The 57,671-nt window shown below is 37.4% G+C and carries 48 protein-coding genes (2 of these 48 running past the window's edge); 34 read left to right on the top strand and 14 right to left on the bottom strand.

Translation table 11 applies throughout. The features are described from left to right. A protein-coding gene (locus DEU40_RS02850) for an acyltransferase (RefSeq protein WP_110008448.1) crosses the window boundary here: on the top strand, nt 1–426 show its 3' portion. It extends 117 nt beyond the left edge of the window; only the last 426 of its 543 coding nucleotides appear in the window; the start codon falls outside the window, past its left edge; its stop codon occupies nt 424–426. Between the two features lie 230 nt (nt 427–656). Beyond that, on the top strand, nt 657–1,814 hold the full coding sequence (locus DEU40_RS02840) for a glycosyltransferase (RefSeq protein ID WP_110008446.1): 1,158 nt from the start codon (nt 657–659) through the stop codon (nt 1,812–1,814). Between the two features lies 1 nt (nt 1,815). On the opposite strand, the gene DEU40_RS02835 is transcribed toward DEU40_RS02840, so the two are convergent. Genes DEU40_RS02835 through DEU40_RS02825 form a run of 3 tightly spaced genes read right to left on the bottom strand, consistent with a single transcriptional unit; the run spans nt 1,816 to nt 3,806 of the window. Next, nucleotides 1,816–2,574, bottom strand: coding sequence for an SDR family NAD(P)-dependent oxidoreductase (locus DEU40_RS02835; RefSeq protein ID WP_110008445.1), 759 nt, complete (start codon nt 2,572–2,574; stop codon nt 1,816–1,818). After that, entirely contained in the window at nt 2,574–2,807 is a 234-nt protein-coding gene (locus DEU40_RS02830) for a phosphopantetheine-binding protein (protein ID WP_047380387.1), read from the bottom strand. Before DEU40_RS02830 ends, DEU40_RS02835 begins: the two co-directional genes overlap by 1 nt. A 27-nt stretch (nt 2,808–2,834) precedes the next feature. Next, the gene (locus tag DEU40_RS02825) at nt 2,835–3,806 is read right to left on the bottom strand and encodes a 3-oxoacyl-ACP synthase III family protein (protein ID WP_110008444.1); all 972 of its coding nucleotides are present in this window, start codon (nt 3,804–3,806) and stop codon (nt 2,835–2,837) included. Nucleotides 3,807–3,952: 146 nt separating this feature from the next. On the opposite strand from DEU40_RS02825, the gene DEU40_RS02820 reads away from it, so the two are divergent. Genes DEU40_RS02820 through DEU40_RS02810 form a run of 3 tightly spaced genes read left to right on the top strand, consistent with a single transcriptional unit; the run spans nt 3,953 to nt 6,181 of the window. Then, complete coding sequence (locus DEU40_RS02820) at nt 3,953–4,429, top strand: acyltransferase (protein WP_228406429.1); 477 nt, start codon at nt 3,953–3,955, stop codon at nt 4,427–4,429. Between the two features lie 37 nt (nt 4,430–4,466). Continuing rightward, nucleotides 4,467–5,615, top strand: coding sequence for a glycosyltransferase (locus DEU40_RS02815; protein ID WP_110008442.1), 1,149 nt, complete (start codon nt 4,467–4,469; stop codon nt 5,613–5,615). An 11-nt stretch (nt 5,616–5,626) separates the two neighbouring features. Beyond that, complete coding sequence (locus DEU40_RS02810) at nt 5,627–6,181, top strand: serine O-acetyltransferase (RefSeq protein WP_110008441.1); 555 nt, start codon at nt 5,627–5,629, stop codon at nt 6,179–6,181. A gap of 192 nt (nt 6,182–6,373) precedes the next feature. Here DEU40_RS02810 and DEU40_RS02805 read toward each other — a convergent pair whose 3' ends face one another. Together DEU40_RS02805 and DEU40_RS02800 are read right to left on the bottom strand one after the other, a co-directional pair. Next, a complete protein-coding gene (locus DEU40_RS02805; protein ID WP_181397928.1) occupies nt 6,374–6,979 on the bottom strand; it encodes a DUF2306 domain-containing protein in 606 nt (201 codons plus the stop codon). 125 nt (nt 6,980–7,104) lie between these two features. After that, nucleotides 7,105–8,235 (bottom strand): AraC family transcriptional regulator, encoded by a 1,131-nt coding sequence (locus tag DEU40_RS02800; RefSeq protein ID WP_110008440.1) that lies wholly within the window; start codon nt 8,233–8,235, stop codon nt 7,105–7,107. Between the two features lie 366 nt (nt 8,236–8,601). Between DEU40_RS02800 and DEU40_RS02795 the strand changes: the two genes are divergently transcribed. The 9 genes from DEU40_RS02795 to DEU40_RS02755 all read left to right on the top strand — a co-directional run bounded on the left by DEU40_RS02795 (nt 8,602) and on the right by DEU40_RS02755 (nt 21,656). Next, nucleotides 8,602–9,270, top strand: coding sequence for a carbonic anhydrase (locus DEU40_RS02795; protein WP_110008439.1), 669 nt, complete (start codon nt 8,602–8,604; stop codon nt 9,268–9,270). Nucleotides 9,271–9,291: 21 nt separating this feature from the next. Beyond that, on the top strand, nt 9,292–9,591 hold the full coding sequence (locus tag DEU40_RS02790; protein ID WP_076595975.1) for a hypothetical protein: 300 nt from the start codon (nt 9,292–9,294) through the stop codon (nt 9,589–9,591). 147 nt (nt 9,592–9,738) lie between these two features. After that, on the top strand, nt 9,739–11,331 hold the full coding sequence (locus DEU40_RS02785; RefSeq protein ID WP_110008438.1) for a SulP family inorganic anion transporter: 1,593 nt from the start codon (nt 9,739–9,741) through the stop codon (nt 11,329–11,331). Nucleotides 11,332–11,383: 52 nt separating this feature from the next. Next, the gene (locus DEU40_RS02780; protein WP_110008437.1) at nt 11,384–12,019 is read left to right on the top strand and encodes a carbonic anhydrase; all 636 of its coding nucleotides are present in this window, start codon (nt 11,384–11,386) and stop codon (nt 12,017–12,019) included. A 673-nt stretch (nt 12,020–12,692) separates the two neighbouring features. Continuing rightward, nucleotides 12,693–13,148, top strand: a complete 456-nt coding sequence (locus DEU40_RS02775; protein WP_110008436.1) for a hypothetical protein — start codon at nt 12,693–12,695, stop codon at nt 13,146–13,148. 5 nt (nt 13,149–13,153) lie between these two features. Then, nucleotides 13,154–19,777, top strand: a complete 6,624-nt coding sequence (locus DEU40_RS02770) for an RHS repeat-associated core domain-containing protein (RefSeq protein WP_181397927.1) — start codon at nt 13,154–13,156, stop codon at nt 19,775–19,777. Continuing rightward, nucleotides 19,778–20,206: a hypothetical protein gene (locus tag DEU40_RS02765; RefSeq protein WP_110008434.1), complete on the top strand. Its 429-nt coding sequence runs from the start codon at nt 19,778–19,780 to the stop codon at nt 20,204–20,206. 50 nt (nt 20,207–20,256) lie between these two features. Further along, nucleotides 20,257–20,856: a porin family protein gene (locus tag DEU40_RS02760; RefSeq protein WP_110008433.1), complete on the top strand. Its 600-nt coding sequence runs from the start codon at nt 20,257–20,259 to the stop codon at nt 20,854–20,856. A gap of 200 nt (nt 20,857–21,056) precedes the next feature. Next, nucleotides 21,057–21,656, top strand: coding sequence for a porin family protein (locus tag DEU40_RS02755; protein ID WP_110008432.1), 600 nt, complete (start codon nt 21,057–21,059; stop codon nt 21,654–21,656). 110 nt (nt 21,657–21,766) lie between these two features. On the opposite strand, the gene pth is transcribed toward DEU40_RS02755, so the two are convergent. The 7 genes from pth to mfd all read right to left on the bottom strand — a co-directional run bounded on the left by pth (nt 21,767) and on the right by mfd (nt 30,621). Beyond that, the gene (gene pth, locus DEU40_RS02750) at nt 21,767–22,330 is read right to left on the bottom strand and encodes an aminoacyl-tRNA hydrolase (RefSeq protein WP_110008431.1); all 564 of its coding nucleotides are present in this window, start codon (nt 22,328–22,330) and stop codon (nt 21,767–21,769) included. 85 nt (nt 22,331–22,415) lie between these two features. Continuing rightward, nucleotides 22,416–23,357 (bottom strand): hypothetical protein, encoded by a 942-nt coding sequence (locus DEU40_RS02745; protein ID WP_110008430.1) that lies wholly within the window; start codon nt 23,355–23,357, stop codon nt 22,416–22,418. 99 nt (nt 23,358–23,456) lie between these two features. Beyond that, nucleotides 23,457–24,332, bottom strand: a complete 876-nt coding sequence (locus DEU40_RS02740) for a hypothetical protein (RefSeq protein ID WP_110008429.1) — start codon at nt 24,330–24,332, stop codon at nt 23,457–23,459. A 152-nt stretch (nt 24,333–24,484) separates the two neighbouring features. Next, entirely contained in the window at nt 24,485–25,222 is a 738-nt protein-coding gene (locus DEU40_RS02735) for a hypothetical protein (RefSeq protein WP_110008428.1), read from the bottom strand. 8 nt (nt 25,223–25,230) lie between these two features. Beyond that, nucleotides 25,231–26,058, bottom strand: coding sequence for a hypothetical protein (locus DEU40_RS02730; protein WP_110008427.1), 828 nt, complete (start codon nt 26,056–26,058; stop codon nt 25,231–25,233). Further along, complete coding sequence (locus DEU40_RS02725) at nt 26,058–26,879, bottom strand: hypothetical protein (protein ID WP_110008426.1); 822 nt, start codon at nt 26,877–26,879, stop codon at nt 26,058–26,060. The genes DEU40_RS02730 and DEU40_RS02725 overlap by 1 nt, the downstream gene beginning before the upstream one ends. A gap of 373 nt (nt 26,880–27,252) precedes the next feature. Then, entirely contained in the window at nt 27,253–30,621 is a 3,369-nt protein-coding gene (gene mfd / locus DEU40_RS02720) for a transcription-repair coupling factor (RefSeq protein ID WP_110008425.1), read from the bottom strand. Nucleotides 30,622–30,873: 252 nt separating this feature from the next. On the opposite strand from mfd, the gene DEU40_RS02715 reads away from it, so the two are divergent. The 19 genes from DEU40_RS02715 to DEU40_RS02625 all read left to right on the top strand — a co-directional run bounded on the left by DEU40_RS02715 (nt 30,874) and on the right by DEU40_RS02625 (nt 56,321). Beyond that, nucleotides 30,874–31,269 carry a hypothetical protein gene (locus tag DEU40_RS02715; protein WP_110008424.1) on the top strand — a complete coding sequence of 132 codons (396 nt, stop codon included), beginning with the start codon at nt 30,874–30,876 and terminating at the stop codon, nt 31,267–31,269. Nucleotides 31,270–31,450: 181 nt separating this feature from the next. After that, nucleotides 31,451–31,741, top strand: coding sequence for a hypothetical protein (locus tag DEU40_RS02710; RefSeq protein WP_110008423.1), 291 nt, complete (start codon nt 31,451–31,453; stop codon nt 31,739–31,741). Between the two features lie 134 nt (nt 31,742–31,875). Then, nucleotides 31,876–33,375, top strand: coding sequence for a GH3 auxin-responsive promoter family protein (locus tag DEU40_RS02705; protein WP_110008422.1), 1,500 nt, complete (start codon nt 31,876–31,878; stop codon nt 33,373–33,375). A gap of 69 nt (nt 33,376–33,444) precedes the next feature. Further along, nucleotides 33,445–33,807 (top strand): hypothetical protein, encoded by a 363-nt coding sequence (locus tag DEU40_RS02700; RefSeq protein WP_110008421.1) that lies wholly within the window; start codon nt 33,445–33,447, stop codon nt 33,805–33,807. Between the two features lie 92 nt (nt 33,808–33,899). Then, nucleotides 33,900–35,135 carry an MFS transporter gene (locus tag DEU40_RS02695; RefSeq protein WP_110008420.1) on the top strand — a complete coding sequence of 412 codons (1,236 nt, stop codon included), beginning with the start codon at nt 33,900–33,902 and terminating at the stop codon, nt 35,133–35,135. A 303-nt stretch (nt 35,136–35,438) separates the two neighbouring features. Next, nucleotides 35,439–36,044, top strand: a complete 606-nt coding sequence (locus DEU40_RS02690; RefSeq protein ID WP_137904404.1) for a tetratricopeptide repeat protein — start codon at nt 35,439–35,441, stop codon at nt 36,042–36,044. A 164-nt stretch (nt 36,045–36,208) separates the two neighbouring features. Next, nucleotides 36,209–38,281, top strand: a complete 2,073-nt coding sequence (locus DEU40_RS02685; protein WP_110008418.1) for a T9SS type B sorting domain-containing protein — start codon at nt 36,209–36,211, stop codon at nt 38,279–38,281. A gap of 102 nt (nt 38,282–38,383) precedes the next feature. Beyond that, nucleotides 38,384–40,531, top strand: coding sequence for a T9SS type B sorting domain-containing protein (locus DEU40_RS02680; protein WP_110008417.1), 2,148 nt, complete (start codon nt 38,384–38,386; stop codon nt 40,529–40,531). A 155-nt stretch (nt 40,532–40,686) separates the two neighbouring features. Next, nucleotides 40,687–42,273, top strand: a complete 1,587-nt coding sequence (gene dnaB, locus DEU40_RS02675) for a replicative DNA helicase (protein WP_110008416.1) — start codon at nt 40,687–40,689, stop codon at nt 42,271–42,273. Between the two features lie 61 nt (nt 42,274–42,334). Then, on the top strand, nt 42,335–42,811 hold the full coding sequence (gene rnhA / locus DEU40_RS02670) for a ribonuclease HI (protein WP_110008415.1): 477 nt from the start codon (nt 42,335–42,337) through the stop codon (nt 42,809–42,811). A gap of 166 nt (nt 42,812–42,977) precedes the next feature. Then, complete coding sequence (locus DEU40_RS02665; protein ID WP_110008414.1) at nt 42,978–45,236, top strand: lectin-like domain-containing protein; 2,259 nt, start codon at nt 42,978–42,980, stop codon at nt 45,234–45,236. 154 nt (nt 45,237–45,390) lie between these two features. Beyond that, nucleotides 45,391–47,649 (top strand): gliding motility-associated C-terminal domain-containing protein, encoded by a 2,259-nt coding sequence (locus tag DEU40_RS02660; RefSeq protein WP_110008413.1) that lies wholly within the window; start codon nt 45,391–45,393, stop codon nt 47,647–47,649. A 121-nt stretch (nt 47,650–47,770) separates the two neighbouring features. Continuing rightward, nucleotides 47,771–48,397, top strand: a complete 627-nt coding sequence (locus DEU40_RS02655; protein ID WP_110008412.1) for an NAD(P)H-dependent oxidoreductase — start codon at nt 47,771–47,773, stop codon at nt 48,395–48,397. A 31-nt stretch (nt 48,398–48,428) separates the two neighbouring features. Continuing rightward, a complete protein-coding gene (gene nadB / locus DEU40_RS02650; RefSeq protein ID WP_110008411.1) occupies nt 48,429–50,000 on the top strand; it encodes an L-aspartate oxidase in 1,572 nt (523 codons plus the stop codon). Nucleotides 50,001–50,013: 13 nt separating this feature from the next. Next, the gene (gene nadC, locus DEU40_RS02645; protein ID WP_110008410.1) at nt 50,014–50,874 is read left to right on the top strand and encodes a carboxylating nicotinate-nucleotide diphosphorylase; all 861 of its coding nucleotides are present in this window, start codon (nt 50,014–50,016) and stop codon (nt 50,872–50,874) included. A gap of 208 nt (nt 50,875–51,082) precedes the next feature. Beyond that, on the top strand, nt 51,083–53,677 hold the full coding sequence (locus DEU40_RS02640; RefSeq protein ID WP_110008409.1) for a TonB-dependent receptor: 2,595 nt from the start codon (nt 51,083–51,085) through the stop codon (nt 53,675–53,677). Between the two features lie 86 nt (nt 53,678–53,763). Continuing rightward, nucleotides 53,764–54,195 carry a hypothetical protein gene (locus tag DEU40_RS02635; RefSeq protein WP_110008408.1) on the top strand — a complete coding sequence of 144 codons (432 nt, stop codon included), beginning with the start codon at nt 53,764–53,766 and terminating at the stop codon, nt 54,193–54,195. 67 nt (nt 54,196–54,262) lie between these two features. Further along, nucleotides 54,263–55,255, top strand: coding sequence for an aspartate-semialdehyde dehydrogenase (locus DEU40_RS02630; RefSeq protein ID WP_110008407.1), 993 nt, complete (start codon nt 54,263–54,265; stop codon nt 55,253–55,255). Between the two features lie 58 nt (nt 55,256–55,313). Next, nucleotides 55,314–56,321, top strand: a complete 1,008-nt coding sequence (locus DEU40_RS02625) for a cation diffusion facilitator family transporter (RefSeq protein ID WP_110008406.1) — start codon at nt 55,314–55,316, stop codon at nt 56,319–56,321. Between the two features lie 8 nt (nt 56,322–56,329). Here DEU40_RS02625 and DEU40_RS02620 read toward each other — a convergent pair whose 3' ends face one another. Together DEU40_RS02620 and xrtF are read right to left on the bottom strand one after the other, a co-directional pair. Further along, nucleotides 56,330–56,776: an exosortase F system-associated membrane protein gene (locus DEU40_RS02620; protein ID WP_110008405.1), complete on the bottom strand. Its 447-nt coding sequence runs from the start codon at nt 56,774–56,776 to the stop codon at nt 56,330–56,332. After that, nucleotides 56,763–57,293: an exosortase family protein XrtF gene (gene xrtF, locus DEU40_RS02615; RefSeq protein WP_110008404.1), complete on the bottom strand. Its 531-nt coding sequence runs from the start codon at nt 57,291–57,293 to the stop codon at nt 56,763–56,765. The genes DEU40_RS02620 and xrtF overlap by 14 nt, the downstream gene beginning before the upstream one ends. A 227-nt stretch (nt 57,294–57,520) precedes the next feature. On the opposite strand from xrtF, the gene DEU40_RS02610 reads away from it, so the two are divergent. Further along, nucleotides 57,521–57,671, top strand: the beginning of a protein-coding gene (locus tag DEU40_RS02610; RefSeq protein WP_110008403.1) for an aminoglycoside phosphotransferase family protein. The gene runs 869 nt beyond the window's last position; only the first 151 of its 1,020 coding nucleotides appear in the window; it begins with the start codon at nt 57,521–57,523; the stop codon falls past the right edge of the window.

Below are 57,671 nucleotides of genomic sequence, written 5' to 3'. Positions count from 1 at the left end.
GATAACAACTTAAAAAAGCTAAGCATTGGCTCAGCTGCAGACTTCAGAAATTACACCTGTATCCTGATCAATAAAAATGCTGTCCTGGAAATAGGAAACCACTTTTTTATGAACAATTTCTGTTCTATAAACTGTTTAGAACATATATCAATAGGCAACAATACTTTATTCGGTGAAAATGTGAAACTCTATGATCATAATCATGCCTATGAGACGTCCCCTGCCATAAAAATATACCCTTCCGAATTTTCAAAAGCTCCCATAAAAATAGGAAACAATTGCTGGCTTGGAAGTAATGTAACCGTACTGAAAGGGGTGACAATAGGTGATAATTGTATTATTGGTGCCGGATGCACTATTTATAAAGACATCCCTGCTAACACACGTGTCATCAACAAACAGGATCTGGTTTTCGACTCTCTTTAAATCGGATGAAGTTTCCAGGACTTAGAAATTCTTATAACATTGAAGCTTTATACAGGAATTACTATAATTATTTGTTTAAACCTGTCCGCCGGGATTACGGAACTGATTTTCCGGATGATCTTTTGCAGGACAAGAAAAAGCATCATAGAGATTTTGTGCTTCCGGAATATCAAAAACGAAATTTTATAAACAAATAAAAAACTCTTTACTTTACAAAAAATTTTCAGATAATGTCGGAAAACAGGAAAATAAAAATTCTTTTCAGGCACCGCTCAATGGAAATGGGTGGTGTAGAAAAAGTGATGTTAAGTATTCTCAATAATCTTAACCCTGATAAATTTGATATCACCGTATGTCTCACTCTTAATCAGGGGAAACTGCGTGATGAACTTCCGAAGCATATCAGAAAAATATACCTTACCGATGGAAAAGAAGATTTTTCCAACAATTCTATTTTACAGAAACTTCAGCTCGTTAAAAGAAGAATAAGGCTGAGAAAACTGAAAAATACCCCTGCCATTGCAGACCGTCTTATCAATGATACTTTTGACATTGAGATCGGGATGGATTACAGAGACTATGATGCCATTCTGAATTCAACCAATAAGAATTCAAAAAAAATCGGATGGTTTCACTCTGAAATTAATGTCCCTAAATTCCAGCCTCTGGTTCCGGATATTTTAAAGAGCTTTCCGCAGTTCGACCATATGGTATACTGCTCCCACAAGATAAAAGATATGATGCACCAGCGTTACCCGAATCTCAAATATCCCGCTGAAAGCGTTATCATTAATCCTATTCCTATTGAAGAAATTAAATATAAGGCAGAAGAAAAGCTTGACAATTTTCCCGAAGGCCCTGTTTTTGCGTCTATTGGAAGACTTCATTCAAGAAAGGGATATCACAAGCTTATTGACGCTCATAAAAAGCTCATGGATGAAGGGTTTCATCACAACATCATTGTCATCGGTGATGGTGATGAAATGAACAATCTCAGGGCACAGGCAGCCAAAAATAATGTTGAAAAAACGTTTATTCTGGTTGGAAACCAAATGAATCCTTATCCTTATATCAAAAAAGCGGATTATTTTATTCTTCCTTCAGAATCTGAAGCATGGCCGCTGGTCATTGCTGAAGCCTTAATCCTGCAGAAGCCCATTATTGCAACAGAAGTAGGAGATGTAGGATTGATGATCAAAGACCGTGAGACAGGATACCTCATCAGTTATGAAGTAGATGAAATGTATTCAGCCATGAAAACATTCCTTACCAATCCCGACCTTGTTCTCCACATCAGAGAGAACCTTAAAACAATTGAAAGTCAGTTTGACAATAAGAAAATATTTGACAGCGTAGAAAATATTATAGAAACTCTACACAAAAAGTAAGTTACTGTGCTGAATATCCTCCGTCTATCACAAGGTTGCTGCCTGTGACCCATTTTGAGGCATCAGACAACAGAAAAATACAGGCATTCGCTACATCTTTAGGTTCACCTATTCCAAGCGGATGTTTTTTTATGATTTCTGATGAAGCTTCTTCTCCGATATTTTCAAACATTTTCTCTAAAATCGGAGTGTTTACCATTGCCGGACTTATACTGTTGACCCGAATATTACTTCGTGAAAGTTCCATAGCCAAGGAACGTGCTCCGGAAATGACTGCACCTTTACTGGCAGAATAAGCCGCTTTTCCCGCCTCTCCTATCATTCCTGCAACGGAGGAAATAAATACGAAGCTGGAGTTTTCATCTTTGTATTTTTTTAATGATAAAATTTTAGCAATTTCAAATCCTGCAATGACATTGACAGCAAATATATCCTGATACAGCTGAGGATTGTGTTTTTTTAATGGTAACGTTTTTTCGATACCGGCACAGTGAATAAATCCTGATATTTTACCTAAAATAGACACTTTATCTGCAATAATTGCTTCAAGGTTTTCAGATTGGGTAATATCTTCAGCGATTGTTTCAACTTTTGTTCCAGAATCAAGCATAGAAACGGTTTTCATCAGTTCTTCCCAGTTTCTTCCTACAAGAATCAGATCAGCACCGCTTTTGCTGCATTCTACAGAACAGCTTCTCCCGATTCCGGAAGAAGCGCCTGTAATGAGAATAATTTTATTTTTTAATGAGAAAGCATCCATTAATCTTCAAAATTTTCTTTTCCAATAACATTCATCAGATCTGAAACGGTTTCAATATCTTTAAAATGCTTGGTATCAATTTTTTTGCTGAAATTTTCGTCTACAAACGCAATAACAGAAAGTAAACTGATAGAATCATAGCTTTCTAAAGATTTCAGGTTCGTTTCAGTAGTCAATGTTTCATCTTCTTCCAATTCTTCCTGTAGTTTTTCTAAAAAAACGGATGTTTTCATATTTTATAATTTTAAATGTTTGTTCTTTTAAATTTCCATAATAGTGGCACCCCATGAATATCCAACTCCAAATCCTGCCATTAAAACCTTATCTCCTTCTTTCAGCATTCCTTTATCCATCATATTTTTAAGAGCAATAGGAATTGTTGCAGAAACAGTATTCCCGGTTTTTTCCATGTCAATATAAAACTTTTCTACCGGTATTTTTGTTTTCTTTCTTAAATAATTCAGCATAAAGGAATTGGCCTGGTGAAAAACAAAATGATCGATATCATCCATGGTCATACTGTTAACTTCCAATGTTTCTTTTACCAGTCCCGGAATATTTTCAATTGTAAAATTAAAAATTTCAGGGCCGTTCATATAAATATTTTCGGGGCCGAATTCGTGTTCCGGATTCAGTTCGAAGTCTTTTTTAAAAGCTCCTTTTTTCACCATAAGATTTTCTGCACCGCTTCCGTCTGTTCCCAGGCAGAACTGATAATCGTTGCCCTCGGCCTTTTCAATAATAGCAGAGGCAGAGGCATCTCCGAATATGCTTCGGTTTCCTTTATCATCAGGATGAATATGTTTGGTGTACGTTTCTGAAGTGACCAAGAGAATACTCTTTGCAATTCCAGCAGCAATCAGTCCTTTTGCAAACGCTAATCCATAAACAAATCCTGAACAGCCAAGGTTAAAATCTATAGCTCCGATATTTTTTCTAAGCCCCAATCTGTCCTGCAAAATACAGGCCGTAGTAGGAAGGAAATACTCCGGACTCTGAGTGCAGAACAAAATAAAATCTACCTTGTTTCTGTCATAGTTTTCGAAAATTTTTTCTGAAGATTGCACAGCCATATCCAGTACGGTTTCGCTGTCAGAAGAAATATGGCGCTGGGAAATACCTACTTTCTCCTGGATACGTTCGGAGCTCCATTCAGGGAACTGCTTTTCAAGATCCTCGTTAGTTAACACCTGCTGAGGAAGATAATATTCTATTTTTGAAATTTTCATCATATTAATAAATTCTCTTTCTTTGCAAAAGTAACGAAAACAAATTTACACTTGTGATGATTTTTATATTCAGAATCTTATTAAAAATAGACTCCCTCTATCATTCTTTTTTGAATAGAGCCAGCCTTGAAGTGGCAAAACACAGAGGTATGAAAGTAGGAAAAAACTTTAATATGCCTGATAAAGTGTATTTCGGAACTGAACCTTACCTTATCGAAATTGGTGATAATGTCAACATTGCCGGAGATGTAAGATTTGTAAACCATGGCGGAACGACTACTCTGCTCAGAAAACTTCCGGGCTATGAAGATGCAAGAATACTGGGAAGAATAAAAATCGGAAATAACTGTACCATTGGTCTCAATGCTGTTATTATGCAGGATGTACAAATTGGAAACAACTGTATTTTGGGTGCCAACTCTGTATTGTCACAGTCTATGCCAGACAATACGGTCTTTATTGGAAACCCGGCTCAATTTTTGTGCACTATTGAAGACTATGGTGACATTGTTCTTAAAAACAACCCGGAATATCCCCGTGAACTGGAGAAGGACAGAAAGAAGCTGGATGCCTATATCAAAGAAAATCTTCCTTACAAGTATAAGAAAGCAAGAAAAATTAAATAAATTTATCTTGTAAAATCATAAAATAGAAAAAAACAAATTGAAAAAGAAAAAACTCCTCATTCGTATAGGTTCATTACGTCATGGTGGTGCTGAGAAAGTATTAATCAACTTTTTGAAGAATCTGCCTGCTGATAAGTATGAAGTTGATCTTCTGCTCAATCTCTATTCGGGGTTATACATTAAAGAGGTTCCATCTTGGGTGACACTGTACTATTTGACAAAAGGAGAAATGATCACTACCAACAGGCTGCAGGATATTCCTGTGAAAGCCTACAGGGTTCTTTATCAGAAAATGTTCCTTTGGTTCCCTTCCCTTCTTTATAAATTTGTTTTAAAGAATAAAAAATACGATGTAGAGATTGCTGCCATTCATGCGATGCATCAGGAAATTCTCTCCAGTCCTCAAAAAGATTCGAAAAAGATTATCTGGGTACAGAATGATATTTTCAATTTAAAAGAATATACTCCGGAAGTCATTAGACAGTTTTTCAGGTTCGACAGAATTCTGGTCATTTCCAATAAACTTCAGGAAGGAATGCATGATTTGGCTAAAAGTGAAGCTGAAAAAGCATCTGTGATTAAGATCTTCAACCCTATTGACAAAAATGATACGTTAAGAAAGGCAGATATTAAAGTTGATGATTTTCCTTTCAGCAATGATCTTCCCACTTTTGTAACGGTAGGAACCGTATATCCTCAGAAAGGATACGACAGATTACTCAATGTTCACAAAAAACTTATTGATGAAGGGCTGAAGCATCAGCTTTTAATCATTGGCGACGGGTATGATTTTAATGCGATTCAGGATCAGCTCAACCAGCTTGGTCTTCAGGACACTGCAAAAATGCTTGGCTTCAGCAGTAATCCTTATCCTTATATGAAAAAGGCGGATTTCTATATTATGTCCTCAAGACATGAAGGATTCCCTACGATTATTGCCGAAGCTCTTATCCTCAACAAACCTATTTCTGCTACGGATATTTCCGGCATCAGAGATCTTCTGCAGGATGGGAAGCTTGGAAATATCACTGCAAATTCCGAAGAAGGAATCTATGAAGGAATGAAAAAGTTTCTTACGGATAAAGATATCACTGAAGAATATAAAAAACGAATTTCGGAAACAGAGCTTCCGTTTGTTCTGGAAAAATCTGTGGAACATCTTCAGAAAATAATTGACGAAGTATAAAAACATTGACGATGGCCGATTATTCAATCATTCAAAAAGACTTTTACCGGGAAAGCGGAAAGTGGCTTTCAACGTTTCAGATCTGGAAAAAATGCATCAATCCCAATCTTCACTTTGTTTATATTCTGAGAAAAGCGCAGAAGTATCAGAAAACCCCTCTTCTGAATATTTTCTGGAGAATTGTACTAAGACATTACCAGATCAAATACGGTTTTCAGATTTATCCTGAAACGCAGATTGGTGAAGGTTTTTATTTAGGACATTTTGGAAGCCTTGTTATCAACCCGAAAACAGTGATCGGGAAAAACTGCAATATCGCCCATGGAGTCACTATAGGCCAGCAAAACCGCGGAAAAAATGAAGGATATCCGGTTATTGGAGATGAAGTCTGGATTGGTACCAATGCTGTCATTGTAGGAAATATCACGATCGGAAATGATGTATTGATTGTTCCCAATTCTTATGTCAATTTTGATGTTCCCTCCGGTTCTGTTGTCATTGGAAATCCTGCAAAAATAATCCCTACAGCAGATGCAACAAAGGATTATATCAACCGTAAGGTGTAGTAAACACACTACTTATTGTAAAAATTCCGAATACATTTGAAAAGAGAGTAAATTTGTAGTTCTTCACATCATGGAAGCCACCCGAACCTAGCAACAGATTCTATCTGATTGAAATTCAAAGAACTGAGCCGTTATGACGGTTCCACACAATACTTGAAATCAAACAGATCAAATTCCTTATCAACGCTCAACTTAGGCAACAGCTACTTTTCTGTTAATAAGATAAGCAATTAATACATTAGGAACCCAGCACAACCACGCTACAGCAATATAGGAATCTGTAGGATTTCCTGTAATATTTTTCAGCAAAGGAAACCACAACCTCAACGTTACAGCAGCAAAGGTACAGGCATAACTGTAAGTCATCAATTGCTGATGTCTGATGATATCACCTTTTCTGATTTCTACCAAGGCAGCGAGAGTTGTTATGAACCAGATCAATCCCAAACATATAAACCCAATTGCTGAAACCAGACCTCCATTGGCATAAAATCCCATATAAACAGCTGAGACAGAACTTATCATCACAGCAATTATATAAAAAGTACCAATGATCCGATGAATCTTCAGGTATTTATTCCGGAATGAACTTCCAAACTGACGCCAGCCTATAAAAAGAGCAAGTCCTCCAAAGGTAATGTGAGCAAAAAATGCTGTTGTCCAAATCATGCTGTGGAGTAATTCGGGAGATTTTGAACCCAGAAAAGTATTTTTAGATTCAACGAAAGCATAAATAAGAGGATAGGCTCCGATCAGCAAAGCCAGTACACCCATCACTACAAATAATAATTTTTTCATAATACCTGATTTCTTTTTTCTGTAAAAATGAGGAATATAAAAGCATCGATTGTCCCAAAATGAAAGGTGGAACATACTTGTAAACCATTATGATTAAACGATATATCTTATCATCAGACCAATCATCACATCTCAATCTCTATGCTTTGGCTCTTTAAAAAATCTCTGGGCGAACAGTTCATATACTTTTTAAAATTCCGGTTAAACGACGTTTTAGAATTAAATCCACTCTCAAATGCTAATGAAAGAATGGTATATTTTCTGTTTTCAGGAAGTACTGCTATCCTTTTAAATTCTTCAATCCTCTGACGATTGATATAATCATAAAAATTTTTATTTTCAATCGAATTAATTGCCTGAGAGAGTATATTAGGATGAACTTTCAGTAATTCGGCAGTATGATTCAGATTCAGCTCAGGATCTTTATAAAGCCTTTCTTTCTCCATTTGATAAACAAGCTTTTCATAAACAGCTATGATCACCTCCTCTCCCGGAGAATTCTTCTGATACTTTACCGCTTCATCATCCATCTCTACTCCATTTACATTGACTTCTATTAAAGGTAAGTTCAGAATTCCAACACGGCTGATCCCAAAATATGCGGCGGCAACGATAAACAGAACAACGATGAAAAAAATAAGAATATCATTTCTGGTCATCACGGCAATCCATATCAAAGCTAATCCGGTAATAAGATAATACAGCCATTTTAGATTAATTTTCTCTGTATTTGAAAATTGGTCAGTAATCTCTCTTGTATACCTTCTGACGGCAAAAAAACTTAATGCAATATATACTATTCCGGATAGTATCATCATATATTTGAGAATACTGCTTATCATTTTGTATTGGCTGCTTCCGCTTTGATAAATGGCAAGCCTGTCCCATGGAGACAAAATCAATAATTTGAACAGCATCACCAGGACAATCAAAACGGGAACAAAGTGCAGAAGCCAGATCTTTTTGCCCGGTGCTTTTCCTGTAACACACAAAACATACATATATAACATTGGGCCATGAATAAAGGGAAAGATAACTTCATAGCCCAGAAAATAAGGAAACTTTATATAGCTGCCGGAAAAAAATAACAAAAATAAGATAAGATGTATTCCTATAATCAGAAACCATGCTGCCAGAATATAATCAGCCATTATCTTCTTACGTTTCCCTGCAATCAGAAATGAAGAGAAACAGGCAATGAATACTCCTGCCAGATAAAAAGCAGATGGTAAAGACTGCAGACCAAAATCAGACATTAGATAGATAAATTAATCAGAGCTTTAAATTATTTATTTTTTGACATATACAAAGTCTTTTTATTAACTATTTCAGCAAAAATAATTCATATTGCCTCAAGAATTAAGAATATTTTAATTCATAAATCACAAATTTTAAATTATACTTCGTAATTTTATCCTGCTTTTAAACGTTTGGATTTCCTCAATAGCTGTACTACAAATAATATTGGAATAGTGAATATGATTTTAAGCATATTTTAATATTAAACTTTGTTAAAAGTGATTTATTATTTAACAAAAATTATATTTTTGCATAATTATTGATTTAGTCTATTGATTTTGGAAATAATTTAAACGAAATAAATAATTATATATTTTAAAATTATGTCTCAATCGTACGAGGTTATTTTCGAAAACAATAAAAAATGGGTAGAGTCCAAAGTAGCTGAAGATCCGGATTTCTTCCATGAACTTGCCAAAACTCAGCATCCTGATTATCTGTATATCGGATGTTCGGATAGCAGGGCTACCGCAGAAGAGTTGATGGGAGCAAAACCCGGAGAAGTTTTTGTTTACAGAAACATCGCCAATGTTGTTAATACTTTAGATATGAGTTCCACAGCAGTTATTCAATACGCTGTAGAACATCTGAAAGTAAAACATATTATTGTCTGCGGACATTACAACTGTGGCGGTGTAAAAGCAGCGATGACACCTCAGGATCTGGGATTATTGAATCCATGGCTGAGAACCATTCGTGATGTGTACAGACTTCATCAGGCAGAACTGGATTCTATTGAGGACGAAGGCAAACGTTATGACAGACTTGTAGAACTTAATGTTCAGGAGCAGTGCATCAATGTGATCAAAATGGCCTGTGTACAGGAAAGATACATTTTAGAAGAGTATCCTATTGTTCACGGCTGGGTATTTGACCTTAGAACAGGTAAAATCATTGATCTGGAGATTGATTTTGAGAAAATCTTAAAAGATATCCAAAAGATCTATAATCTTACAGGTTCAGATTGGGTAATGAGCAGAAAGACTAAATAGTTTTTCTAAAAAGAAGGTAAAATGAAATTCTGGAGTATTATTGTATTAACGTTTTTTCTGAATTTTACAGCGCTGCCGGGCATTGCTGCGGTGGCGGGCTGGGATATTGCAAGAACGAATGTAATAATCAATGAAGAAGAGCCTCATTCTCACCCATCCTCATTCATTGTTTACGAAAAGACCATTCCGAAACCTTTAGATGTGTTCGATTATCTGAAGTTTTCAGAACCTGATGTTCAGGGTATGTCTTTTGTTCTGATTGATGATTCTTTTCATCTTTCACCATTACTTACTATATTTTCTCCCCCTCCGGAAGCGTAACACCTATAGTTAGATTTTTTTGATACGATTTCCATATCATTTTTTGATATCGGAGACTCATGTACATTAAAAATTATTTTTTCTCAACTTTTTATAACTGACTTATTTAAAAACAAATAAGCCGGCTATACCTTACAGCTTCACATTATGAAAAAGACATCATTAATAGGAGGAATCAAGGAAAATTTTCCTTCAGGACTCGTGGTATTTTTAGTAGCACTTCCGTTGTGTTTAGGAATTGCTTTAGCATCAGGTGCTCCACCATTATCCGGTATTATTGCCGGTATCGTAGGCGGCCTGGTAGTAGGAACAATCAGTAATTCAAATATTTCAGTTTCCGGGCCCGCTGCAGGTCTGACAGCTATCGTTTTAACAGCAATTACAGATCTTGGCGCATTTGAACTTTTCCTTTGTGCAGGGATCATTGCAGGACTTATTCAATTGGTTTTAGGGTTTGTAAGAGCCGGAAGTATTTCCAACTATTTCCCTAATAATGTTATTGAAGGAATGCTGGCAGCCATAGGAATCATTATTATTTTAAAACAGATTCCGCATGCTTTAGGATTCGATAAAGATTATGAAGGCCATGAATCTATTTTTGATAACGGCCTGAATTTTGGATATTTTACAGAATTATTGGGAGCGATCCATCCGGGAGCCATTGTTATTACACTGGTTTCTGTAGCAATCCTTATCGCATGGGACAAAATCCATGTACTGAAAAGAATGAAAATGCTTCCGGGAGCGTTGGTTGCCGTAATTATAAGTATTCTTTTGAATCAACTCTTTAAGATGTCCGGAAGCTCTCTGGCTATCGAAACCCAGCATTTGGTTTCCTTGCCGGTTCCACAGTCTTTTGATGATTTTAAAAATCTGATCACGACTCCGGACTTTAATGGTTTCACTAATCCAAAAGTATGGATCGTAGGAGCAACAATTGCGATTGTGGCCTCTATTGAAACATTACTTTGTATTGAAGCCTCAGACCGGTTAGACAGACAGAGAAGAATTACAGATACCAATCTTGAGCTTAAGGCCCAGGGAATCGGGAACCTTGTAAGTTCTTTTATTGGCGGACTTCCAATGACTTCTGTTGTGGTAAGAAGTTCTGCGAATGCCAATGCAGGGGCCACCTCAAAAATCTCGGCAATCATTCATGGAGTCTTCTTATTGATCTGTGTTCTTTCCATTCCTGTTGTTCTCAATTTAATTCCATTAGCTACACTGGCTGCGGTATTAATTTTAGTAGGATATAAACTGGCAAAGCCGGCTACGTTCAAACATTTCTGGCACTTAGGAAAATTCCAGTTTATTCCATTTGTAGCAACCGTTGTAGCTGTAGTGGCAACAGATCTGCTAAAAGGAGTAGGAATTGGTCTTGCCATCTCCGTTTTCTATATTCTTCAGGGAAATATGAAAAGAGCTTATTATTTAAGCAGAGAAAGATTGGATGACGCTGATGGAATCAATATCAAGCTTGCTGAAGAAGTATCATTTTTAAATAAGGCAGCCATCAAAAAAACTCTTAAAAATATAAAACCCAATTCTACAGTAATCATTGATGCAAGAAGTACATCCTATATTGCCACCGATGTACTGGAAATGATCCAGGATTTTGCCAATATCCGCGCAAAGGAACAAGACATCAATGTAGAACTGATAGGCTTTAAAACTTCATACAGAGATTACGAAAGAAGTCAGGATTCCCATATTCTTGTGACTCACAAAAGAGCCATGTAATCTCAATAATTAATTAATTTTTTTAACTTTAAATTTGAAAACAATAAAAAATATGAAAGCGCATACATACGAAACCCAGTCTACTATTACCCCTGAGAAAGCATTGGAATTCTTAAAAGAAGGAAACCAGAGATTTGTAAACAACCTTAAAGCAAACAGAGACCTTCTTGAACAAGTGAATGCAACACGTGAGGGGCAGTGGCCATTTGCAGTAGTTTTAAGCTGTATAGACAGCCGTACTTCTGCAGAACTTATCTTCGACCAGGGATTGGGAGACATCTTTAGTATCAGAATTGCCGGTAACTTTGTGAATCAGGACATTCTGGGATCCATGGAATTTGGTTGTAATGTTGCCGGTTCCAAGCTTATTGTAGTATTAGGACACACCAAATGCGGGGCGTTGAAAGGAGGCCTTGATGCCGCACAAATTGAAGGACTGGGAATGGATAACCTAAACCACCTTATCAACCATTTCAACCCGATTATCAATGAAATCATTGAAGAAAACGAAGAACGTTCATCAAAAAACAGCTCGCTTCTTGAAAGGCTTAATCAGCAAAACGTAAGAAGTGCGATTGAAGATATCCGTAAGCAAAGTTCAACACTTAAAAATCTTGAAACTGAGGGTAAAATTAAAATCGTGGGAGCCAATTATGACGTTGAAACAGGTGCAGTAACCTGGTTGTAAAAAGTAATATTTTTTTAAAATTCAATTATAATTTACAGAAAATGTCACCGGAATTCCGGTGGCATTTATTTTTTATCATATATCATCATAAAATAAGATAATTATAAACCTATCTTGTCAATAAATTGGCTTAAACAGCAATATATTTCATTTCAAAGAGATTTAATTTTAATTATTGAAGATTAATTATATATTGCAGTTTCGTTTCTTTTTAAAGAAAAAAGATACGACATGATTTGTAGCTATTATAAGCTATAGCTTTGAAACTAAAAAAACTAAAACTTATATCTCAAAAAAAAAGACTATAACCTGAAATTTTTATTATAAAACATACCTCAAACACTGCAGTTTTACTTTTTAGTAATTTAAATTAATGTGTATTAAAAATTAACAAGAGAAAAAGAAATTATATTCCTCTAATTAATTTCTTGTATGCACAACAATCAAGGATATCTCTCTAATTGTTTGTGCAGGGCTTCAGCCTTAGTGTCCCATAAAGACTATTGTATTGCGATATCCTGCTTTGTAGCCGGATTATAGTATTATACGCTAAAAACACAAGCTATGAAAAAAATCTTCCTGTCAGGATAAGCCTTATCCTGTAATCCCAAAGTAATAGGGATATTCCTCATTTGGAATAAATACTAAACACTAATTCTTATAAAAATTACCCATGAAGAAAATTTATTTAAGTGCATTATTATGCACTGGGATAGGCATGTCCTATGCCCAACAAATCGAAGTTTATTTTAAATATGACGAAGCGGGCAATCAACGCTATCGGGGACCCGATAATTTTGTTAAAACAGCAATACAGCGTAAAGCAGCTCCATCAACTAACACCCAGGTATTATTAGATGAGAAAGACTTCTGGAAACAGATTCGTTTGTACCCAGTTCCAGTAAATGATTTTTTTACTATCGATTGGACAGAGGAAACAGACAAACTTATAGAATCTGTTTCTCTCTATCAGCATAGCACAATTCATTGGAAATTCCAGCAGCAGAATATTCCTGGTCTTAACAGGCAGCTAAAAATTAATATGTCAGGATATGATTGGGGCGTGTATGTACTGCGCTTTACCCTGAAAGATGGAAGAATTTTCAGTAAAAACATCACTAAAAGGTAATGGCTATGAAAAAGTACAATAACAAAATACAGCTATTTTCATCGCTCGTATTATCTTTTATATATGTATTCTGTTTTTCGCAGACAACGACTCCGAAATTTCATGACACCAAAGGGAATGCAGATGTTACAGGGGCAGGGCAGCTCCAGTATACGCTTCCTATTGATCTTCCTCCGGGAGTCAAAAATGCAGCTCCTGGTATCAGTTTGGTCTATGTAAGTGGTGGTGGAAATGGTCTGGCAGGCTATGGTTGGAATATTACGGGGCTTAGCTCAATATCAAGAGTAGGGAAAACACTTGAAAAGGATGGTATTACCAAAGGCGTACAATTGGATTTTTCAGATTACTACAGCTTTAACGGTCAGCGGTTAATATTGAAGTTCGGAGAATATGGGAAAGAAGGCGCAGAGTATGTTACAGAGAAATATTCTAACCTAAGAATTAAATCTATAGGAAGCATTACCGGACAAAGCTGGCAGGGACCGGAATATTGGGAGGTGACCTCTCCTGACGGTTCACAAACCTGGTACGGAGCTACAGCTTCGGGAAACAGCCAGGCCAGAACACCGATTGACTATAATATAGTGAAAACAAGGGATACGGATGGAAATTATATTACCTATAATTATACTTCCGAGGATAATGTTTCTGTAATCAGTAGTATTGAGTGGGGAGGAAATGAAAACATGGGTACAAACCATATCAATAAAATTAATTTTAATTTTACAACAAGGCCATATCCGGAAACTGCCTACATCAAGGGAAATCTTTTTTCCCAGTCGAAAATTCTTCAGTCTATTGTGGTCTTATCCAATAGCAAGCAATATAAGAAATACAATATTGCTTACAGGAACCATAGTGACAGTCAATATAAGTTAATTGATAAGATCTCCGTATCAAACAGTAATAATGAAGAGGCTAATCCTGTAAAGTTCACCTATGAAGAATCCATTTTTAAAAATAGTAATTGGAGCAATTCGTATACGATAAGACCTGATGCCAATGATGTAGTGGGAGATTTTAATGGTGATGGATATCTTGATGTATTAAGATATCACTCCCAAACCTCAAACAATATACCACAGGTAGGACTCTATCTTTATAATAATTATTTGAAACATGCCTCCGACAATGAAGCTGCCATTACATATGTAGGCAATATCGTAACAGGAGTTAGCAATGCCGCCGTTGTTAATCTTAGAAAGGGAAATCTTATCCGTAACCGGCAGGGATTCGTGCTTAAAAAACAGGTGCTTAATCCTGCTACTTCCAAATCAGACCTGGTACTTTCATTCTATGGTCTTTCGGAAAATAACCAGCTGGTACTGGACTATACCAAAACCATTCCGGGTATCGATTATGATTATTCCACAGGAACAACACAGGACGGAATAAGGACAACCGTTGCAGGGATAAAGAGTGTGGACTTTAATGGTGATGGATTAAGTGAAATTGTTTTAGTGCTCAACGACAAGACATGCCAGCTTATAGGTATTACTACGGGTAAGCTGCCTCACACCTGCGAGGATGTAAAAAGATATTATGTAGTAGATCCTGATGAATCTATCCAGGGTAACGGGTGGTATTATCCGCTGGAGCTTTATCCTGATTATGACAAGATAGATCAGGATGTATTTAAGCAATACTGGTCTGGAGACTTCAATGGCGATGGTATTTTTGACTTTATGAAACTCAGCCAGGACTTAAAACCCCTCCTGATTACTTTCCAGAAAAATTCTCTGGGAAAGTATGGATCCTTTATAGCTCCATTTAAGCCAGCCAATGATGAAACGATTAAGGGCTACTGGCAAAATACCGTTGTAGGAGATTATAACGGGGATGGTCTTAGTGATCTGATGATGCCGGGCACTGCCACTTCGGCCATTTGGTACCTCTATACATCCAAAGGCAATGGCTTTAAGGAAGAGGGCAAAGTTTTCTACCGTCCAGAGCCCACCCGAAGGGTTACAACTAACCCTCAAACTAATAATATTTTTGTTGCTAATCCAAGGACTTTTGTGGCTTATGATATTAACAATGACGGAAAAACCGAGCTTGTGATGCTGGAAGGAGGCCGAAGCTATCTTTACGATGCTGTCCAGGACGGTGCCCAACCAGGATATAAATATAGGAGAAATTACACATCAAATGTAAAGATACTTTCTACTTCTGCCGGGGAACTTCCCGCTATGGCCAATGTTTATGGTGCCTGGAATGAAGCCGTATATCTCAACGGTCAATATTATACAACCGCTGAATTACAACCAACCCGCAGGGATGTTGTAGGGCTTGCTGTAGACCAGTGGACCGGAGGAATGCTCAAAAGCGTCATGCTAGTTTCTATGAATGGAGAAAATTATGGTTTTAACAATGAGCAGGAGGTTGCCTCCAGCTATTATATAGACATGGGACGAGAAACTCATATCAAAACGATCGAGCAGGGAGGAATAACCACAGAATTTTTTTATAAGTTTCTGGGAAACAATAGTGAACTGTATAAGCCAATCAAAACTGAAAACTATCCTTATGTTGAAATTAACCAGTCTTATGGCATATATGTAGTTTCTGAAATGACCCAAACCCCATTAAGACCCGAACAGACCTTTTCTGACCCTGAAAAGGTGAAGTTAAGACGGGTTTTCAGATACAGAGGGCTTACAGCCAATATTTTAGGGAAAGGAATGGTTGGTTTTAAGAAAATGGCGAGATCTTCCTGGTACAATTGGCGACTTCCGAGTACCATAATCTGGTCAGGAGTAGAAACTGATCCTTTGAATGATGGTGTTCCATTAAAAGAGTGGACGGTAAAATATACTGGTGACGAAGCAATGGTTTTTCCTGATGATCTCTCAGAAAATAACTCCCAGCTTCTGAGTTTAAAATCTACCGTTTACCAGACTATTAAGCTATTGAATGGGCAGCAGGTAACCTCTGTTTCTGATGCAGACAAGCCAAAGGTGGTAACAGTCATTTTACCGGCCAGAACAAGAGTCAAAGATTTCTTAACCGGAACGGTTAAAGAAGACAATATTATTTACGAGCAGTACTACCTTCCGCTGAAAATAGATTCCAAGGTTAATGACACCTATGGAGTGACCACTTCCGTATTTGAGTATCAGCATAACCCTTCGGGAAGTGGCAGTGGTTATTATATTGGACGTCTGAAGTCTAAAACAGAAACCCACCAGGCTTACGGAGACAACCAGTCCGGCAAAGAGGAATATACCTATGAAAATAACCGAGTAAAAACGCTGAAAAAATGGAACAGAAACAATACGGGAAATATTCTTGAAACCTACAGCTATGACGGTTTTGGAAATATCAACGGAAAAACACTTTCTAACAGCATAGATTCCCAGACCCGTACAACCACTTCACAGTACGATCCTACCGGAAGATTCGTTGTGAAGAAAACAGATCATTTAGGGCTGGAAACCGAGTTTGAGTATGGTGACTGGGGGCAGGTAACAAGCCAGACGGACCCAATGGGAAATGTTGTTGTAAGTACTTATGATAATTGGGGGAAAATCCTTACCTCTGAAAGCAGTCTTCAAGGTGTTACCGTTTATTCTTATGATAAAGATTCCAACGACAATGTAACGGTAACCAGGAGTGAACCGGATGGTAATATCTCTAAAACATTGACCAACAAACTTGGACAGGTATATAAGACAACGACTAAGGCTTTTGGGTCGGGACAATATATTTCGAGGGAAACGCAGTACGATGTTTTCGGAAGAAAGATCAAGGAGTCCGAACCGTATTTCGAAGGGCAAAGTGCCAACAAATGGAATACCATTGACTATGATGATTCCGTATATCCTGCGAAGGTAACGGCTACAGCATTTACAGGAAAACAAACAGAAACCACTATTTCCGGATTGACAACTTCTGTAAAAGAATCCAATACTGCAGATTATGGAAGAACGACTACCAGAACGGCTGATGCTTTAGGAAATGTAATTTCTTCCACCGATAAAGGAGGAACGATAAAATTTTCGTATAACGCAGCCGGAGAGCAGGTAAAAGCCCAGTATGCCGAAAATACGGTTACCACACTGTATGATGTATGGGGCAGGAAAGCTGAATTCAACGATCCTTCCAACGGGCTGTACAAATATGAGTATGACGGGTTGGGACAAACTAAGAAAGTGATAAGCCCGAAAGGAACGAAAGAATACACCTACAATAATCTGGGCCAGCTGGTTTCCCAGAAAGAACTTTCAACTACAGATGGTGGCCAGGCAACAAACAAAACAATTTCTTTTGCCTATAACAACAAAGGAATGCTTATTTCAAAATCCGGAGTTTCTAAAGGCAATTCGTTCAGTACCAGTCTTACATATGATCCGCAAGGAAGGCTGTCATCTTCTACAGAAAACAGCAACAGCAGATATTATAAACATAAAAATATTATTTATGACAATAAAAACAGGGTAGTATCCTATGAAAAAGAACTGCAATCCGGGATCACTACTTTAGTTGCCATTGAAAATATTTACAATACCTGGAATGGGGAACTATCTCAAATAAAGGATAAAACGACCGGAAAAGTTCTCTGGGAGCTGCAGACCACCAATGCGATGGGGCAAGTACTGACCTCGAAGCTGGGAGCTGCGAATATTACCAATACATATGATGCAAATGGCTTTCTGGCCAGTACCAATCATTCATCAGCGGTAAAGCCTTCCATTCTGCAATTGTCTTATTCGTTTGATGCTATTAAAAATGAACTTAAAAGCAGAACCACCGGAGGAGATTTCAGCATTTCTGAAAATTTTGATTATGACGATAATAACCGTCTTATCAACTGGAGCAATCCGGTTACAGGAATCAAGTCTCCTGCAAATAGAAATATTTACGACATTAAAGGCAGAATAATGGAGAATGATCAGGTGGGTACAATGAAATTTGAAAATTCCACTAAAATTTATCAGACTACCGGAATGACTCTGAATGCTGCAGGAACACAAAATTATAATGATGATCTTATCCAGACCGTTGTTTACAATGAGAATAATGACCCTGTACAAATAGATGGAGAAAAGGCTCGTATAAGCTTTGATTATGGATTAAGCAGCATGAGGCAACGTGTAGACATTATAGAATTAAAACAGTCTCCGGTACCTGGACCCAAACCTACCTATACATGGCAAAGTACGTTTACAAAATTTTATAATGAAGATGGCAGCTTCGAAGTTGTAACAGATCTTATAAGCGGAAAAGAAAAGCATATTTTATATGTGGAAGGTACACCGTATGAGTCTGATATTGTATATTTGAAAAACTTTGAAGAGAGCAGCGGTTCTTATAAATTTTTGCACAAAGATTATATAGGCAGTATCCTCGCGATATCGGACCAGGCTGGAAACAAACTGGAACAAAGGCACTATGATGCCTGGGGTAATCTTACCCACCTGAAGATCGGAAACGGCGCGATTAATACTACTAGAGATGTCATCCTGAGCCTGTCGAAGGATCTTCTTATTAACCGTGGGTATACAGGACACGAGCATTTTATGAGCGTAGGCATTATCCACATGAATGGAAGATTGTATGATCCTCTTCTTAGAAAATTCTTAAATGCGGATGAAAATATACAGGATCCTACAAATACTCAGAACTATAATAAGTACGGGTATGTGATGAATAACCCTCTGATATATAATGACCCTGATGGAGAATTCTGGATGATGCTTGCAGGTGCATTTATTGGAGGATACCTAAACGGTGTTGCTGCCAATGGTGGAAACTGGAATCCGGGCAAGTGGGATTGGCAAAAGTCATGGAGTGCGGTATTGGGAGGTGTTATTGGTGGTATGGCCATTTCGGGAACACTGGGTACTATTGCAAGTAACCCTGGAGCTATTAAGTTTGTGCTGCCGAGTATTGTTTCGGGAGGGCTGAACTCTGCGTTTACCGGAGGTAATTTCTTAGGCGGTGCAGTTGGAGGAATATCTTATTCTGGTAATTTATTTACCAATAAAGTTACTTCTACAGAGATAATTTATACAGGATATAAATATATTATTTCACCTCAAGATATTTATGGTGAAGAAGATATAATTATTAGAAACAATAAAAAACAAATTTTATATCGCATTATATCTAAGACAATCAATAAAGATGTAAGCTTAGATACAGATTTTGAATTAGGAACTCCAATAACTATTAATTTGAAAAAATATGAAAAAATGGGAGCTCATGCTGTTGGTTTTAGTTTAGATTATAGCGCCACAATGGGTGGAGGACCTAATGGAGGACTTGCATTTGTTTATTTTATAGCTGGTGGTGATGCCGGAAATGGATTTATTTATGGCTATAAAGGAGGAAATACTGGATTAGAGGGATCAATAGGTGCCAGCAAATTTTATTCAATGTACGTTGATAATGATAAGAAAAACTTTAATGCGTTGGGATATGCTGGCAAATCTTCAGGACATGCTTTTGGAGTAGGAGTCTGGGGATACTCAAAATCTTGGGGAAATAGAACAAATGATGGAGAATTATGGCCTGGGCAAAAAAGCAAAACTACCTGGATCAATATTGCTACTGGAATTGGACATGGGGTAAATGTAGGAGGAAAGGTATTTTGGTCAGATTATACATTATTAAAACAATTATTTTAAATGAAAATAAAAGATTTATTATACTTATTTTTCGCATTAGCATTGGCAGGATTCATGTTATTTTCATTGATTTATTCACCAAAAAAGGAAGATAAATTTATTATTGATGATATCAATACTAATATAGAAGGAAAAATAAAAAGAAAAGTTGCTGTAAGAAAAAATCTTTTAACTCATGTACTCATTGAGCGAGCTCATAAAAATGATACTTTAATTTTTTTGGGAGAAGCTATGGATAGTGTACAAATTGGAGATAACTTGTTTAAGCAAAAAAATTCTCCTTTTTTCTATGTTTCAAGACAAGGGGAAAAAAATAAAAAATTGAAGTATGTATTAATACCTAAAAGTGTAGTGGATGACAATAACTTTCCTGACGCATGGAAAGATAGCTGCAGAAATAATTGGAAAAATGTAGTTATAGATAATTAAATAAGTTACTCTGCTTCACAATCAAAATATACATTTTTTAAAACATAATTATGAAAAAACAATTACTAAGCGTATGTATAGTTATAGGAACTATGGCATTTGCTCAATCAACAAGTGGACCTAAATTTGGTGTTAAAGCAGGAGGGAACCTTTCAAGCTTTACAGGAAGTGATTCTAAATCTAAAATTGGATTTTATGCCGGAGCATTTGTAAATGTTCCCATTTCTGAAGTATTCACTATTCAGCCGGAGGTTGTGTACAGCCAACAGGGGGCAAAAGCAAAAGATAAATATCTTTTGGGAGCTATCCCTGTAAAGGATATAAAGCAAATCCTTAACTATATCAATGTTCCTGTAATGATTCAGTACAATGCCACTTCTAAATTTTATCTGGAAGCAGGACCTGAATTTGGCTTCCTTATAAATGCAAAGGCTAAAGAATATTTTCTCGGCGAATCACTTAGCTGGGATAATAAAAGCTTATTAAACACGTTTAATTTTGGATTAGGGATTGGCCTCGGATATAAATTCATTCCCAATCTGGGAGTCAATGTCCGTTATATTGCCGGTTTAACTAAAATTGTCAAAGATGACGCTGAAGAATCTTCCAAAAATACTAATTTGCAGCTAGGTGTGAATTACTATTTCTAAATAGCGAAAAAAAGAGAATATTCTTAAATACACAAAAGAAACGAGGTCGTCTCACAACTCGTGAAAACGACCTCATTTGTACAAATTTGTATCTGTGATAACCGTCATCCTTACTGAAGAAAAAAAACATTAGCTTCACAAGGATACCGTGAACAGCAATATCTGATTATAATACTCTATAATTTTTTAAAAACATATTAATGAAAAAACAATTACTTAGCTTATGCATAGTTGCAGGAACTATGGCATTTGCACAATCTACAGACGGACCCAAATTAGGTATTAAAGCAGGAGGGAACCTTTCTGGTATATCTGGAAGCGAGATGAAATCTAAAGTCGGCTTTTATACCGGAGCATTTGTTAATATCCCTGTTTCTGATGCATTCAATCTTCAGCCGGAGATTGTTTACAGCCAGCAGGGGGCAAAAGTAAAAGGTGATTATGACATGGGCACTTATACAATAAAGAATATGCAGCAAAACTTTAGTTATATCAATGTTCCTGTAATGCTTCAATACAATGCCACTCCGGAATTTTATCTGGAAGCCGGTCCTGAGTTTGGATTTCTTGTCAATGCGCAGGCAAAAGGGGATATTGATGGACAAACTTATAAGGGCAATAATAAAGATTCATTCAGAACCTTTAATTTTGGAGCAGGAATTGGGCTGGGATACAGGTTTACTCCGAATATAGGAGTCAATATCCGTTATATTGCTGGTTTAACTGACACCTTAAAGTTTGGGCTTGGAGAAACTTCAAAAAACACTAATTTCCAGCTTGGTGTAAATTATTATTTTTAAAAAAAATAAGAAATCTTCTTAAGCATATAAAATTGAATGACTGCCTTGTTTTTAAGGCAGTCATTTATTCTATAAACTATATGGTCATTACAGTTTTTTCCCTTCTGAAATTATTTCCCGTTAAAAGTGGACATCGTATTATTCAGTCCGGCAAAAACGAAAGAAAGAGCGGCTTTGGAAAAGGTTTCAATTCTTTCCGTAAGCTTTTCAGCTTCTTCCTCATTCCACGTTCCTAATACATAGTCTACCTGTCTTCCGGCAGCAAAATCTGCAGAGATTCCGAAGCGAAGCCTTGCATAATTTTGAGTCTGCAATACTTCATTGATATTTTTAAGTCCGTTGTGCCCTGCATCTGAACCTTTTCCTTTCAATCTTAAAGTCCCGAAAGGTAAAGCAAGATCGTCAGTTACAATAAGAACATTCTCCAAAGGAATATTTTCTTTCTGCATCCAGTATTTCACTGCATTTCCGGAAAGGTTCATATAGGTGTCCGGTTTCAGGACAAAAACTTTTCTGCCTTTGTGCTTTCCTTCTGCCAGCCATCCGAAATTCGATGTATTGAATGAGACTTCAAGGGTTTCTGCTATTTTATCGGCTACTTTAAAGCCTATATTATGTCGTGTATTTTCATATTCTGAGCCTTTGTTCCCAAGCCCTACGATTAAATATTTCATCAGAAATTTTTTGCAAAATTAAGGGATAAAAAATAAAAAACTCAATCCTAGTAAGATTGAGTTTGAATATTGTTAAAAAAATTCTTTATTGTGGTTTGTAGATGTAATTAACGCCATATCCTTTTGTCATATAAGTCTGAGGATCATAAACGTAATTGGTACTCTTTACAACCGGTGTTGGAATTGGCGGTGTAAGATCTGTTACCGACCATCTCTTAGGGTTGTTCGGAGACAAGATAAGACTTTCTTTATCATTGATTATCGTAGATAATAATCTTGAGATTTTATATACATGCGGCAACAATGTGAATGGGCTTACCTGCTCATCATATGCATAGTATTCGTAGCTGTATTTTCCGGTAACGGCACCAAAGTTATTCCCAGAATTACCAATCATTTTACCGTAGTATCTTAAAACTTTAGATACATTATCCCCGACATAAGTGTAAGCTGTTCTTGAATAATCAGTAAAGACAAACTGTGTTCCGGGAGCATCAGCTCCATTTCTCATAATGATTGAATCCAATTTACCAGTAGAAGTGCTGTAGAATGTTTCATAAGATGTTTTCTCTTTTCTCAACAAAGTCTGTGGTCCCGGAGGATCTCCTGGTATTACAGGCGGAGTTCTTCTGAAGATTGAACGGTTTTCAGAAATCTTCTGAAGCTTGTTATTGTTTGCATAAGTGAACAATTGAGTGTATGATACACTGTCTTTATCCAGTTTTCCGTTTCCGTCCAGATCAAGGAAACCGTTAAAATTAATCTGGCTGATTTTATCGCCACTGTACATAATATCAGTGATAGAAGCACTGTCTGTGATTACTTTAGTCACTAGAAGCCCGCTATAACGATATTCTGCGATGGTGTCTTTATCTGTAATTTCTCTGTATAATGCTCTGGGACCGCTTAATCCTCCTGTTTCGTTAAGATCCAGCAAAGGATTTCCATCCTCATCCAGCATATCCTTGCAGGAATGTACTGAGGAGAAACCTGCGATCAGTAAAATAAAATAGAAAATTTGCTTCATTTCCTTGTAATTGATTATTTTTTTGACAAATATAATTTTTTTTTGCCTAAAACTTGTAATATTATTTATATTCTGGTAAGATTAATAACTATATTTCTACTATAAATTTTTATAGGTAAAAGTTACATTCTGATTTTTCTCAACAACCACATACCCCTGATTATCATAAGAATAGCTTTGAGCCGTATTAACAGGCGCAGCCGGTGATGGTAATTCTATAAACATAGAGGTGGGATTGTTCGGAGATATTTTATAGAATTGTGCCGGATTGATCAGACTTCGGGTGATGAAATATACTGATGGCAAGGTAGAATACGGGCTTTTCTGACTATCATAGTTCTGGAAACTATACTTGCTTATTACGGCCGTACTCATATTCGGGTTTCCGTTGATATCCAGCAGACCTTTGGAACAAACAACCTGAATAACATTATCACCATTGTACACAAAACTGTAGTCAATAAATCTGTTATAGGCACTGATTCCACCTTCTTTTCTCTTCTCAAGAATTTTGGTAAGCTTATTGGTGGTCGCACTATAGGTAAATGCATAGTCACTTACAACAGATACAGACGGCGTTGCTCCCGTGGCTGTAGAAGTAGCATTATAAATCTTTTTACCTGTAGCATCAGGAACAATATTAAATTCATAAGTGAGGCTGGATACAGCTGAACTTACATATTTAACTTTAGTGATATTTTTATTGGTGTATGTTACCGTTGCTGTATAATAAGCACTTCCACTAAAAGACTCATCTTTAGACACTGCAGTCTGCAGATCTCCGGTTACAGCTGTAGTAGCATATTCTTCCTGAGTAACATTATTCGAACTAACCTTCGATAAAATCTTTTTAGGAGGTGGTCCGTCATCCGGATTCGGGATGGATTCTGTAGGATCAGAGGTAGTAGTACATGCTGTCAGCAGCCCAAGAAAAGCAATACCGGCAAACATTTTAAAAAAATAGTTTTTTACCATATAGAATTTTTTTAGCTTGTCCAAATATAATTCAATTTTTGATAATACACTTTACTTTATCTGAACAAATTCACAAGAAATAGAGTTAATAAACAAAAAAAATCTAAAAACATAACGTTTTTAGATTTCCTATTATTGTATGATCGTGAAAATTAATAAGGCTGCAATATGGATGTCGTCAAAACAGACTGCGACATATCACTGTTGAGAAAAGCAGTATCAACCGCTCTTCCTATTCCAAGTACTGTTCCTGCAATAGCCCTTTTTATACAGGCTACTTTAACGGAATACTGATTTTGGGGAGTAAGATTGGTAAGCGTAGCATTAAGGTTAAAAATCTTATAAGCACCGCTGTCCCCCAATAATACGTCCGTTCTCACTGCTCTAAGGGCATCATTTATAAAAATACCACAGGCAAAACTTGCAGAATTTGTACCTGTCTTCTGAACAGTGGTCTGAAATGAAAAAGTAGCTTTGTTTGTACCGTTGGTAACAGAAAATGTATCTACTGTTCCTGGGATTACAGTCCAGCCTCCCGTCAGAGGATCTCCATTACCATAGGGGCTGGTAGAACCACTGGCACCAGAAAAGCTGATTCCTGTTTTATCTGCAACGGTGTTGATAGAAAAAAGAGACATACTTCCCTGCCCGTCAGCAATTTTAATAGCTTTCCAGTCATTTGTACCTAAATCCGCATTATTGTGAAATATATCACCAGCTGTACCGGCAGAACCTTTCAGTAAATCAGTACCTCCTGTTCTTAATTCTTTTCCTACGTTAAGATCTCCGTTCACATCCAGCATATTAGTCGGATTAGGAGTATTAATACCCACCTGGGCATTTGTTGCAGCTGCTAACAAAAGAGATGTAACAAATAATATTTTTTTCATAATCCTTCTTAATTTATAATCGTGTTAAATACTTCCGGAACTTCATACACATCTATTTTAAGGGAAGACTGTGAAATAAAGCTGTTGATATTGCTATACACATTAGTTCCAATGGAAAGTTTATTTCCTGTACCTGAAGCACCATAGGATCCTAGTCTTGTACATGCAACACTTACCGTATGGTCTCCTTTGGAAAGATTGTCTACAATCCCGATCTGAGTATGAGTAAGGAAAGGATATGACGTAGTAATAGCTTTCAAATTTCGCTGTCTCAGGTTGACCAGTTTGTCATCCACAAAAATTCCGCAAGCATAGTCTATAGAGTTGTCTGTACTTCCTGCCGCCCCAAAATCTGCCTGTACAACAGTTTCAAACTGAAAATAAGCTTTACTTTGGGTACTGAATACACTGATTACATGTGAAAGCCCGTCTATTTTCTTGAAGTTGGTAAGAGTACTATATTGTTTTCCTTGTGTAAATGTTCCTCCTCTCGAAGTCATGCTTACCGAAGAGTTTTCAGAAGAGGTAAAGGTAATTCCTGTATTATCCGAGAATGAGTTGTTATAAATCAGGTAAAATTTATTAGGTTCGTATTCAGGAATCCGAAGTGATTTCCACATCGGTGGAAAACCTTCACCCTGAGAAACCAGTATCTGGTCATTATTTCCATGAAAAACAGAATTATCAGCAGAATTAAAAACCCCGATTTTATTTCTGAAATTCACATCTCCGTTTACGTCAAGTTTTGCTTTTGGGGACTCTGTTTTTATTCCTACCTGAGCTGTTGCCAAAAGACTTATGCTAAAAAGCAGTGTCGATAATAGTTTTTTCATCATTAGTTGTTTTTATAGCTCACGTATTCGATAACATCCATTTTCATGGTAGATTCCAGAGTAAATGCACTGGAAGCTCCATTTGAAGACTGTACATTACGTCCGATCGCAAATTGCGAAGCAGTGCTTGAAGTATCAATCTTTCTGCATGCAATGTCAATATTATGAACGCCTACAGGAACGTTCTGCTCAGTATAGTTAAGCGTAAATATATAATCCTGAAGTCCGGCTTTTCCGCTGTTGTTATTGGAAGCGATTCTATCCGGGCGTACGGCTACCAGTGCTCCGTTTCTGAAAACACCGCAGGTAAATCTGACGCTTTGTATTGTAGTAGCTGTGGAAGCCTTCATTTCAATTCCGGTCTGGAACTGGTAAGTAAGCCTGTTCCTTCCGTTTTTGATGGTAAAAGTATTGCTAAGTCCATCTATTTTTTTCCAATTCCCTTTTGTGATATCAGAAATGTTATCCCCAACTTTGTTGGTGTAGATACCATCACCGGCAACACCGTCCGTAAGTGAAATAATACCCGTTTGATCCGACGACAGATAAGAATTAATCAGCTTATACTGTCCCTCTTCCATAAAGGAAACATTCAAAGATTTCCACACAGGAGGCAAACCCTCGCCCTGAGAAACCAAAACCTGGCCGTTTAACCCGGCCTCTCCAGCCTGAGTTGAAGTACCTCCTACTCTAAGTTCTTTTCTTAAGGTGGTTTTTCCGTTCACGTCAAGAACGGATTTAGGTTTTGCAGTACCGATTCCCACCTGTGCGTTGGCATAGATTGAAAGAAGTCCAGCCACGCAGCAATGTATTATTGTTTTCATAATTAAGGACTGCAAAGTTACACAACGAAGTCCAAAAAATTCCAGTTATACATCTATAAACCTATAGAAATAAACACATTACAGAATAGAATTAATCACACATAAAAGTAGAATTATTTCTACATAACTCTACTTTTAACATCTCAAAAAAATCATATAACGTCTCAAACCCTTACTGTACGGGGATTTACAGAATTCTTTTAATCATTGAAAAGTGATTTTAAATGCTCAAAAACAGCCTTAATTCTCTTTAACAGGAATATTACAATATAAAAACATGATAAGAATCACAAAAAAACGTGTAAAAAATTAAGTTTTTTACACGTTTCTAAGAATTTTTATAATATTATTTCCAGTAACCAGGAATTAAAATTTAATTATGTTCAATGATTGCTTTCAACAAAAGATTAACCTCATCTACATTTTTAACTCTTTCTTTTCTCATCATCAACTGATTACCTTCTTTTCCGGACTTTTCTTTAAGCTGGGCCTCAGCCGGATTCCGGGTCAGATAATTAATAATATGCCTGAATCTGTCTGTCTGATAAAACTTATCCTGTGGATTTCCCGGGAAGTAGCCTAAAAATACTCCGTTTTTCATGACAATCTTTTCAAAGCCAATGTCAGCAGCAAGCCATTTCAGGGAAACACTTTTTAAGAGATTGACAGCTTCTTTCGGCAAAGCTCCAAAACGGTCAATCAGCTCCAGTTCAAACTGATGAAGATCTGCTTCGTTGGTAATTTCAGCAATTTTCTGATACAGCAACAGCCTTTCTTCAGTATTGGAAATATAGGAGTCCGGCAGCATCAACTCTAAATCAGTATCAATATTGACATCCTTCACAGATTTGAAAAGCTTTTGTCTGTCTTCTTCATTTTCAAAAAGACTTTCAAAATCAGCATCATCTTTCAGCTCTTCCAAAGCTTCCTGCATTAGCTTCTGATAAGTTTCGAATCCCATTTCATTGATGAACCCGCTCTGTTCGGCACCCAGAAGATCACCGGCACCCCGGATTTCCAGATCTTTCATCGCAATCTGGAAACCACTTCCCAGATCTGAAAACTGTTCAATAGCTTCCAGACGTTTTCTGGCATCAGAGGTCATCATATCATAAGGAGGAGTGATCAGATAACAGAATGCTTTTCTGTTGCTTCGCCCTACCCTTCCTCTCATCTGATGCAGATCCGCCATCCCAAACCGATGCGCATCATTGATAAAAATAGTATTGGCATTCGGCACATCTACTCCACTTTCTACAATGGTAGTGGATACAAGAACATCATACTTACCTTCCATAAAATCCAGAACATTCTTTTCAAGCTGTTTTCCTTCCATCTGCCCATGTCCCGTAATTACTCTCGCATCCGGAACCAGCCTTTGAATAAGCCCTGCAATATCTTTCAGGTTTTCGATTCTGTTATTGATAAAATATACCTGGCCGTCTCTCTGCAGCTCGTAAGAAACCGCATCACGAAGCGTTTCTTCATTGAATCCTATTAACTGTGTATCTACAGGCTGCCTGTTCGGCGGTGGTGTTTTGATAACGGATAAATCCCTCGCCGCCATCAATGAGAACTGTAATGTCCTCGGAATAGGAGTGGCTGTAAGTGTAAGGGTATCAACATTATTCTTCAGCGTTTTCAATTTATCTTTTACTGAAACTCCAAATTTATGTTCTTCATCAATAATCAATAAACCAAGATCTTTAAATTTCACAGAACTGCTTACCAACTGATGCGTTCCGATAATGATATCTACTTTTCCGTTCTTTAAAGCCTCTAAAGTCTCTGACTTCTGCTTGGCTGTCCTGAATCTGTTGACATAAGCAACATTTACCGGAAAATCTTTTAGCCTCTCTTTAAAACTTCTGTAATGCTGAAAAGCAAGAATGGTTGTAGGCACTAATACTGCAACCTGTTTTCCATCCGTAGCCGCTTTAAATGCCGCCCTGATTGCAACTTCCGTTTTACCGAAACCTACATCTCCGCACACAAGCCTGTCCATTACCGTATCAGCTTCCATATCTCTCTTTACATCTACGGTAGCCTTTTCCTGATCCGGAGTATCTTCATAAATAAAGCTGGCTTCCAGCTCATTCTGCAGGTAGGAATCCGGAGTATACGCAAACCCTTTTGCCGTTTTTCTCTGGGCATATAACTGAATAAGGTCAAAAGCAATCTGCTTTACCTTCGCTTTTGTTTTCTGTTTTAAAGATTTCCAGGTCGGAGATCCCAGTTTACTCAGAACGATTTCTTTTCCATCCGGCCCATTATATTTTGAGATCTTATGTAAAGAGTGAATACTTACATATAATAAGTCTCCGTTTTTATAGGTCAGTTTGAAACATTCCTGAATCTTTCCGTCATTGTTCACTTTCACCAATCCCATAAACTTCCCGATTCCATGATCGATATGGGCAATATAATCCCCGATTTTCAGAGACATCAGGTCTTTCAGGGTAAGCTGTTCAGATTTTGCAAAAGTATTTTTCGCTTTATATCTCTGGTAACGGTCAAAGATCTGATGATCCGTATAAACCAGCAGTTTGTGCCCATTATCGACAAATCCTTCGTGCAGTTCAGACTTAAAGCTTTTAAATGGGAGCTCATGCTCAAGTTCTTCAAAAATAGACTCCAGCCTTTCTTTCTGCTTTTCTGTTGAAAAGGAAATCCAGGTATCAAATCCGTCATTCTGCTTTTCTTCGATATCTTCGATCAGCAGTTCAAAGTTTTTATGAAAAGAAGGCTGTGGAAGCTGCTCCATTTTTACTTCGGTTACTTCTTTCAATCCTTCAATGATGATTCCTCCAAAATCAACCGTTTTGAATTTTTTATAATCGAACAAAAACTCCTGATCAGAAATAAAAAGTTCCTGCGGAGTCCTGTGAGCAATATCTTTACTTAAACTATCATATTTTTCCAGAGACTTTTCGTAGAACGTTCTTATCTTCTGCATTCCTACCATTCCGTTTCTGGAAATTACAAAACTTTCCGCAGGCAATAACTGCAGCAAAGAAACTCTGGTTCCCGTCACTGAAAAGTTCATATTGGACACCAGCTGAAAATCTTTTACTTTATCTACCGAAAGCTGGGTTTCGATATCAAAGGTTTTAATACTTTCCACTTCATTACCGAAGAAAGTAATTCTGTACGGTTTTTCATGTGAATAGGAAAAGACATCTACAATTCCTCCTCTTACAGAAAATTCTCCCGGTTCTGAAACGAAATCAGCCTGCTGGAAATGATAATGATTAAGCAGTTCATCCACAAAATCAAAATCAAGCTGATCCCCAACTTTTATATGATGAGAAATTGCTTTAAAATCTTCCTTTTTCAATACCTTTTCAGATAAAGCTCCGGCATAAGCCACAATAACTTTCGGAGATCTTCCGGAATTTATTTTATTGAGGACCTCCGTTCTTAAAACCAGGTTGGCATTCTGAGTCTTTTCCACCTGGTAAGGCTCCAGATGAGTTGCCGGGAAATACAGAACTTTATCCTTACCCAAAAGATCCTCCATCTCCGTATTGGCATACAATGCATCCTCCTTATCATCTACCAGATAAAGAATATTTTTCTTCTGGACCAAAAATAGCTCCGCCACAAAAATAGAAACTGAAGATCCGGCACTTCCTTTTACGGCAATATGCTGATTGTTTTCTAAGCGGGTAAAAATTTCTTTTCCAAACTCTTTCTGCATAAGGTCTGGAAGGAACTTTTCATTGATGGATTTTAACTGCATAAATAAGTAATGGTATAAACGACAAAGCGATTTCGGGAGTTTTCCGAAACCGTTTATGATATACAAAGGTACGCATATTTTTTATCTTCCTCTAAAAAACGAAAAGACTGATGGTTTTAAAATGAAGGACTTAGCCTCACAATTCTTAATTTTTTACAATTTTATTTAATAACCTGTTAAAAAAATTCAACTATTTCTTCGTGGCATAGAGTTTGGCTTTTAAGCTATAACCAAACATTTAAGAATAATATTATGAAAAAAGCAATTAAAATCTTAGGAGTTATGATGCTGTTGGTATTTACAGCATTATCTTTTTCGTCGTGCAGTAAAGATGATGATCCGGTAAACAATGAATTTTTCGCAGGAACTTATAAAGGAAAAGTTTCTTATAATGACGGAGGATCCACCAATATCAGCACAGATAACGGAAGTGTATTTGTAACAAAGATTGCCAGTGGTACCAAATATAATTTTGCTTTCTCCAACAGCATTCCGGATCTTAACGGAATAGAGTTTAATCAGGAAGGAGATCATACCCTTGTTATGATTGGTTCTACAGCTACCTCTTACATCAGAATTGACAATAATGTCTTAAAAATCCTATACGCAAAGGATGGTAAAACGTGGACAGCCAACTGTACGCGCTAGCCATGTCTATTTATATATTATGCAAGCCTGTCTCCGGAAATGGAGACAGGCTTTTTCATTGTAAATGAAGTGTTTTAATTTTTTTTTAAGCTGTAATAAACTTTAGTTAAGTTTGAGAATCCCCGTTTTTTTGCCTGCTTTTTGTATATCTTTATTCAACAAAAAACAAACAATAATTCTTATGAAAAAATTCTTATCTGCAATGTCTTTGATCCTGGGATTAGGACTTGCCACTGCTCAGCAGACTGCTCCCGCTAAAAGTGCTCCAGCGCACCCGCCTGTAAAAGCAACGGCAGCTGCAAAACCAGCTGAAGTGAAAGCTGCCCAACCGGCAATGGATGCAAAAGCAGCTAAGCCTGCACAACCGGCTGCCAAAATGAAAAAGGACGGTACTCCGGATAAGAGATATAAAGAAAACAAACACCTGAAAAAAGACGGCACCCCTGATAAAAGGTACAAAGCAAACAAATAAGCATAACATCAACATATAGTTGTTATTTTCATAATCAAATTTCGAAAAGCCGATGGAACCTGTTCCATCGGTTTTTTTATGTGAAGCTTCATAAAAATGACTTCAGATTCTCTACTTATTTATAAATTTGACCCATGTTAAACTTCTTCAAGAAAAATGCAGCGCTGATCTGGGCAAAAAAACACGTCCAAAAAGCAGAGGATTTCAAAAAAAATGCTGAGAAAAACCAGGAAGACTTACTCCTTTCTCTGGTGAATACTGCTCAAAAAACACTTTTCGGGCGGGAACATGATTTTGAAAATATTCATTCTGTAAAAGAATTTCAGGACAGAGTTCCTGCAGCTGATTATGAAGATCTGAAACCTTATATTGAAAGGGTAAAAAAAGGACAGGCTAATATTCTATGGACAGAAACTCCGGAGTATTTTGCCAAAACTTCAGGAACCACTTCCGGCTCTAAGTACATTCCGATTTCCAAAGAAGGAATGCCGTTTCAGATTGCCGGAGCTCAAAGCGCCTTATTTCATTATATCAGCAGAAAAAACAATGCTGATTTCGTAAATGGGAAAATGATTTTTCTTCAGGGCAGCCCGGAGCTGGAAGAAGTATTCGGAATAAAAACGGGAAGGCTATCAGGTATTGTAGCGCATCACATTCCTAATTACCTTCAGAAAAACCGCCTGCCAAGCTGGGAAACCAATATCATGGAAGACTGGGAGTCTAAGGTAGATAAAATCATTGAGGAAACGGAACATGAAAATATGACTCTGATTTCCGGAATTCCGCCGTGGCTGATCATGTATTTTGAGAAACTGACAGAGAAACACGGTAAAAAAATCAAACAGCTTTTCCCCAATCTTCAGCTTATTGTCACCGGAGGCGTTAATTACGAGCCATATCGGGATAAAATGGAAGAATTATTGGGAGGAAAGGTAGATATTGTTCAGACCTTCCCTGCTTCTGAGGGTTTTTTTGCTTTCCAGGATGATTATACCAAAGAAGGACTTTTATTATTAACCAATCACGGGATTTTCTATGAATTTATTCCTTTGGAAGAATACGGTAAGCCCGGAGCAAGGCGATTAACTTTAAGAGAAGTTGAGCTTCATAAAGATTACGCATTAATTCTTACGACCAATTCCGGTTTGTGGGCCTATTCTATAGGAGATGTTGTAAGATTTATCAGCAAAGATCCGTACAGGGTTTTGGTAAGCGGAAGAACAAAACATTTTACTTCTGCATTTGGAGAGCACGTGATTGCTTTTGAGGTAGAGGAAGCAATGAAGGCTACCCTTGAAAAATATCCGGCACAGATTACAGAATTTCATCTGGCTCCGCAGGTAAATCCGGCTGAAGGACTTCCCTATCATGAATGGCTAATTGAATTTGAAAAAGAACCTGAAAACCTGGAAGCATTCAGGGACGAACTTGATCTGCAGCTTCGTAAAAGAAATACTTACTATGATGATTTGATTTCAGGGAATATATTACAGAAATTGCAGATTACGAGACTTAAGAAAGGAGCATTTCATGAATATGCCAAATCCCAGGGAAAATTAGGTGGCCAGAATAAGACGCCAAGATTGGCTAATGACAGAAAGATTGCAGATTTATTGGGAATTTACAAATTTTAATCATATTTTTTCAATTCCAAAAACGTATATTTAAAAAAAATTATAAATTTGAAAAACTAAAAGAAAATAATGAAAGCATCTGTACTGTTGAAATCATCTTTACTAACATCTTTATTTGTTATTACATCTTGTGCTACTACAAAATATAGCGAAGATATTTCAAAAAACAACTACTCTAATCTTGAAGCCGGAAAAATATATAAAGTAACGATGAGAGATGGCTCACCAAAGCAGACCATCTTATTCAGAAACGTTGTTGGTGAAAATCTGGTGGGTACAGCCGGTAAAAAAGACAGTACAGAAGTAATTATTCCTAAAGCCAATGTGGCTGCTGTAAAAGACAGAAGAAAGGCAAGAATTGCTGCAGGGGCTACCATCATTGGCGCAGCAGGTGTTGCCGCTATCGTACTAAGTTCTACAAGAGCAGACTAAAATAGATATTATCTTTTGAGACTTATTTAATATATCTTTCAAAAACTGACATATAAATGGCCCTAAATAAATTTTTAGGGCTATTTTTGTTCATGATTTCCTTTACCCCGTTACAAACATTACAAAATGTTGAATTCAGAAATCTTCTCACCGGGAGATTTTTTATTGTTTTAGCTTTCAGAATGCTTGCCACTTTATTAGGATGGTGGGTGTATCAATTAACAAAAGATCCTTTTTCAATAGGCCTTATCGGACTTTCAGAGGTGATTCCTGCTGTAAGCTGTGCGCTGTATGCCGGACATGTTATTGACATGAATGAAAAAAAGAGGCTGCTCCTTATTTGTAATTATGCATATATTTTTCTGATTGGGCTTCTGCTGATTCCCGCATTCTTTAATGTGGAAATGCACTTTACCGGTCATCAGATTACCTATTATATTTATGGAGTTATTTTTTTCACAGGGATAGCAAGAGCCTTTATCGGCCCTATTGTTCCTTCCATGATTCCTAAAATTGTAAAGAAAGAAAACCTTCCAAATGCAGTAACCTTAAATCAGGCAACGTTCCTGATATCTTCTGTTTGCGGCCATGCTATCGGTGGTGTTCTTATTGGGTTTATCGGGGTAAAATGGACCCTGGTTGCTATTTTAACATTAATATTTGTTGCATCGTTATTCTTCTGGCAGCTTCACAAACAGCATTCCGAATATAAAAAGGAAACAGTAAATGTAGTGGAAAGTATGCGTGAAGGGATTTCGTATATTTTTAAAACCAAAGAGATTCTCGGAGCGCTGTGCCTTGATATGTTTGCCGTACTTTTCGGTGGTGCTGTAGCTATGATTCCTGTATTTGCGACTGATATCTTACATTCGGGAGCTGAAGGTTTCGGCTTACTGAACGCTGCTTCAGATATTGGCTCCATGTGTATTATTACTATTTTGTCTATTGTTCCTCTTCGGAAAAATCAAGGGAAAATACTTCTTGCGGTTGTTACCGGATTCGGGTTATGCATTATTGGATTCGGGTTATCAAAACTATACTGGCTGTCTTTTATGTTTCTGGTGATGAGCGGAATGCTGGATGGGATTTCTGTTGTTATCCGCGGTACAATTGTTCAGTTAAAAACGCCTGATCATATCAGAGGACGTGTTCTGAGTGTGAATTCAATTTTCATTATGTCCAGCAATGAAATGGGACAGTTCGAAAGCGGGCTTATGGCCAAATTACTGGGAGTAGTGCGCTCTGTTGTATTTGGCGGCTGTATGACTGTTTTAGTTGCACTGCTTGTAGGAAGCACCAATCCTAAATTGAGAAAGATGCAATATTAACTTATTGTTTACCAGTCTATTTAAAATCGGATATTAAAAAAATCAAAATCCGAAATACTTAAAATCAGAATAGAATGTTTTCTATTCTGATTTTTGCTTTATACCCGTTTTTTTTAAAATTATTAAAGAATTTTATCTCAAATATTTATTAAAACAACTAATATATTTATGATCCATGCATTATTGAATCCCAAAAATAAAATACCACATTTAAAACCAATGTATTACTTTCGTTAAATATATCTCAAAATCTTTAATTTAACGTTAATAATTTTTTATATTTGCTTCATAAAATATCCCCCTATGACTAAACTTTTACTAATTTTGAGTTTTCTCGTGACAGGTTCTCTGATGAATGCTCAATTTTTTTCAGATCAAACCTTACAACAAGCTGTTTTACAATTCGATAACGCTAAAACAGAAAACGATTACGATATGCTATTTTCCAGGTTTTCAGAAGCTAAAACTTCAGATAAATGGCAGGCTAATTATTATGCAGCAGCAGCATTATATCTTAAAACGAATTTCCTTTTAAATAACAGTCCGAACAGCCCTCTTGGAGAGCCTAATGAGACTGCAAGAAAACTGGCCATGCAATCCCTTGCTTCTGAAAAGAACAATGGAGAAGTAAACCTTCTTCTTGCGCTTATTCATTTTCAGAAAATCAGAATAAAAACAGCGGCAGATCCTCAAAAGGAATTAAAGACTGTGACAGGTTTCATGAATAAGGCAGAAACAACTTTAAAGAACAATCCAAGACTTTCCTTTCTAAAAGCTGAAATTGCTGAAAAGCAGGGAAACAAGACTGAAGCTATAAAGTTTTATCAAAAAGCAGCCAAAGAATTTGAAACATCAGCCACTGCATCCAGTTCACCCAACTGGGGAAAACAACTGATCGGAACAAACTAACAATAAGTAAAATGCATGATCTCCTGAGCTAATTGGGACGATCAGTTTTTTTATTATGAAAGATCTGGAAATTCATTATAGTGAAACATTCTTTTATATCAGATAAAAAACAGCAATTTTTAGTAATTAAACAGTTTAATATTTGTTTTTAAAAATTAATTCTCATGAAAAAAACATTACTTGTTTTCTTAATCATATTTTCACATTTTTTATTTGCCCAGTCAGATTGTGGTACTGCAATGGCGGTCTGCGGTAACTCTGACATTTCATATACACCAGGCGGACACGGAGACATTGCGGAAGATCTGGGCGGATGTTTAACTTCTGACGAAAAGTATTCGGTATGGTATTCTTTTACGATAGCTACAGGCGGAACCCTTACCTTTGAAATTATCCCTAACGACCAGAGTGACGATTATGACTTTGGTGTTTATGGACCTGACAAATCCTGCTCAAACCTTGGTACCCCGATACGTTGTTCCTATTCCGGACTAAGTGGGAATACAGGTCTTAACATGACCTCTACAGATCTTAGTGAAACCGCTACAGGAGACAAATGGGTAAAATACATGGATGTATTGCCTGGCCAGACTTACTATATCATTGTGAATAACCACAGAGAAACAGCTAACGGATTCAAATTATCATGGGGCGGAACGGCTACTTTATCGTCTCCGTTCACCGATCCGAATATACAGCCTCACCCATTTGTACCTCCGGGAATTCCAGGGGCTAACCCTAATGACCCAAGAGAAGTCATCATATGTTCTAATCCGGCGACTTTTGATTTTGCATCGTTATCAGCAGGAATTCTTAACGGCAATCCAAATTTCAGTATCAGCTATCATACAAGTCAAAATGATGCCTTAACCGGCAACAACCCTCTTGTGGGTCCTCAAACGGTTACTCCTGTTGGTGTTTATTTCTACAGTATCAATTATACTGACCCGACGAACCCTAACAGCCCTATTAATAAATGTAGACAGACCGGTAAATTTAAATTCAAAGATGGTACCATCAAGGCAACAGATGTAACGTTAACAAGCTGTAACAATAATAATGCAGGTACGGCAACTTATGACCTTACGACTGCAAATGTTTTCCCTGATCCTACGGCAACCAAGAAATATTATTATACTTTATACGACCTGAACAACTCCATTAATGAGATTACCAATATCTATCAATTTGTTTCTGCAGAGGGTAAAATATATGTAAAAGTAACTTCTGTATTCGGATGTAGTGATATTGCAGAAATTACCCTTAAATTCTATCCGCAAATTATTGCAAAAGATGCAGAATTAAGATCATGCTTTATTGAAGCGAATCCTTCCACAGCCTTATTCAACCTTGATAATGCTGCTGTTATCACACCACAGGCAGGTATCACTAAAAAATACTTTCCTTCACTAACAGATGCAATTGACGGAACCAATGAGATTTTAAATGCTAATTATATTGCACCAAGCGGTTTAGTATATGTAAGAGTGTCTGACACCAGAGGATGTTATGTAGTGGTAAAGATTGGTTTAACTGTAATTGCCCCGGTAACATCCAGTGTATTGAAAGACAAAATCATCTGTATGGAAGATACTACCACTTTGGATGCGGGACCTGGATTCAAAAGCTACGAATGGAGTACTGGAGCTACAACACAGTCTATCAAAGATGTAGGCGTAGGAGTTTACTGGGTAAAATTAAAAACAGGGGAATGTGTTGCCACTCAAAAAGTAACGATATATCCTTCTGAACAGCCGGTAGTAACAAATGTTGATATTTCCAACACTACATTAACGATCAATGTTATTGGAGGAACTCCGGATTACCAGTACTCTATGGATAAAATTTTATGGCAGGCTTCCAATACATTCTCTAATGTAGCAAGAGGAACTTACAAAGTGTATGTAAAGGATGCTTATGACTGCGAGCCTATTGAAGTTACGGTAGTTGTTCCTAATCTTATCAATATGATTACTCCAAACGGAGATGGTATCAATGATGTTGTAGATTATTCTGCGATGGCAGACAAACAGAATCTTATTTTGAGTATCTTTGACAGATACGGAACAAAAATCCACCAGGGAGACAAATCCAATGGTTACAAATGGGATGGCCGAATTGGCGGCAAGAATATCCCAACAGGCACCTACTGGTATTCTGTAACATGGAACGAGAATGACAAGAAGAACACTCCTTTCAAGTTTTCAGGTTGGATTGTTGTAAAAAACAGAGAATAAAACACCTCAGAATACAAAAAGCCGCTTTGGCGGCTTTTTCTTTTACAAATAGTGATAAAAATTTATTGATTTCAAGTTTGTTTAACAAAAAAAGTTTTAACAATGAAAAAAATATTACTCCTTTTTATTTTATTGATAACGCAAATGGCCTTTTCACAGTCAGATTGTGTCACAGCAATTCCCATCTGTGGTAATTCTGACATTTCATACACCCCTTCGGGCCCGGGGAATATAATAGAAATTCTTAACCAAAACGGCGGATGCCTCAGTACCAATGAAAGATATACAGTTTGGTACACTTTCACAGTATCCACACCAGGAACACTGGCATTTACAATAAAACCTAACGATCAGGATGATGATTATGATTTTGCAGTTTACGGACCAACAGCTAACGGCTGTGCTTCGTTACAGAATGCAGATCACGTTTTCATACAACCCATAAGATGTAACTATAGCGGTACTTCAGGAGATACAGGTCTCGATCTGACTCTTGCTCCACCAGCCGTATTCCCTACCAATCCACCAGGTGTTACATCGAGTATGAACAATGGTAAATGGAGTCCTTATATGGATGTATTGGTTGGCCAGACTTATTATCTGGTTATTGACAACTTCAGTAGATCCGTTAATGGTTTTTCTTTAGAATGGACAGGAACAGCAAGCTTAAGTTCCGCATTTAACGATCCTGTTCTTTCGCCTAACCCATTTATCGCGCCTGGTATTCCGGGAGCAGCTCCTAATGATCCTAATCAGGTAATGGTTTGTGCGCTGCCTGCCCAGTTTGATTTTACAACATTATCGGCAGCTATCATTAATGGTAACAGCCCGAACTTCAAGGTTACTTACCACAAAACAACCAACGATGCCCTTACAGGACAGAATCCTCTTACAGTAACTACTGTAGACGGAGTTACAACATATTATTACAGAATTGTGTATCAGGATCCCACCAATCCGGATAATCCTATCAACGGATGTTTCATAACCGGAAAATTCAAGTTTGTGAATGTGGGTATTTCTGCCAATTCGGCTACTTTATACTCCTGTAACAACAACGGAGCGGGTACTGCAAAATATAACTTAACAACAGCCAATGTATTTGGAGGAACCGGAGCAACGATCAAGTATTATGAAACGGCGGCAGATATGAATGCAGATATTAATGAAATTACAGATCCTGCCAACTATGTTTCTGCTGAATCTACCATCTATGTAAAAGTAATTTCTTCTTTCGGATGTATCGCAACTACTACGATCAGATTATTATTCTACCCATCAGTTGTACTGAAAGATGCTGTACTCCAAAACTGTTACATCGATAATGATGTGACGCGTTCGACATTTGATCTTTCCAAAGCAGATATTGGTGTACCTGTTCCAACCCCTACCGGAACTATTATTAAGTATTACACAACAGTAGCAGATGCGAAAGCACAGACAAATCCTATTATAGCAGCATTAAACTATCTTTCAGAAAGCAAAACAGTATATGCAAGAGTGGATAATGACAAACAGTGTTATTCAATTGCTAAAATAGACCTGGTAGTATTACCTCCTGTAAAATCAGCGGTATTAAAAGATAAAACAATTTGTGCTGAAGCCAAAACTACCCTGGATGCAGGTCCAGGATTTGTAAGCTACGAATGGAGCACAGGTGAAACTACACAATCTATCAGCAATGTAGGTGTTGGTGTTTATTGGGTGAAACTTCAGACCGGAAAATGTTTCACACTTCAGGAAGTACGTGTACATGCAAGCCTTCAGCCGGTGGTATCAGGAATCGAAATTACCAACAACAATATTACTGTAACAGCTACAGGAGGAGTTCCTCCTTACCAATATTCTGTAGACGGTGTTAACTGGCAGGATTCCAATACATTCACTGGACTTCCAAGAGGAGAAAATACGGTATATGTAAAAGATACTTATAACTGTACACCTATCCAGGTAACGATAACAGTTCCTAATCTTATTAACGCCATCACTCCGAACGGAGATAACGTAAATGATGTTATCGACTATTCAGCGTTAGCTTACAAGAAAAACCTTATCTTCATTGTATATGACAGATATGGGAATAAACTTCATGAAGCTAAGAAATTTAATAACTTTACATGGGACGGAACTGCCTTTGGTAAGAAAATCCCAACCGGAACGTACTGGTATACGATCTCATGGAATGAAAACAATAAAAACAATACCGAAACTAAATATTCAGGATGGGTATTGGTAAAGAATAAAGAATAAGTTCTACTTCATCTTTTTTGAAAAATCACCTCAGACCGGGGTGATTTTTTTTATCAACAAGACCAACCTCCTGTTTACAGCATTTTACGAAAGACTGCTAATAATTTGTTGAATACTATTTTTTGATTATTTTTTAAATAAACTATCTTTGCACCATGGCGCAGAAAGAAACATTATCATCCCTGACACACGGAAACTTTGCAAAAGAATTGTCTATTGCGGATGGAAAAATGCCTCCCAATGCAGTGGACTTTGAAAGACTGGTTATCGGAACTTTTTTGATTGACAAAAAAGGTCTTGACCATTCCATTGACCTTCTTACCCCGGAGGTATTTTATGACCCCAGACATCAGGTCATTTTTTCTACTATTCTAAAATTGTATGAAGGCAACCACCCGGTAGACTTAATGACCATCATTCAGGATTTAAAAAAAGAAGACAAGCTGAGCCAGGCAGGTGGTGATCATTACATTATTGACCTCACCATGGGAGTAAGCTCATCCGCCCATATCGAATATCACGTACGTGTTATTCTTGAAAAGTATATTTTAAGAAGCCTTATCAATGTTTCTGCTAACGTAATTGATTCTTCCTACAAAGAATCTACAGATGTTTTTGAACTTCTGGACAAGGCAGAACAGTCTTTCTTTGAGATTACCAACGGAACTATCAAGAAAGGATTCGATACTGCCAACTCATTGGTAAAACAAGCTATTGACACGATTAAATCGTTAAAAGATAAGCAGGGACTTTCCGGAGTTCCTTCAGGATTCAGAGATGTGGATAAGGAAACCGGAGGATGGCAGAATTCTGACCTCATCATTATTGCCGCCCGTCCGGCGATGGGTAAAACAGCCTTTCTTCTTTCCATGGCAAGAAATATTGCAGTAGGCCACAAAATTCCTATGGCTCTGTTCTCTCTCGAGATGGCCTCAGTACAGCTTATCACCAGAATGATTGCTTCTGAAACAAGAATTTCCTCAGAGAAACTAAGAAAAGGAACCCTGGATGATGAAGAATGGCAGAGACTATTTTCCAATGTATCTGAACTGGAAAACGCTCCTTTATATATTGATGAAACACCTTCCCTTTCCATATTCGACTTCCGTGCAAAATGCCGAAGATTGGTGATGCAGCATGGAGTAAGACTTATCATGGTTGACTACCTTCAGCTGATGACAGCCGGTGGCGGTGGAAAAGGAGTTGGAAACCGTGAACAGGAGATCTCCATGATTTCACGTTCATTAAAAGCGATTGCAAAAGAACTTAACGTACCGGTAATTGCTCTTTCCCAGCTTTCAAGAAGTGTGGAAGCCCGTCCCGGAAAAAGACCTCAGCTTTCAGATCTGAGGGAATCCGGAGCAATTGAGCAGGATGCGGATATCGTATCTTTCATCTTCAGACCGGAGTATTATAAAATTACCGTTTGGGATAATGATGAAGAAGGACAGGAAACTTCTACTGAAAACCAGGCCGAACTTATCATTGCAAAACATAGAAATGGTGCTACAGCAGATGTCAGATTATCTTTCTTAAAACATTTTGCCAAATTCGGTGACATTGAAGCTGCATTTGATGGTGGTGCCGGAGGAGGATATCCTTCCAACTTCGGAGAACCAAGCGGCTTTGACAAGATTAAAACAACGATTCAGCCAGGAGCAGCATTTGATCTTCCGGACAACTCAAAACTTTCCGGTTCTTCAATGAATGATTTTGATGACGATGATGATTTTCCGTTTTAAGAAAGACTAAAGTTTAGATCAGTTTAATTGTAGTCAATACATCCATTTTTAAAAAACAGGTTTGAGAATCGAAATTTATACCGACGGGGCTTGCAGCGGAAATCCGGGAAAAGGCGGATATGGAATTCTCATGCGTGTTCCTGAAAAAAATTACCAGAAAACATTTTCCAAAGGTTTTCGGAAAACGACCAACAACAGAATGGAACTTCTGGCGGTCATTACAGCATTGGAAAAACTGAAATCTACAGAAAACGATATCCACGTTTACACAGACAGCAAATATGTATCTGATGCGATCAACCAGAACTGGATTGCCGGATGGATCAAAAGAGGCTGGAAAAACGTAAAAAATCCAGATCTATGGAAAAAATTTGTAGAACTGTATAACAAACACTCCCCAAAAATGCATTGGGTAAAAGGTCATGCCGGGCACTTTGAAAACGAGCTTTGCGACAAATTGGCCGTTGCTGCAGCGAGCTCTCCCGATCTTGAAATCGATACTTATTTTGAAGATTTGGGCAACAATTCATTGTTTTAATTTAATTAATGTAAACACTTAATAGATACTACAATATTCACCATTATCTCATAATTAGCAGTGTTTTTTTAAAATATTATTAAAATTTAAGCGAAATTAACATTAAATACACATTATTTAACTGGGATTTAATATCTTTACATATTTAATCTAAGTCCCATTATAAATGAATAAAAATCTATTATTGTATTTATCTGTTTTTTTACTCTGTATAGCCGGGAAGTCCTTTGCCCAGACTTACCAGCTTATCGGAAACCCGGTAACAACTACCGGATGGACCATGGTTTCTCCCACCCAGGTAAACACAGATTTTATTCAGCTTACACCGGATACCAACAACCAGTCCGGTTCTATCAGGCTGAATGACCCCATCAATTTAAAATATTGCGACAAATGGAGAGTGGAATTTGACTTCAGAATGGATTCCAACCAAATCTCCAACGGTGATGGAATTGCCTTCTGGTATCTCGCTAACCCTCCTGTTGCCAGCGTATTAGGATCCGGACTTGGCGTATCTCAAAATGCAGTGGGTCTTGTGGTAGGGCTTGACACTTACAACAATACCACAACTGCTACCATGAGCAAGGTTCACGTGGCTTACGGGCAGGTTCAAAATACAACAGACACCAATAACGTTGAGTTCTTTAATGTTCCCGGAAGTTCATTCCATTCACCGGATCTGAATACTACACAACCGTTTCAGGGAACCACTTTTAAACATGTGGAAGTGACAGCACAGGTAGATCCCGCAGCTCCTACCAGCTGGATCATAAAGATAACAATAGACGGTAACGTAATTTGTAATCAGTCTTTTGCGCCTTCAGGCACTGCTGCTGCAATGACAGTAGGATATTTTGGCTTTTCAGCATCTACAGGAGGAGCAAGATCAAGACATTCCATTAAAAATGTAAAAATTTATACGGATAAAGTTCCTATTTTACAGGATTCAGCAACACAGTCATTCTGCCCTAACCCTACAACCGGATATGGATCTGTAAACCTTACTACTTTCAACTCACAATTTGTCAGCAATCCTTCCAATTATACGTTTACCTATTACCCACTGGGCAGCTCTACACCAATTGCCAATCCTGCCAATTACCAGTTCAATGCCAACACAACGGTTACAGTGGTTATTAAAGATAATGCAGGACTGCTTTGTGATAACCCGGATGGCAAAATTTTATTGGTTCTTGCTCCTTTCAAAGCGGAAGACAAAACGATTACGGTATGTAACAATAACAAAGCAGGAACAGCCACTTTCAACCTGAATACAGCAAATGTTACAGGTGTTCCCGGTGCTGTTAAAAAATACTACAAAACGTTAGCAGATCTTAATGCAGATACGAATGAAATTCAAAATCCCGGCAACTACTTCTCTGCTCCCGGAGAAGTATATGTAAAAGTAACAACCCCTCAGGGATGTACAGGTACAGCAAAAATCACACTGGCCTTTTACCCCGACACTCCTGTGCAGGAAGCTACCCTAAGATCATGTTTTATTGAAAATATCATTACCAGTGCTATTTTTAATCTCACTACCGCAGATGTTACTAGTTTAGGTACTGGTGCTGCCAAAAAATATTACACCTCTATAGCGAATGCTCTGGACGGAGTCAATGAAATCATGAATCCTCTTCAGTATTTATCGACAACTACCGCAGTGTATGCAAAAGTAACCGATGCCAACGGCTGTTTTAATATTGCTAAAATCAATCTTATTGTATTACCTCCTGTAACGTCTTCTGTCCTGAAAGACAAAACCATCTGTATCGGAGAAAAAACAGATCTGGATGCAGGACCTGGATTTGACGGCTATGAATGGAGTACCGGAGCAACAACTTCATCGATTAAAGATGTGGGCGTGGGAACTTACTGGGTAAAATTGAAAACCGGCAACTGCATCACTACGCAGACTGTTAATGTAAAAGCATCTGCAAATCCTGTGATTTCCAGCATCGATATTGACAACAACACCATAACAGTAAATGCAGCAGGAGGAACACCTCCATATCAGTTTTCTCTGGATGGAGTGAACTGGCAGCCTGGCAATATATTCACAGGTTTAGCAAGAGGCGAAGTAAGAGTGTATGTAAAAGATTTTTACAACTGCACCCCTGTTGAAGTTCAGATTACCGTTCCTAACCTGATTAACGCTATCACTCCAAACGGGGACAACGTAAATGATGTTATTGACTATTCAGCGCTGGCTTACAAAAAGAATCTTGTATTCATCGTTTACGACCGATATGGCAATAAATTGTATGAAGCCGGAAAAATGAGAAATTTCACCTGGGACGGCACAGCTTCCGGTAAAAAGGTTCTTACAGGAACTTACTGGTACACCATTTCATGGAACGAAAACAATAAAGACAATACCGAAACAAAATACTCAGGCTGGGTATTGGTTAAAAACAGAGAATAAAATTACTATCAGAAACTACCTCATTTGGGGTAGTTTCAGTATTAAAAAACAGGATTTGCCCAACCAGATTGAGGCCGGACAATGCTTATCATCAATAATGTAAACACCAAAACAATTTTATATCAAAAAACAATAACATCATAATCCATCCACTATGAAAAAAGATATACTCATTTTTTTACTGACTATCTTATTATGCCTGCCGGGAAGATTTCTTTCGCAAACCTATCAACTTACCGGAAACCCTGTAAATACAACGGGCTGGGATCTTGTCTCTGATGCTGTAGTAAGCGGAGACTTTGTAAGACTGACAACCGATCAGACCAGCAGATATGGGGCTGTAAAATTATCCACTCCTATCACTCTGAGCTATTGTGATAAGTGGAAAGTGGAATTCGATTTCAGAATTGACGGAAACGGAACCACTCAGTTTGGAAAAGGAGACGGTTTTACCTTCTGGTATCTTGCTAATCCACCAACAGGTTTTGTATCAGGAGGAGGTCTGGGAATTCCGGCCAATGCTTCCGGGCTCATGGTTGGTTTTGATATCTTCAACAATACCACTGAAGGCCAGATGAGTAAAGTTCACATTCTTTATGGCACCAATAATACAGCCGGTAACAATATTGAGTTCAACACGACTCCGGGAAGTACTTTTCACTCTCCGGATCTTATTGCCACCAATCCGTTTGTAGGAGACGCTTACAGACATGTTGAGGTAAATGGAGAAACAGATCTTACCAACCCTACAAACTGGATTATCAAAGTGAGAATAAACGGTGTTCTTATTGTAGATCAGTCTTTTGCTCCTTCCGGAGGTGCCGTAGGAATGTCGCAGGGATATTTTGGTTTCTCTGCAGCAACCGGAGGGGCCAGTGCAAGACATTCTATTAAGAATGTTAAGGTATTTGTAGATAAAGTTCCTATCCTAAGCAATACCATAACTCCATTCGTTTGTACAAATCCCGCTACAGGAAATGGTACAGTAGACCTTACTTCTTATAATTCCCAATTTGTAAATAATCCCGGAAATTATATTTTCACATATTATGTATTGGGAAGCTCAACGCCTATCGCCAATCCATCAAGTTTTCAATATTCAGGAAATACGACGATCAAAGTGGTAGTCAAGGACCCTACTTCCACTCTCTGCGATAATGGCGACGGTGTTATCCAGCTTAATCCTACACCATTTGCAGCAACAGATGCCAGTCTGACCGGATGTAATAACAACAATGCAGGGACAGCAACATTTGATCTCAACACAGCTGCTGTAACAACTGTTGCCGGAGTTACCAAAGAATTCTATCCTACTTTATACGACCTGAATAACGGTACGAACCAGATAACAAATCCTTCTGCCTATGCTTCTGCAGCAGCAACAATATATGTAAAAGTAACGACTCCTCAGGGATGTGTGAGTACTTCTAAAATTACATTGAATATTTATCCTGTTGTGGTTGTGAATGATGTGGAAATAAAATCCTGCTTTATTGAGACCAACCCGTCTATGGCATCCTTTAATCTTACAGGAGCTGTCGTTTCTCAGGGCGGACTTACAAAAGAATACTATCCATCGCTGACAGATGCTATCAGTGGAACCAATGCAATATCTACTCCGGCAGCATACATTGCTCCTAACGGTGTAGTTTATATTAAAGTATTTAGTTCAAATGGATGTTATTCTATTGCTAAAGTTACATTAACTGTCATCCCTCCTGTTTATTCAAGAACTTTGCTAGACAAGACAATTTGTATAGAAAATACAACTACTTTAGATGCAGGAGCAGGTTTCAAAAGCTACGAATGGAGCACAGGAGCTACTACTCAATCTATCAAAAATGTAGGGGTAGGAACTTACTGGGTAAAACTTAAAACCGGAGATTGTGTTGTAACACAGAAAGTAACAGTATACCCTTCCGATAATCCGGTTATTACAACGGTTGACATTTCGGGAAGCACGGTAACAGTATATGCCAATGGCGGAACTCCTCCTTATCAGTATTCTATGGACAATATCAACTGGCAGGATTCCAATGTGTTTACCAATATTGCCAGAGGAGAAGCTAAAGTATATGTAAGGGACGGTTATAATTGCGTTCCTGTTGAAGTCAATATTACAGTACCTAACCTTATCAATATCATTACACCTAACGATGACGGTAAGAATGATTTTATAGATTATTCAGCTTTGGCCAATAAACAAAACCTGGAAATAGCCATCTTCGACAGGTATGGTTACAAAATGTTCCAGGCCGATAAAACTAACGGTTACAAATGGGCAGGAACTACCAATGGAAGTAAAAAAGTTCCTACAGGAAACTATTGGTATTCTGTTTCATGGAATGAAAATAATAAAAACAGTACTCCGATAAAATTCTCAGGCTGGATTGTTGTAAAAAACAGAGAATAATTACACTTTCCGACACATCAAAAGAATCACCCCGCCGGCCGGGGTGATTTTTTGTATTAACAAGAAGGAGATATTTCATTTTAAAGACTCTTTATTCATATTCAATGCTTAAATTTGTCCTATGAATTATTTGGAAGCTTTAAGCAGAAGATATTCTGTGAAAAAATTCAATCATCAGATTATTCCTCAGGAAACCCTTCACAACATTCTTGAGTCAGGGAAGCTGTCTGCCAGTTCGCTGGGACTTCAGCCTTATAAAATTGTGATTGTTGAAAGCGAGGAGATGAAACAGAAATTAATTCCCGCTTTTTATAATCCATCTCAGATTTCCACCTGTTCTCATCTTATTGTTATTATCTCAAAAAAGATCATAGAAGAGAACTATATCCGGGGCTATTTTAATCATATTTCTGAAGTAAGGGATACTCCAATGGAAAAACTTGATCCTTTCAGAAACAGCATTAATCAGCATATTAACCAGAAAACACATGATGAAATTTTCAACTGGGCAGAAAAACAGTCTTATATAGTATTGGCCAATCTTATGTATGCCGCAGCTATTGAAAATATTGACTCCTGTCCTATGGAAGGTTTCCGCCAGGATCTTATAGAAGATATTCTGAAGGTCAATCCTGAAACAGAAAAAGTAACCGTTACCCTCGCTTTAGGTTACCGCTCCGAAGAAGATCACTTCCAGCACATGAAAAAAGTAAGAAAACCAAACGAAAAATTGTTTAAATTTATTTAATATTTTAAACGATTGTACCTAAAGCCAGCATATGATAAAAGCGGATGTATTAGTAATCGGTTCCGGCATTTCCGGACTTTCCTATGCCATTAAAGTTTCCGAACAGCACCCTGATGCCAAAATCATTATTGTAACCAAGTCTGATGAAGACGAAAGCAATACCAAGTATGCACAAGGCGGTCTCGCCGTCGTTACAGATTTTCAGAATGACAATTTCCAAAAACACATAGACGATACCATGCGTGCCGGCGACGGAGAAAACAAACGTGACGTCGTAGAAATGGTAGTAAGAGAAGCTCCTGCGAGATTCAATGAAATTGTAGAATGGGGAGCACAGTTCGACATGAAGAACGGTAAATTTGCTTTAGGGAGAGAAGGAGGCCATACTGAAAACAGGATCGTACATCATAAAGATATTACAGGTTTTGAAATCGAAAGAGCTTTATTGGAAACGGCCAATAACAGCCCGAATATCGAAATCCTGGATCATCATTACGTTATTGATATCATTACACAGCACCATGTTCCCGGAAAGGAACTTAATGAAGGAGACATCCACTGCTACGGTGCTTACATTCTGGATGAGAAATCCAAAACCATCAAAAAAATTACTTCTAAAATAACGCTTGCTGCCACAGGAGGCGCAGGACATGTTTACAAAAACACCACCAATCCTACGATTGCAACAGGGGACGGAATTGCTTTTGTTGCCCGTGCCAAAGGAAAGGTTTCCAATATGCAGTATTACCAGTTTCACCCGACAGCTCTGTACAGCAAAATGGATGGAATGTTGTTTTTGATTTCAGAAGCCGTTCGTGGAGACGGAGCAAAATTAAGAACCAAAAGGGGCGAAAAATTCATGCATAAATATGATGAACGTGAAGAATTAGCCTCAAGAGATATCGTTGCAAGAGCCATTGACGCCGAAATGAAAATTACCGGAGACGAATTTGTCGGCTTGGATTGCAAGGAAATGAACCATGAAAAATTCCTGGAACATTTCCCGAATATTTATAAAAAATGTAAAGATGAAGGAATTGATCCTTTCACTCAGCTGATTCCTGTTGTACCTGCCTGCCACTATTTAATGGGAGGTATCGAAGTAGACAGAGACGGACAATCCTCCATCAGAAATCTTTTTGCTGTGGGTGAATGTACCAACTCAGGACTACACGGTGCCAACAGGCTTGCTTCAAACTCTCTTCTTGAAGGTTTGGTTTTCGGGCATAATGCCGCGATGAAAACAGTAGAGCTTCTGAATGAAAACAGTTTCAACTTTGAAGACCTGAAAGCCGTTCCGGAATGGAATGAAGAAGGAATGAAAATCATGGACGAAATGGTCATCGTAAGCTATCTCAGAAAGCAGCTTCAGGAAATGATGAGTGATCTGGTCGGAATCGTCAGAAGCAACAGACGTCTGAATATGGCACTGCAAAAGCATCAGGAAATTGCCGCCGCAGTTGATGAAATATACCACTACTCTATTCTTTCTCCACAATTATCGGAATTACGAAACCTTACAACCGTTGCCCATCTCATCATTACCCAATCCATGGAAATGACGGAGAATAAAGGAGCATTTTATAATAAAGACTTAGCCTAACAGAAATCACACAATGAAAAGACCAGCATACGTAACAGATAAAGCATTAAAGACATTTATAAAAAACGCTCTTGAAGAAGATATTCAGGATGGGGATCACTCTACCCTATCTACTATTCCACAGGATCTTGTACAAAGTGCTAAACTTTTGGTAAAACAGGACTGTATTCTTGCAGGCGTTGAGCTGGCAGAAATCATCTTTAAAACATTTGATAAGAATTTAAAAGTAGAGGTTTTCATTAAAGATGGAACTCCATGTAAATTCGGAGATGTAGCGCTTATAGTTACGGGAAGTGCAAGATCTATCCTTTCTACTGAAAGATTTGTGCTCAACTGCATGCAGAGAATGAGCGGTATCGCTACCCTTACCCATGAATGGGATTCTCGATTGGTAGGGACCAAAACTAAACTTTTAGATACAAGAAAAACGACTCCCAATTTCAGAATGTGTGAAAAATGGGCAGTGGCTATTGGCGGAGGAACCAATCACAGGTATGGTCTTTATGACATGATCATGCTGAAGGACAATCATATTGATTACAACGGAAGCATTACCAATGCAGTAGCAATGGCAAAGGATTACGTTAAAAAGAATAAGAAAAAGTTAAAAATAGAGGTTGAAACAAGAAATCTTGAAGAGGTACAGGAAGCTATCAATGCTAAAGTTGACAGAATCATGTTAGATAATATGGATGTAAAAACGATGAAGGAGGCTGTAAAAATGATCAACGGTTCTTGTGAATCTGAAGCATCAGGAGGAATTACCCGCGATATGCTGAAAGAAATTGCATCCACAGGTGTTACCTATATCTCTGTAGGAGCCCTAACCCACTCTGCTGAGAATATAGATTTGAGTCTCAAAGCAGTGAAATAGCGTTGAATTTTTAACAAAAACACCCCCGGTTTGTTAAAAATTCAATAACATGACTTTTTTCATACAAAAATTCAATTTTTAGCCACAATACTGATTTTTAACACTTTAACATTATTAAGACTGAGTAAAAATTAACATTGAGTTAATAATAGTTAAATTTAATTTTGCGAATTTTGCAGAAAATTAAATCTAATTATTACTAACGATTATGAAATTAATCAACAAATCGATACTAACTGCAGTAATTACTTTATCTACAGCTAGTGTTTATTACGCTCAACAAGTTCAGGACACAGTACAAAAGTCCAAAGATATTGACGAGGTAATCTTAAGAGGTGTTACGGATATCGCTAAAGATAGAAAAACACCTGTTGCTGCATCTACAATTAAAGCGGCACAACTTGCAGAAAGATTAGGTAACCAAGAATTACCTGAGATTTTGAACACTACTCCATCTGTTTACGCTACAAAATCCGGAGGTGGTTTTGGTGATGGAGGTCTTACAATCAGAGGTTTCGAATCAAGAAACATCGCTGTAATGGTAAACGGTATGCCAGTTAACGATATGGAGGGGGGTACTGTTTATTTCTCAAACTGGACCGGATTATCTGATGTAACAAGTACATTACAGGTTCAGAGAGGTTTAGGGTCTTCTAAATTAGCTATTGCTTCTGTAGGGGGAACAGTAAACTTCCTTACCCGTTCTGCTGATATGAAAAAAGGAGGGGTAATCAGATTAGGTGTTGGTAACAACGACTATTTAAAAACTTCATTTTCTTACAATACAGGAAAATCTAAAGATGGTGTTTCAGCATCATTCTTAATGAGCAGACAAGCCGGAGGTACTTATATTGAAAATACAGATTATGAATCTTATGCATATTTCTTTGCATTAGGTTATGAAATCAACAAAAAGCATAACTTACAGTTTACCATAACATCTGCTCCTCAGTGGCACGATCAACGAACTTTTGCTCCAACAATTCAAAATTATATCAACTATAATCCTGAATATGATGGAAAAAGTCCTTACAGAAGATATAACTCTGACTTCGGTTACTACACTGATGCTTCAGGAAATAAAGTTGCTTTAGCAAACAGATCTAACTATTACTCTAAACCAGTAATGATGTTAAACTGGGACTGGACAATGAGTGAAAAGTCTAAATTAAGTACTGTTTTATACATGTCTAACGGTAGAGGTGGTGGAACAGGTGATTTAGGTAAAGTAGGAGGAAAAGGAATGACTGATTTCTACGATACGGCTGGTCACTTTAACTACGATGCTATTTTCGCAGCTAACGCAGCTGTTAACTTAAATACTGCGGGTGCTGGAAGTACTTTAATTCGTAGATCAAGTATCAACTCTCACAACTGGTATGGTATCTTAGCAAACTTTCAACATAAAATCAATGACAACTGGAATTTCTCGATAGGAACAGATGACAGATATTATTATGGTTACCATTATCAGGTTATTAGTGATCTTTATGGAGCAGCAGGATATAAAGACAAGGCAAACCAAAATTTTGCTCCAAGAATCGTAAGCAATACTTATGATTATAAAAAACTTAGCTGGAATCCTTTTGGAGGTAAACTAGCTCCATCTGAAGACCAGATTGGATATAGCAATGACGGAGAAGTTCTTTGGTATAGTGGATTTGCACAGGTAGAATATACTAAAGACAATCTATCTGCATTCTTACAAGGTTCCGTATCTAATCAAGGTTACCAGAGAATTGATAACTTTGTAGTAGATGGAAGTACAGTGAAAGGTCAGACTGTAAACACGAAAACAGGATTTAAAAACCTTTTCGGATATAACATTAAAGGGGGAGCTAACTATAACATTAATGAACAACATAACGTTTTTGCTAACCTAGGATATTACAGCAAGCAACCTTTCCTTAACACAGTTTATCCAAGTAACCAACAACTTATTAATCCTTATCTGACTAACGAGAAAATTTCTTCTGCTGAAGTTGGATATGGATTCAGATCTGCAAAATTCACTGCAAATGTTAACGTATACAGAACACAGTGGAAAGACAGATGGTTGAGAAAAACAGGTCAGACCTTCACTTTAGCAGACGGTTCGACTACTACAGGTTACTCTGAAATCAATGGAATTACTGAAGTTCACCAAGGAGTAGAATTTGATGGAGTATACAGACCTAACCGTTTCTTGGAAGTTCAGGGGATGTTCTCTTGGGGAGATTACTATTATAAAGGAAATGCTAGTGTAGCTTCTTTCGATGATAACAACAATCCTGTTACTTTAGCTGGTTCAGCAGGTAACGAGCTATACCTAGATAAAGTAAAAGTAGGAGGTTCAAGCAATAACAGTATCCCTCAGATGACTGCATCATTAGGACTTACTGTAAAACCGGTAAAAGATCTTAATATCTTCGGAACATGGAGATATGTAGGTAAACTTTATTCTACTATTGATGCAGGAACATTTACTAACGTTTCTGCACAGGATAGAGGAGTATTGAAATTACCTGACTTCAACTTATTCGATGTAGGTTTCTCTTACAAAATCAGATTACAAAACGAAGCTCAGTACTTCACAATCGGAGCTAACGTTTACAACCTATTTGATACTGTATATATTTCTGATTCTGCTACAAGTGTATTTGCTGATGATAAACCAAAATATCTGGCTGATGGAAAAACACTTAATTCACAAAATCAGACTTACGAACAACTTGGTATGATGTACAAAGGTCTAGCAACTGGTAACCGTGCTTATTTCGGTTTCGGAACTACCTGGGCAGCAACATTATCATTCAACTTCTAATAATATCACAATATTAGATTTTCTCAATATCAATCCCGGCTTTGAGCCGGGATTTTTGTTATCTTTGTGTACAAAAAAATAGGATTATGGATTTTTACAACATTTTACTTAATGCCCACAAAGGATTCGGGTATCTTGAAATTCTTTTGGTAACATTATTTGTCATTGCACTTTTGGCTACCATGTTCGGTTTCAGTGGAAAAGTGAACAAATTTTTGAAGAAAACAACGCTTTTCACAATGATTTTCTTCCACGTTCAGTTTTTATTGGGAATCATTATGTTGATCACCACGTTCAGCAAAGGATTAAATATGGGAGAAGTAATGAAAAATTCGGCATTGAGATTCCAGTATATTGAACATCCATTCTCTATGCTTATTGCGGCAGTTTTGATGACGATTGTCAACAAAAAAGTAAAATCCAATGATACTATTTCTTTAGGAGTAGTAATTATGGGACTGATTGCAGTAGGTTTATTTGCATTTGCATTCCCTTGGACAAGAGTTTTCGGGGCTTAAAAAAGACAAAAAAATTATATGCGTTATAATTTATAAATAGTTTAATCTTAAATTTTTAATTAAATCAATGAAAGTAGCTGTAGTAGGTTCAACAGGAATGGTTGGACAAGTTATGCTTAAAGTTTTGGAGGAGAGAAACTTCCCTGTAACAGAATTAATCCCGGTAGCATCCGAAAGATCTGTAGGCAAGAAGGTGAAGTATAAACAGAAGGAATTTACCATCGTAAGCATGAAGGACGCTATAGCTGCCAAACCGGATATTGCAATCTTCTCTGCAGGTGGATCTACTTCGCTTGAATTCGCTCCTCTGTTTGCAGAAGCAGGAACAACAGTAATTGATAATTCTTCTGCCTGGAGAATGGATCCTGACAAAAAATTAGTCGTTCCTGAAATCAATGCTGATGTTTTAACAAAAGAAGATAAAATCATTGCAAATCCGAATTGTTCTACCATTCAGTTGGTAATGGTCCTTGGGCCATTGAACAAAAAATATGATTTAAAAAGAGTAATCGTTTCTACTTACCAGTCTGTAACAGGAACAGGTAAAGCTGCTGTAGACCAGTTAAACGGTGAAATCAGCGGAGATGAATCTACTGAAAAAGTATATCCTTATCAGATCTTCAAAAATGCATTACCACACTGTGATGTATTTGCTGATGATGATTACACAAAAGAAGAGATCAAACTGATGAAGGAGCCTAAGAAGATTTTAGGAGACGATACCTTTAATTTAACAGCAACTGCGGTAAGAGTTCCGGTTCAGGGAGGACATTCTGAAAGTGTAAACATTGAATTCGAAAATGAATTCGAACTGGATGAAGTAAGAAAAATCTTATCTGAAACTCCTGGTGTCATTGTAATGGATGATGTGAAAAACAACCACTACCCGATGCCGTTATATTCAGAAGGAAAAGACGAAGTTTTCGTTGGAAGAATCAGAAGGGATCTGTCTCAGCCTAAAACGCTCAACCTCTGGATCGTTGCAGACAATCTGAGGAAAGGAGCAGCAACCAACGCTGTACAAATCGCAGAATACCTTGTAGCAAACAACTTAGTATAAACTAACAAAATAAAAAAGAGTCTCAGAATTGAGATTCTTTTTTTTATCAAACACAATTATGAACACCCAGAAAAATGCCCATAAAGAGAAAATAGGATTTCAGAAGCTCATCGCTACGTTCGGAATCATCCTTTTTGTCGGAAAAATTATTGCATGGAAGCTAACCAATTCTGATGCTGTGTTTTCTGATGCTATGGAAAGTATCGTCAATGTCATCAGTGCATTCATGGGGCTCTATTCTCTCCATCTTGCAGCCAAACCTAAAGATGATGACCATCCGTATGGCCATGGAAAAGTAGAATTCGTAACTTCCGGTATTGAAGGAGCTTTGATTGCCATAGCCGGTGTTATGATCATCTATGAAGGTGTTCACAGTCTTATTGTAGGGAAAACGCTAAGCAAAATTGATCTTGGGATCTGGATTATTGCTGCCACAGCAGTTATTAATTATCTGCTGGGATATATCTCTATTAAAAAAGGAGAAAGAGAAAATTCTCTGGTTCTTATTTCATCCGGAAAGCATCTTCAGTCCGATACCATTACAACTCTCGGAGTAGTTGCCAGTTTAATTATTGTTTACTTCACCAAAATCTATTGGCTGGATTCTGTAGTAGCATTAAGTTTTGGACTTTACATCATATTTGTAGGCTATAAAATCGTTCGAAAATCTCTGAGTGGCATTATGGATGAGCAGGATCCTGAAATTCTCAATCAGATCATTAAAATCCTTGAAGAAAACAGACATGTTGAATGGATTGATATACACAATATGAAAATACAGCAATTCGGGTCTTCCCTGCATATTGATGCTCATATTACCCTGCCGTGGTATTATGACCTTCGTGATGCTCATGATGAAATGGAAAAAGTCATTATTCTCCTTGCCAAAAACATTAAGCGTACGATTGAATTCAATTTTCATATGGACGACTGTAAACCGATTTCATGCCCGGTATGCCAGATCAAGAACTGTACTGTCCGCGAAAAAGATTTCGTCAAACGTGTAGAATGGACTCCGGAAAATGTAACGAGTGTAGATAAACACACAATTATTGAGGAAGAATAAAATTCAGATTAGCTTTTCCTGCTTTCTTTAATGATCATCTGCTTTCTGTAATAAAACATCGGAACAATCAGCAGTATAATTAATGGCTGAATCACGAATCTCCTCATATAAAAGGAAAAAAGATATCCTATTTCAAATTTACTATGAATGCAATACAGATAAATCGGTAATGTAATGACAAAGACGACAATCATCATCACTGCTCCCTGTATTGTCCAGTCTTTATTTCTGAATAAACCGTAAATAATCAGACAGGAAAAAAAAAGATTTAAAATAAATCTGAAAACATGACCAGCAATCAGTCTTCCCCATTCGAAGGCAGGGAATTCAATATGTTTATTGGCTTCGTGAAAGTAGTCTAAAAAAGGGTCATAAAAAAGAGTTCCTTCCAAAGCTCTTACTCCTATCAATCCGCATACGCCAGCGATCACCAGAAACCAGCTAAGAATTTTCATGTTTTAAGGCAAAAAATTTAATCCAGATCAGCCAAAGGACAACTACACTTCCATAAATAATAGCAGGAAAAATAAAATCGTGAAACATCTTTCCATATTCCTTATGGTCGGACATCACGATATTTAACCCTACTATTCTCAAAAGGTTTATCATGTATAATAACACTAGTCCTGCTCCCACAAAAACAAAAGTTTTCATTCCCTTATAAAAGGCAAAAACAAAAGATACAAATAAAATGATAACAGAAACGGCATTGCACCCTTCCACCATTCTCGTCACATAATTCTGTTTAACATAAAACCAAACCTGTTCGTTCTTTACATCGTCATAAAGTTCTGTAGGATAACCTATCGCGTTCTGCAGAGAAGTTACCTGATTGGCAATCATTCTTGAAAAAGAATCCAATCCGGAGTCTTTCCCACTATTCAGATAAAACTGATAGGCAAAAAGCAACACCAGGTAGATAACAATAAAACGCAATAAAATACCTAAAACAGGTTTAAAGTCTTTCAGCATACTGCAAAGATAAAAATTAGCCTGTAATATCCTGAATTTGAATAAAGAAAGTTAAAAACCAAAAGTAAAAAACAACAGATTTGACCTATAAGGCTTAAAATTTTTCTTAAAAACATTGAATAAAATCAAAATTCTACACCACCATTCTCATGCTCTTCCACCTTCTTAATCACTTCTTTACACTATAATTTCCAACTCACGTTAATTTAGTATATTTGTTCCATATTATGACTTCTGAAAACGCAAAACGATTTTTTGAAAACCATGTAGGTAAAAAATCTTCCGAATTCGTCACATTAGCTCAAAGCGGCTCCGCGAGGGTCAATTTTCTGGCCGCTGCCGGTACCGAGAAATACATTATCACGTACAATGAAAACA

Source organism: Chryseobacterium sp. AG844, from assembly GCF_003182335.1.
GTDB classification, from domain to species: Bacteria; Bacteroidota; Bacteroidia; order Flavobacteriales; family Weeksellaceae; genus Chryseobacterium; species Chryseobacterium cupriresistens.
Note: the sequence above shows the minus strand (reverse complement) of the source record. Positions and strands in the feature narration are given on the sequence as shown.

What these genes read in the sequence shown, in the direction of transcription:
- dnaB (WP_110008416.1), top strand. Translation starts at nt 40,687, where the DNA reads ATGGCGCAGAAAGAAACATTATCATCCCTGACACACGGAAACTTTGCA.
- DEU40_RS02625 (WP_110008406.1), top strand. Translation starts at nt 55,314, where the DNA reads ATGAACACCCAGAAAAATGCCCATAAAGAGAAAATAGGATTTCAGAAG.
- DEU40_RS02785 (WP_110008438.1), top strand. Translation starts at nt 9,739, where the DNA reads ATGAAAAAGACATCATTAATAGGAGGAATCAAGGAAAATTTTCCTTCA.
- DEU40_RS02685 (WP_110008418.1), top strand. Translation starts at nt 36,209, where the DNA reads ATGAAAAAAACATTACTTGTTTTCTTAATCATATTTTCACATTTTTTA.
- DEU40_RS02780 (WP_110008437.1), top strand. Translation starts at nt 11,384, where the DNA reads ATGAAAGCGCATACATACGAAACCCAGTCTACTATTACCCCTGAGAAA.
- DEU40_RS02835 (WP_110008445.1), bottom strand. Translation starts at nt 2,574, where the DNA reads ATGGATGCTTTCTCATTAAAAAATAAAATTATTCTCATTACAGGCGCT.
- pth (WP_110008431.1), bottom strand. Translation starts at nt 22,330, where the DNA reads ATGAAATATTTAATCGTAGGGCTTGGGAACAAAGGCTCAGAATATGAA.
- DEU40_RS02800 (WP_110008440.1), bottom strand. Translation starts at nt 8,235, where the DNA reads ATGTCTGATTTTGGTCTGCAGTCTTTACCATCTGCTTTTTATCTGGCA.
- DEU40_RS02715 (WP_110008424.1), top strand. Translation starts at nt 30,874, where the DNA reads ATGAAAAAAGCAATTAAAATCTTAGGAGTTATGATGCTGTTGGTATTT.
- DEU40_RS02765 (WP_110008434.1), top strand. Translation starts at nt 19,778, where the DNA reads ATGAAAATAAAAGATTTATTATACTTATTTTTCGCATTAGCATTGGCA.
- DEU40_RS02740 (WP_110008429.1), bottom strand. Translation starts at nt 24,332, where the DNA reads ATGGTAAAAAACTATTTTTTTAAAATGTTTGCCGGTATTGCTTTTCTT.
- DEU40_RS02660 (WP_110008413.1), top strand. Translation starts at nt 45,391, where the DNA reads ATGAAAAAAGATATACTCATTTTTTTACTGACTATCTTATTATGCCTG.
- nadC (WP_110008410.1), top strand. Translation starts at nt 50,014, where the DNA reads ATGAAAAGACCAGCATACGTAACAGATAAAGCATTAAAGACATTTATA.
- DEU40_RS02695 (WP_110008420.1), top strand. Translation starts at nt 33,900, where the DNA reads ATGATTTCCTTTACCCCGTTACAAACATTACAAAATGTTGAATTCAGA.
- DEU40_RS02810 (WP_110008441.1), top strand. Translation starts at nt 5,627, where the DNA reads ATGGCCGATTATTCAATCATTCAAAAAGACTTTTACCGGGAAAGCGGA.
- nadB (WP_110008411.1), top strand. Translation starts at nt 48,429, where the DNA reads ATGATAAAAGCGGATGTATTAGTAATCGGTTCCGGCATTTCCGGACTT.
- DEU40_RS02775 (WP_110008436.1), top strand. Translation starts at nt 12,693, where the DNA reads ATGAAGAAAATTTATTTAAGTGCATTATTATGCACTGGGATAGGCATG.
- DEU40_RS02735 (WP_110008428.1), bottom strand. Translation starts at nt 25,222, where the DNA reads ATGAAAAAAATATTATTTGTTACATCTCTTTTGTTAGCAGCTGCAACA.
- DEU40_RS02640 (WP_110008409.1), top strand. Translation starts at nt 51,083, where the DNA reads ATGAAATTAATCAACAAATCGATACTAACTGCAGTAATTACTTTATCT.
- DEU40_RS02620 (WP_110008405.1), bottom strand. Translation starts at nt 56,776, where the DNA reads ATGAAAATTCTTAGCTGGTTTCTGGTGATCGCTGGCGTATGCGGATTG.
- xrtF (WP_110008404.1), bottom strand. Translation starts at nt 57,293, where the DNA reads ATGCTGAAAGACTTTAAACCTGTTTTAGGTATTTTATTGCGTTTTATT.
- DEU40_RS02690 (WP_137904404.1), top strand. Translation starts at nt 35,439, where the DNA reads ATGACTAAACTTTTACTAATTTTGAGTTTTCTCGTGACAGGTTCTCTG.
- DEU40_RS02655 (WP_110008412.1), top strand. Translation starts at nt 47,771, where the DNA reads ATGAATTATTTGGAAGCTTTAAGCAGAAGATATTCTGTGAAAAAATTC.
- DEU40_RS02770 (WP_181397927.1), top strand. Translation starts at nt 13,154, where the DNA reads ATGAAAAAGTACAATAACAAAATACAGCTATTTTCATCGCTCGTATTA.
- DEU40_RS02705 (WP_110008422.1), top strand. Translation starts at nt 31,876, where the DNA reads ATGTTAAACTTCTTCAAGAAAAATGCAGCGCTGATCTGGGCAAAAAAA.
- DEU40_RS02830 (WP_047380387.1), bottom strand. Translation starts at nt 2,807, where the DNA reads ATGAAAACATCCGTTTTTTTAGAAAAACTACAGGAAGAATTGGAAGAA.
- DEU40_RS02755 (WP_110008432.1), top strand. Translation starts at nt 21,057, where the DNA reads ATGAAAAAACAATTACTTAGCTTATGCATAGTTGCAGGAACTATGGCA.
- DEU40_RS02665 (WP_110008414.1), top strand. Translation starts at nt 42,978, where the DNA reads ATGAATAAAAATCTATTATTGTATTTATCTGTTTTTTTACTCTGTATA.
- DEU40_RS02790 (WP_076595975.1), top strand. Translation starts at nt 9,292, where the DNA reads ATGAAATTCTGGAGTATTATTGTATTAACGTTTTTTCTGAATTTTACA.
- mfd (WP_110008425.1), bottom strand. Translation starts at nt 30,621, where the DNA reads ATGCAGTTAAAATCCATCAATGAAAAGTTCCTTCCAGACCTTATGCAG.
- DEU40_RS02725 (WP_110008426.1), bottom strand. Translation starts at nt 26,879, where the DNA reads ATGAAAACAATAATACATTGCTGCGTGGCTGGACTTCTTTCAATCTAT.
- DEU40_RS02825 (WP_110008444.1), bottom strand. Translation starts at nt 3,806, where the DNA reads ATGATGAAAATTTCAAAAATAGAATATTATCTTCCTCAGCAGGTGTTA.
- DEU40_RS02680 (WP_110008417.1), top strand. Translation starts at nt 38,384, where the DNA reads ATGAAAAAAATATTACTCCTTTTTATTTTATTGATAACGCAAATGGCC.
- DEU40_RS02730 (WP_110008427.1), bottom strand. Translation starts at nt 26,058, where the DNA reads ATGATGAAAAAACTATTATCGACACTGCTTTTTAGCATAAGTCTTTTG.
- DEU40_RS02710 (WP_110008423.1), top strand. Translation starts at nt 31,451, where the DNA reads ATGAAAAAATTCTTATCTGCAATGTCTTTGATCCTGGGATTAGGACTT.
- DEU40_RS02635 (WP_110008408.1), top strand. Translation starts at nt 53,764, where the DNA reads ATGGATTTTTACAACATTTTACTTAATGCCCACAAAGGATTCGGGTAT.
- DEU40_RS02795 (WP_110008439.1), top strand. Translation starts at nt 8,602, where the DNA reads ATGTCTCAATCGTACGAGGTTATTTTCGAAAACAATAAAAAATGGGTA.
- DEU40_RS02805 (WP_181397928.1), bottom strand. Translation starts at nt 6,979, where the DNA reads ATGAAAAAATTATTATTTGTAGTGATGGGTGTACTGGCTTTGCTGATC.
- DEU40_RS02700 (WP_110008421.1), top strand. Translation starts at nt 33,445, where the DNA reads ATGAAAGCATCTGTACTGTTGAAATCATCTTTACTAACATCTTTATTT.
- DEU40_RS02820 (WP_228406429.1), top strand. Translation starts at nt 3,953, where the DNA reads ATGAAAGTAGGAAAAAACTTTAATATGCCTGATAAAGTGTATTTCGGA.
- DEU40_RS02630 (WP_110008407.1), top strand. Translation starts at nt 54,263, where the DNA reads ATGAAAGTAGCTGTAGTAGGTTCAACAGGAATGGTTGGACAAGTTATG.
- DEU40_RS02760 (WP_110008433.1), top strand. Translation starts at nt 20,257, where the DNA reads ATGAAAAAACAATTACTAAGCGTATGTATAGTTATAGGAACTATGGCA.
- DEU40_RS02840 (WP_110008446.1), top strand. Translation starts at nt 657, where the DNA reads ATGTCGGAAAACAGGAAAATAAAAATTCTTTTCAGGCACCGCTCAATG.
- DEU40_RS02745 (WP_110008430.1), bottom strand. Translation starts at nt 23,357, where the DNA reads ATGAAGCAAATTTTCTATTTTATTTTACTGATCGCAGGTTTCTCCTCA.